Source organism: Amedibacillus dolichus DSM 3991, from assembly GCF_000154285.1.
Lineage (GTDB): Bacteria > Bacillota_I > Bacilli_A > Erysipelotrichales > Erysipelotrichaceae > Amedibacillus > Amedibacillus dolichus.
On the sequence record NZ_DS483477.1, the window covers coordinates 288358 to 345658 of the forward strand.

Here is a 57301-nt window from a genome sequence, read left to right on the forward strand (position 1 = left end):
CAATTTGTTTGGTGCGGAGGTTTTTCCTTCGGAAAAATTACCGATGGTTATGAAGAATTGAAAAAGGTGGTAGAAAATCCACCTGCTAATGTAAAGTTTTTAGGGATCATACCACGAGAAGAAATGAATGATCTATACAATGTTTCCGATGTATTGTTTATGCCCTCTTATAATGAGCTGTTTCCGATGGCAATTTTAGAGGCGGTCAATCTCCATGTTCCTCTTGTACTGCGAGATTTAGATTTGTATCGGGATATCTTGTTTGAAAAATATGAACGGGCAAATGACAATGCAGGCTTTGTCCAAGCGATAAAACGTTTGTATGAGGAGCCGCAGGCTTATGAAGCCAAAGCTTTGCGAAGTAAGGAAATCAGTGAATATTATTGTAAGGAAAATGTCTTAAAGATTTGGCGTGAATTTTATAGTGGGATTTATAAGCACTTTGTGAATAAGGGGTAGCAACCCTTTTTTACTTTTGAAAAGGTTACACTATTGTCATGTAAATCATAAAGGGAGTATGCTATAATAGACATGTTCGAATGTGCGGCTTTGGCACATACAGGTGGTATTCTATGAAACAATCAATACGTAGCTATATTTTAAATTTTATAATTATCTTAGGGTTCACAGCTGCAGTTCTTTGGTTTGCGTTAAAAGACAACTTTCATTCCATAATGGAGCTGATTGGAAACATTCCTTTTTTGTGGCTTTTTGTCATTCTTGGTTGGGGTATAGTTTATGCCGGTGTCATCGGGCTTATCTTAACGGTATTGACACGGCGTTATCACAAGCAATATACCTTTTTAAAGGGATTCCAAAATGCACTTGTGGGATATTTCTTTTCCGGTATTACACCAAGTGCAACCGGAGGACAATTTGCACAGGCATATATTTTAAAAAAACAAGGGATCAAGCTGGCAGAGGGTGCTTCTATTCTATGGGCGGATTTTATTATTTATCAAACCGTAATGATGGTTTACGTAACGGTGCTGTTTTTGATGCGCAGTGCTTATTATATGGAAATCGTCGGTACATGGTTTTGGGCGATTATCGTCGGTTATCTTGTCAATGTAGGGGTTATCGCTTTGTTATGGACGATGGCTTTATTTCCTAAGCTTTATGTGTGGCTTTCTCAGCGTATGGTTTCTTTATTAGCAAAATTGCATCTTGTAAAGGATAAGGAAAAAACTTTGTCAAGCTGGAAGCTGCAGGTCGAGGGGTTTACCAATGAAATTAAGCAGATACGCCACGAGCATCGCTTAATTGTGAAAGCTGTTTTGTTAAATGTTTTACGTATGACGATTCAGCTCACGTTGCCTTTTGTGATTGCCCGCTCCTTGGGATTGCCACTTGGTTGGGATAAGCTGATCGATTCTATGGCACTAGCAAGTTTTGTTTTGATGGTCAATGCTTTTTTTCCTGTTCCGGGAGCAAGCGGAGGAACGGAATTTGCCTTTACCCAGCTATATATCTTTTTGGTGGGACCGGGAGCCGCAGCGAGCAGCATCATGATTTTGTGGCGTTTTTCAACCTATCATATTGTATTGATTGCCGGAGCCTTCGTATTTTTGTATTTGAAGCACCGCTATGATAATGAAAAGTATAAAAAGCAAGCAATAATAAAGGAGGTTACTTCATGAGGATTGGATTATTTACAGATACGTATCTACCGGATATCAACGGTGTGGTATCCTCTGTGGTTACATTGCAAACGGAATTGGAAAAGCATGGACATGAGGTGTTTGTGATTGCCAATCATAAAGCACTTACTAGCAAATGGGATGGAAATGTTTTGCGTCTGCCCGGTTTGGAATTGAAATGGTTATATGGCTATAAACTCTCTACCCCTTTTCATCAAAGTGCCAAAGAAGAAATTCGAAAACTGAAATTGGATATTATTCATGTGCATACGGAATTCGGTGTTGGAATGTTCGGACGTATTGTTGCCAAATATTTGAATATTCCGGTTGTATCTACTTATCATACGATGTATGAGGATTACACTCATTATTTGATTCCTTTTGAGAATGAAGAGGTTGATCGTGTAGGCCGCAGAATTGTGGGGAGTGTTTCACGTGTGTTTGCGGAAAATGTGCAGGCAATGATTGCTCCGAGCGAAAAGACGAAGGAAACTTTGTTAAAATACGGAGTAACAACTCCGATCTATATTATTCCAACCGGTTTAAGCTTTGAAAAATTTAATGTTGAGAATATTGATGTTGAAAGGGTTTGTCAGATTCGTCAAAGCTATGGTATCAAGGAAGATGAAAAGCTCGTTGTTTATGTTGGACGAATTGCACAGGAAAAAAGTATTGAAATACCTATCGAAGGGTTTCGCTATGTAAAAAATCCTAAGATTAAGATGATGATTGTCGGTGGCGGACCGCAGCTTGAGGAGCTGAAAGAGCTGGCAAGAAGCTATCGGCTGCAAGAGCGTATTATTTTTACGGACAAAGTGGAAAACGATGAGGTTCCATATTACTATGCTTGTGCGGATTGCTTTGTATCTGCCAGTTTGACAGAAACACAGGGCATGACCTTTATCGAAGCATTGGCTTGCGGCTTACCGGTGTTCGCTCGTCCCGATGAGGTGCTTGAGGATTTGGTCTTTGAAAACGAAAGTGGCTTTCTTTTTGATACTGGAAAAGAATTTGCACAAAAGCTGGAGGATTATATGGGACGCGCTAAAGAGGAACAAGAGCGCTTGCATATACGTGCCAAAGAATGCGTGAAGAAATATGATGCCGATGTTTTTTATTCTAAGGTGCTTTCAGTCTATTTCCAGGTGTTGGACGATTTTCAAGATGCCTATGAAGTAACAAAGGTCAAAATGCTTGATGATTATGTACGCATTTATGTTATGAATGATAAAGAGGACGAGCCGAAGAAGCTGATGATTGATTTAGAGGATTATTTCTTGTATAAGATTCGTTTGCATACGATGTTAGATCGTCATACGGTACAGGAATTTGAACAAAAGGAAGCTTATCTCAATGCCTATCGCAATGCCATTCGACGTTTGCGTATGCGTGATTATACACGTAAGGAAATGGAACAGGTGCTTGCAAAGCTTCCTGGTATGAGTGATGCATCGGTACAGAAGATGCTAAATGAATTGGAACAAAAGGGATATATCAATGATGCCTTGTATATGGCGAATAAGATTGAAAAAATGCAGTATTCTTTAAGTGGAAAAGGAAGAATTCGTAAAACGCTGATCAATAAAGGGATTTCTAAGGAAGCGGTTGATGAGGCATTAGCAGACTTCAAAGATGAGGAGGAACGTGAAAAGGCCTTGAAAATGGCAGAAAAGCTGCGAGAAGGCTTAAAGGGAAAATCTGCCGCAATGAAGACACAAGCGATGATTCGAAAGTTGATTTCGTATGGTTTTGATAACGATATTGCCAAAGCAACGGCTGGTATTCTTAATTTCGAAGCGGAAGATGATCGCGAAGCGCTTGAAAAAACGATTCAAAAAGCAATTCGTGGCAATCAGCGGAAATATCAGGGTAAGGAATTAAAAGAACGGGTATATGCATATTGTATGCGAAAGGGCTTCGCATCAAGTGAAATACGAGCGATATTAGAGGAAATGGAGTGGGAAGAGCTACATGAAAATTAAGGAATTACAAGATGGATTCAAAGGAACTGTTCGTGTTCTTTTAACCAATGTAAATCGAGGAGTAACGAATAAAGGAGCACCGTATTTGTCTTTTACGCTTCAAGACGACAGCGGGGTGCTGGACGCAAAGTATTGGAATGTTAGTGAGGAGGCATTGCATAGTTTTGAAGCAGGACAGATCGTTGATGTTTACGGAGATGTAATCACACATCAAAAGCAGCTGCAATTTCGGGTGAATAAAGCGACCTTGGTAGAGGGCGAAGAAAGCATGATATTGGACTATGTTCCGGCCGGCCCTTATACACAGGAAGAATTAAAGGAAGGTATTTACGGCTATATCGAAAGCTTTGAAAATTCGATCTTAAAGGCTATTGTGCAAGCGGTCATGAAGCGACATCAGCAGGATTTCTTTGTGTACCCGGCAGCTATGCGCAATCATCATGATTTTGTCGGTGGTTTAGCTACGCATGTGTTAGGTATGCTGCAAATGGGAGAGAGCGTATGCAGGCAATATGAGAATTTGCACAGAGATTTGTTGTTGGCAGGAATTTTATTACATGATGTAGGAAAGCTTGTTGAATTGAGCGGAGCGATTGTTACGGAATATACGATGCAAGGTAAACTTTTGGGGCATATTTCCATTATGCAAGCAGAAATCGATCAAATTGCCACAGAAATAGGTGTTGCGGAAAGTGAGGAGGCTATTTTACTTCGTCATATGGTCTTATCTCATCATGGTGTGTACGAATATGGCTCACCGGTACTGCCGATGATTCCGGAGGCGGAGGTACTCTATCTATTGGATAATTTAGATGCACGTATGCATACGATGAAAAAAGCGTTGGCTAATATCGCAGATGGTGAATTTTCACAGCGTGTATTTGCTTTGGAAAACCGTATGCTATATAAAAGTAAGTTAGGGAAGTAGCGAAAATGCACTTCCTTTCTTTATGACAAAGTGAAAATAAGATGATAAAAGAATACATTTTAGAGATTTCGTGATATAGTAATATACGAAAAAATGAGGTGATATTGTGAAGGTAGGATTTGTATCGTTAGGTTGTAGTAAAAACTTGGTAGATAGTGAAAAAATGATGGGTATGCTTGTAAGCGGACAGCATGAGCTGGTAAGCGATCCTGCGCAGGCAGAAGCGATCATTATCAATACTTGCGGTTTTATCAATTCCGCGAAAGAAGAAGCGATTGCCACTATTTTCAAAATGGCAGAGTATAAGAAGGATAAATGCAAACGTTTGATCGTAGTTGGGTGCTTAGCTCAGCGTTATAAGGAAACTTTAGAGGAGGAAATTCCGGAAATTGATGCTGTTATCAGTATTCGTGAGTATCCGCATCTGCATGAAATTTTGAAGGAATTGTTAGATGAACACGATCTTGTCAGTTATGATAAATGTGAACGAAAGGTTTCCAGTCGTCCTTGGACCGCATATTTAAAAATTGCCGAGGGCTGTAGCAATCGCTGTACGTATTGTGCGATTCCGCTGATTCGTGGAGATAATGTTTCTTTTCCAATGGAGGATTTGGTAAAAGAAGCTAAGCAGCTTGCTCAGCGTGGGGTAAAGGAATTAGTGTTGATTGCACAGGATACAACAAAGTATGGTTTGGATCGCTATGGAAAGCTATCCCTTTTGGAATTGCTGAAGCAGCTGCATGAAATCGAAGGCTTTCATTGGATTCGTATTTTATATATGTACCCCGATGAAATCGAAGATGAATTGATTGAAGGAATGGCACGTTTACCGAAGGTATTGCCATATTTCGATATACCGATGCAGCATGCGAACAATCGAATGCTGAAAGCGATGAATCGCAGAGGGACCAAAGAAGAAGTTTTACGCTTGTGTGAAAAAATACGAAATACATTTGAAAATCCTACCCTGCGAACAACCTTTATTGTCGGTTTTCCTAGTGAAACGCATGATCATTTTAATGAGCTGATGGAGTTTGTTAATGATGTTCATTGGGATCGCATGGGAGCTTTCCCATATTCTCCGGAAGAGGATACACCGGCCTTCGATATGGAGCAAGACGTTAGTGAGGAAGAAAAACAGCGCCGTTTGGAACAGCTGATGCTGCGTCAAGAGGAAATATCATTACAAAATCAACAAAAGATGATTGGCCAGGTAATTGAAGTATTGGTTGAAGATCAGGAAGGACTCAGCGGCTTGTATCGCGGACGTGGAAAGTCCAGCGCACCTGATGAGGTCGATGGTATCGTAATTTTCAAAAGTGATCGCTTTATTCCTTATGGAAGCTTTGTAAAGGTACGTGTTACAGAAGCTTTTCCACATGATTTAAAGGGAGTGGAAGTGTGCTAGTCGGCTTTGATCCAATTACCTCGAAAGAACCCTATGTTTTGATACTCGGCTCGATGCCGAGTATCACTTCTTTGGAAAAGCAAGAGTATTATGGCTTTGCACACAATCACTTTTGGAAGTTCATGGCAAATATATTTGCTATGCCAACGGATACCTATGAACAAAAAAAGGCAATCATTAGAAAGCGGCATTTGGCATTATGGGACGTGATTCATAGCTGTGAGAGAGAAGGAAGTTTGGATAGTGCGATTCGCAAGGAGCGTGTTAATGATATTGCGGGTTTTATACAAAAACATACCACTATACGTCTTGTGATTTGTAATGGCAAAAAAAGTTATGAGCTTTATCAAAAGCATTTTCAAAATCTCGGTGTATCTTGTGTGTATCTAGGCAGTACCAGCAATGCCAATCGTTCCATTAAAGAAAATATTTTATATGAGCAGTGGAAACAGACCTTATGGGAGGCTTTAGGCTATGGAAATAAGACAATGTGAGAATCAAGAACAGCTAAAGCAGCTGGCGGATCTTGCTGATGTGATATGGCATGAATATTTCGTTTCTTTACTAAGTAAGGAACAGATTGATTATATGGTAGAAAAATTTCAAAGCTATGATGCTATTGATAGAGCTATAAAAGAAGAAGGCTATACATATTTTCTTGCTTATGAGGAACAAACTTTAATTGGCTATATGGGAGTAAAATTAGAAGAAAAGCGATTATTCCTAAGTAAATTGTATTTGCGTAAAGATAAGCGAGGACAAGGTCTGGCTTCTATTTTATTGCAAAAGGCTGTTGATTATGCAATTGTGAATGGTAAGCAAAGCATCTATCTAACTTGTAATAAGTACAATCAGCATAGCTTAGATGTGTATCATCGAAAGGGATTTTATGATATAGATGCCGTTGTCAGCGATATCGGACATGGCTTTGTTATGGACGATTATATTTTGCAAAAGGATTTATGATAAAATATACAAATATACAAAAAAGCTTTCCTCGTATTGAAGAAAGCTTTTTATATTTAACTGGTGACCCCTCAGGGAATCGAACCCTGGACCCACTGATTAAGAGTCAGTTGCTCTGCCAGCTGAGCTAAGGAGTCATTTTTTGATTGCTTAATTATTATAGCAGATATTAAGAATAATTCAAGAGGAAATTTCAAAAAATGAAAAGACTTCTTCTTGGATATAGCTGCGAACTGCTACAAATGATTTGAAACATAAAGACAGGCGTAACAAATGGCAGTTAAGATAAGTGTAGTATTAAACAATAAAGGTATAGCTAGGGGATTAGCCTACTCAAAATTCTGTTGTTGAGCGAATTATATATCGGTATAATAGTAGTACGACAGATGGGGTGATGAAGATGAAGCATATTTTAATTGTTGATGATGACATTCATATAAATGAAATGTTGGAAGAAGTTTTGAAGCATGAAAGACATACGGTTTCTCATGCGTACTCCGGAACCGAAGCATTATTGTTTTTAACAGACAGAAACCCTGATCTGATTTTGCTTGACTTAATGCTACCGGGATTATCAGGAGAAGAATTGTTGCCGCATATAGCAGGGATTCCGGTGATTGTTATGAGTGCAAAAGTAGATGTAGAAGATAAGGTATCGCTTTTACTTGGTGGAGCCGTTGATTATGTTACAAAGCCGTTTGATACAAAAGAATTACTGGCTCGAATCACTGTCGCACTACGAACTCCAACACCCTCATTAAGCAGAATATTGAAATTTCAGGACATAGTGTTGGATACATACACGCATGAGGTATTCGTTGCAGATAAAAAAGTAAAATTAACAAGAACGGAATATGCTATTTTAAAATTGTTACTGCAAAACCCGAAACAAGTAGTTGTAAAATCGATTCTTTTAGACAAAATCAGCGAGAATACACCGGATTGTACCGAAGGCTCATTGAAAATGCACATCAGCAATTTAAGAAAAAAGCTTCGTGATATAAGCGGAAAAGATTATATTGAAGCTGTTTGGGGGATTGGTTTTAAAATGAGGACAGAATAAATATTTACTGTTTCTTTACTGTTTTCTTTACCGTTTGTTTTACTCTTATAAGATAGAATGATTGCATCGGAAAACAGGAGGTAACTATCATGGAATATGTTCTTAAAACAAATTCTTTATGCAAAAGCTATGGAGGTTTCCGGGCGCTTAATGGTGTATCGATGAGTGTTCCGAAAGGAGCGATTTATGGATTTATAGGGAAAAACGGAGCCGGAAAGACAACGTTCATTCGAATCATTTGCGGTTTACAAGAACCTACATCGGGGGATTATGTCCTATATGGTAAAAATAACACCGATAAGGATATTGTGAAATCACGGCGCAGAATGGGAGCGATTGTTGAAACACCGTCAATTTATCTTGATATGACTGCCGAAGATAATTTGAAAACCCAATATCGTATTTTGGGGCTGCCGTCTTTTGATGGACTGAATGATATACTAAAGCTTGTTGGTCTTGAAAATACAGCTAAGAAAAAAGCAAAGCATTTTTCTTTGGGTATGCGCCAAAGACTGGGGATTGCTATTGCTTTGGTAGGAGATCCGGATTTTTTGATTTTAGATGAACCGGTTAATGGACTTGATCCTCAGGGAATCGTTGAGATAAGAGAGTTGATTTTAAAACTGAATCATGAAAAACAAATTACAGTTTTGATTTCCAGTCATATCCTAGATGAATTATCGAGATTAGCAACGCATTACGGCTTTATTGATAAGGGACGTATCATAAAAGAAATAACAGCGAATGAATTGGAAATAAAATATAATATCATATCTGATAAAACAGTTGACATCTTTAAGAAAATCAATGTATCGAAGCTGGTAATGCTGCTGTCAAAACGAAGCTGTGAAGTGATTTCTATGACAGAACGTGATGAAAATTTGGAAAGCTATTTTATCAATTTGATAGGAGGAGTAACCTATGAATAGATTATGGATAGCGAACATTATGCGAATGGTCAAGAATAAGCTTTTTTGGTTAGCGGTTGTTTTTATGTCATTGGTCGGTATAGGATTTCCTATCATGAATTATATGGTTATGATAAAAAATGATTTTCCGTTATTTATTGATAATAGCTTTTTTATGGGGACAATGTTTATCGGGATTCTCTTATCGATATTTTGTAGTTTATTTATAGGTACAGAGTATAATGACGGGGTGATTCGTAATAAAATCATTGTAGGGAAGAATAGGATAGCAATTTATTTTTCAAATTTATTAACTTGTATTTTAGCGGGAATTTTAATGTGCTTTGTATCTTTGATAAGCTGTTTTATCGTAGGGATACCGCTACTGGGGGCATTTCAAAGTGAGATAAGCGTTATCATTCGATTGGCAATATGTATGTTGTTGTTATCTGTTTCCTTTGCTTCAATCTATACTTTTATTACGATGATAATTCCTAACAAAGCTACATCAGCAGTGATATGTTTATTAACTGCATTTCTCTTTCTTGGCGTATCAACCTATATATCTGCACGCTTAAATGAGCCTAAGGTGTATGATGAGTATGTCTACATGAATGAATCAGGGCAGATGAAAACCGAAAAAGCAGAACCGAATCCGAATTATGTCAGCGGAACAAAAAGAGAATTATACGAGTTTATAAATGAGTTTTTGCCAGGAGGGCAATCGTTTAAAATCGCCCAAATGTCTTCTGAAAGTCCGGAGAGATTGATGATATATTCGATAGTAATCATTGTGCTTACAACCGGAGCAGGAGTTTGGATCTTCAAGAAAAAAGATTTGAAATAAAGGAGTGAGAAGTATGCTATGGTTATGGCTTTTCATAAGCGGACTGATTTTGGTAATTATCTCGTTATTTATCAAGATACATTTATTACGAAAATCTGCAAAAGAGATAGAATGTTCGTTTTCCGAAAGGCTTTTAACCGACAGCAATACTTTGATCGATATTTCAAGCAATGATAAACGTATGCGTCATTTAGCAAATGAAATAAATATTCAATTACGAAAGCTCCGAGATGAACGAAGAAAATTTCAGCTTGGTGATTTAGAAGTAAAAGCTGCAATGACAAATATTTCTCATGATTTACGTACACCGCTAACTGCTATATGCGGCTATTTGGATTTACTTGAACAAGAGGAAAAAAGCGAAACGGTTAATAGATATACAGCTGTTATAAGAAATCGTACGGAAATGCTTAAACAGCTAACGGAAGAATTGTTCCGATATTCTGTGATTTTGGCTTCAGCAGAAGCTTTAAAAATCGAACCTGTCGTTATTAACAATATATTAGAGGAAAGTATCGCCTCGTTTTACACGGCCTTAAAGGAAAAGCAGATCGTTCCTAAAGTCAGCATTCCACAGAAGAAGGTCATTCGTGATCTTGACCGTTTTGCATTATCAAGGATATTTGCAAATTTATTGAATAATGCGATCAAGTACAGCAACGGTGATTTAGAAGTTACGTTATCTGAAAATGGAGAAATCCGCTTTATAAACCATGCTTCGGATTTGAGTGAAATAGAGGTAGGAAAGCTGTTTGATCGATTTTATACTGTTAATAATGCCGGGAATTCGACCGGGCTTGGATTATCTATATCAAAAGCATTGGTTGAAAAGATGAATGGGACAATTTCAGCGGAGTATCATGACGGAATGCTTACTATTTGCATTCTATTTGGTTTATGAGTTTTTCATACAGAGATAATCGCAGGACTTGCAGATTTGTTTAAATATAAAGCAGGCAAGCGGATTGGTAAGTAATATATACGAAGCAAATATTTACACAAATACCAAATAAGGCTTGCATTCCCATTTGGGATATGGTATTATCATAAAGCAGAAAAGTTAGTGGAAAGTTAGAAGCGCCCCTTCTCACCTGATGTCCGAAGGCATAGGTTAATGCTACATCATTGTAAATAGCAATTTATGTAGATATTTATAGCGGGTGCTTAATGGTACCCGCTTTTCTTATGGCAACAATGGAGGTGTCTATTATAAATAAGAGAGTTATTCCAAACAACGTGAACGATGATTTGGTAAATGAGAAAATCAAGTTCAAAGAAGTCATGGTGATTGATGCTAATGGTGAAAAGCTAGGCATTAAAATGCGTCGTGAAGCTTTAGAAATCGCGTATGATCAAGACTTGGATTTATTGTGTGTTGCGCCAAAAGCAACTCCACCTGTTTGTAAGGTGCTGAATTATGGAAAGCATCGCTTCGAACAACAGAAAAAAGCGAAAGAAGCAAAACGCAATCAGCAGGTTACGGAAGTAAAGCCAATTCGTTTATCACCGGTTATTGATAAGCACGACTTTGATACAAAAATGCGTCATGCACGCAAGTGGGTAGAGGACGGCATGAAGGTAAAGGTAGATATGCGTTTCCGCGGTCGTTTGATTACCAGACTTGAAGTTGGAAAGAAAATAATGAATAGCTTTATTGAGGAAATATCTGATATTGCGAATGTTGAAAAGAAGCCGATTCTGGAAGGCAACACAATGTCATGTGTTTTGGCACCAAAGAAAAAATAGTAAAGTTACGAGGAGGTACTACTTATGCCAAAGATGAAATCACATAGAGGTTTAGCAAAACGTGTTAAAAAGACAGGTTCAGGGAAATTAAAAAGAAGTCATGCATATACTTCTCACCGTTTCCATGGAAAAACACAGAAACAGAAGCGTCATTTAAGAAAAGCATCTACTGTTCATAGTACAGATATGAAACGTATCAAACAGATGCTAGTGAAATAATCGATAAATCGTAAGGAGGAAATAACATGGCAAGAGTTAAAGGTGGATATGTAACACGTCAGAGAAGAAAAAAAGTATTAAAGTTAGCAAAAGGATACTTCGGTTCCAAGCACATTCTATATAAGACTGCTCACGAGCAGGTAATGCATTCATTCAAATATGCTTACAATGACCGTAAAGATTTGAAACGCAACATGCGTAAATTGTGGATTGCACGTATCAATGCAGCTGCAAGAATGAATGATATTTCTTATTCAAGATTGATGCACGGTTTAAAGCTTGCAAATGTAACAATTAACCGTAAAATGCTTTCTGAAATCGCAATTCATGATGCTGCAGGTTTTACAGCTATCGTTGAAACTGCGAAAAATGCACTTGCTAACCCAAGTGTAGCTGCAAAAGAAGAAGCTGCACCTGCAGTAGAAGCAAATGCTGATTTGGCATCTATGAAGGTTGCTGAACTTCGTGAATTGGCGAAGGCTAAAGGAGTAGAAGGCTACTCAACAATGAAAAAAGCAGAATTGCTTGCTGCTTTGGCTTAATTGATGATAGAAGAAGGACACCGTAAGGTGTTCTTTTTTTAGAATGATTGATCCTTTATGTATGCCAAACGTAGGAAGTGCATCAGTATACGATGTTTTTATCGGACTATAAAAATAATAATAAAAGTCTTTGAAATTGTTATAGTAAAGAAAAGCAGCTTGTTTTCTTTTGTATAAGATACAGCCATTCAGATTGTTTTTATCTATGATTGTTAAGTTAGTGGGTAAAACGATAGATTTATAGTATTTTCTAAAGAAATAACGGTAATAGTCTATAGGATAAAATTATACTAAACTTTTATCTTTAACAATAATGTCAAATGTAAAGCGGCTGTACTCTTATATGATGGGTAAAATAATAAAATGCTTAAATATACGGTATTTATGTGGATAATCGAAAAATAGATATAAAATTCATGTAACATCGTGTATAATATTTACTAAGAAAAGGAGGGGCAGTATGGCAGTTGAACAATTGATATTACCAAAGCATTATGAAAATAAGCTTGATATTATATCAACAGAGGTCGCAATTAAGTATGTAAAGGATTTATTTGAAAGAAGATTGGCACATCATTTGAATCTTATGCGTATTTCAGCTCCTTTGTATGTGCGTAAAAGTAGCGGTTTAAATGATGATTTGAATGGAGTAGAGAGACCGGTAAGCTTTGATATTAAGGAAATTGAGAATGATGATATGGAAATTGTTCATTCTCTTGCAAAATGGAAACGTATGGCACTTTCTCGTTACCATATCGGCTATGGTAAGGGGATTTATACGGATATGAATGCTATACGTCGTGATGAGGTTTTAGATAATCTGCATTCTACATACGTAGACCAATGGGATTGGGAGAAAATTATCGAAGAAAAGGATCGTACTCTTGATTTTTTAAAGCTGACGGTTACACATATCATGAAAGCTTTAAAGGAAACGGAGAAAGAGGTGAATATCGTTTTTGAAAATTTAGAGCCCTTTATTCACGAAGATGTATATTTTATAACAACGCAGGAATTGGAAAATAAATACCCTGATTTATCGCCAAAGCAAAGAGAATATGAGGTTACTAAGCAATATAAAACAGTTTTTTTGATGCAAATCGGAGATGTCTTGGAAAGCGGGGAAAAGCATGATGGACGTGCACCGGATTATGATGATTGGAAGCTGAATGGAGATTTGTTGCTGTATTATCCGCTGTTGGATTGTGCTGTGGAAATCAGCAGCATGGGAATCCGTGTCAACGCGCAAAGTCTAAAAGAGCAGTTAGTAAAGGCGAAGTGTGAGGAACGCTTGCAACTGCCATTTCATCAGCTGTTATTGCGTGATGAACTGCCACTGACCATTGGGGGAGGAATCGGGCAATCTCGCATTTGCTTGATCTTATTAAACAAGGCACATATCGGAGAGGTACAAGTATCGCAATGGAGCGATGCAATGATAGAAGAATGTGAAAAGCATCATATTACATTGTTGTAGGTTAATAAAAAATCGCTGAAAAGCGATCTTTTTATTTTGCTAAATGTTCATCATGTAGCTTTTGAATATAGTTTGCATCAGGATCGATGTAAATGGTTTTGTAATTGGATAAGGATACAAGGCTTCCTTTGTTACCGGGAATTTTTTTTAATTGTCGGACAAGGCAATAATTTACCGGAACACTTGAAGAATACCGCCCTTGCGAGTACCATGCGGCAAGCATAGCGGCATTGCGTAAGGTAGCTTCATCGGGGTGATCTGTTGTAATGATGACATGACTGCCATGCAAATCCTTTACATGCAGCCAGGTGTCTTGCTTTCTAGCTAACTTCCAGGTTACATAATCGTTTTGAAGATTGTTTTTGCCGACATAGATGGTGATATCATCAAACTGAAAGGTTTCAAAATGTGGAAGCTCCTGTTTTTTCTTTTTACGGATTCGAGTCTTTAATGGCTTGATGTAATTTTGCTTGGATAGCTCCTCTCGTATTTCCATTGCATCTTGCATAGAGGCCTGTTCAAGCTGAATTTCCAATGTTTCAAAATATTCGATTTCCTGCTTGCATAGACATATTTGTTCGCTAAGAATATTTTGGGCACGCTTGAACTTATGATATTTTTGATAATAACGATTGGCGTTTTGCTTAAGATCGTAGCGCATATCAATGGGAATGGTAACCATAGCTTCATTTTCAAAAGAGGGAAGCGTAATTTGAGCAGTTTTTTCAATGGTATGCATATAGGCAAACAGTAAATCACCGTATTCCCGATATTTTTCACAATCCATGGCTTCCTCTAGGCTTGCTTCTAACTTAGGCAGCTTTGAGGTATTTTTATGAAGCTCTTTGCGAACAGCCTTAAATAAATCCCCGCTTTGCTGTTTGATGCGCACCTTTTCTTCCTTATGATAAAAAAGAATATCCATGCCCTTCATCAGCGGATAGGTGCGATAAGTACCTTCTAAATGGGTTAAGGGAATGCAATGAAAATACATCTGATCTTTGATATCGCTAATATATAACGTATCGGAAGCGGCTATTTTTTGCATGATATCGTCAAATTCTTCCCCTTGGTGCATACGATATTGAACTTCCTTCGATAATAATGGAGAGAAGCCATGAAATTGTTTGGTTAATGATTCTTCTTTTAAAAAGGGACCATGTTGATAGGGATCTTGCTTATCCTTATGGGGAGCGGGAAGGGTAAATTGAGCACCCGGTAAAATGGTACGGCGATTATTTTCAAAAGGAGGAATACGCTTTAAGGCATCAATGATCCGGTTATCCTCACCGACTAAAACCAGATTAGCATATTTTCCCATCAGTTCAATATAAAAATGATAGCTGTGGATATCTCCCATTTCATTGCAAGCTTCCACGATCATGTGTAAAATACGATCAAGACCAAGCTGCTTGCAGGAGCGAATAATTCCTCCGTCAATCAGCTTACGCAAAAGCATAGTAAAATTTCCCGGTGTTTCCATGGTGGTGTAGCTTTGTTGTGTGAAATGAATACGATTATAAACACTATGTAAGGAAATCATCAATTTTTGATTACCTTTTTGCGTACGCAGTGTAAATAATAATTCCGCATCGGATATTTGTTGTATCTTTAATAGCTTTGCGGGAAGATAGGTATTGATTTCCTTTTGCAGCTGATGAAGCAGCAAGCCATCTAATGCCATATATATGCACCTCCAATGTTAATCATTATAGCATGCTTTTCAATAACAGACCAGCAGAACCATATTGTGATAAAAAAGCTTCATAAACTTAAAAAAGTTATTTGACAAGCACCATATTCATTAGTAAAATGGTAGTAATAACAAGAGAGGTACGCTTTATGAAAAAAGGATTGTTAATCATTATCAGTGGGCCAAGTGGCGTTGGAAAAGGAACGATACGCAGCTATTTTATGAATGATCCAGAGCTGAAGCTGGCGTATTCTATTTCCATGACGACTAGATCTCCTCGTGTTGGAGAAAAAGATGGTATTGATTACATATTTACGACCAAAGCAAAATTTGAAGAGGCGATTGCCAATGATGAGCTTTTAGAATGGGCAGAGTTTGTCGGTAATTACTATGGAACACCGATTTCGCAAATTGAGAAGCTGCGCAATGAAGGAAAAAATGTCATTTTGGAAATTGAGGTTCAAGGAGCTACACAGGTACGTGAGAAATGCCCAGATGCTCTATCTATCTTTATTATACCGCCAAGCATGGAAGAACTGGAAAAGCGGATTCGCGGTCGGCGCAGCGAGCCGGAAGAGGTCGTACAGCAGCGTTTGGCAAAGGCTGATAAGGAAATGAAGATGATGAACAATTATAAGTATATTGTTTGTAACGATGATCCTAAGCTTGCGGCGGATTTGATTTCTTCGATTATAAAGCGTAATATGGAAACAGCGGAATAAATCTTATTCTGCTTTTTTTATGGCAAAGAAAAAAGCTCGCTGTGAACGAGCTTATACAATTCCTTGATCAAGCATGGCATTGGCGACCTTTACAAAGCCGGCAATGTTTGCGCCAAGCATATAATTATCTGCTTCTCCATACTCCTTTGCGGTTTCGGCAACGGTATGGAAAATATTTTCCATGATCGCCTTTAATTTTGCATCTACTTCCTCAAAGCTCCAGCTTAAGCGCTGTGAATTTTGAGACATTTCCAAACCACTGGTTGCGACACCACCGGCATTGCTGGCTTTACCGGGAGCATAAAGAATATGGTTTTCCTGAAGTACATTGATTGCATCGGGAGTCGTTGGCATATTCGCACCTTCGCAAACAGCAATAACACCGTTTTTTACAAGAGCTAAGGCATCTTCCTTATGCAGCTCATTTTGTGTTGCACATGGCAAGGCAATATCACAAGGAACATGCCAAATCGTTTTTTTATTAGAAAAGACAGCTCCCTTTACGGCATCGGCATATTCATGAATGCGAGCGCGACGCTTCTCTTTAATATCTTTCATAATATCAAGCTGAATACCGTTTTCATCAACAACGTATCCACTGGAATCACTCATCGCAATAACCTTTGCGCCTAAGGCAGTTGCTTTTTCCGCTGCATAGATGGCAACATTTCCACTTCCGGAAATAACGACACGTTTCCCTTTGAAGCTATCGTTTTTACTGTTTAGCATTGCTTCGGTGAAATAACAAAGTCCATAACCGGTTGCTTGTGTTCTAGCTAGTGAGCCACCCCAATTTAAGCCTTTTCCGGTTAATACCCCGCTGAATTCATTGCGAATACGCTTGTATTGTCCGAACATATAGCCGATCTCACGTGCTCCGACACCGATATCACCGGCAGGAACATCGGTGTTTGGACCGATGTATTTGCAAAGCTCGCTCATAAAGCTTTGGCAAAAGCGCATGACCTCAGCATCGCTTTTTCCTTTAGGATCGAAATCACTGCCGCCTTTTCCGCCGCCCATCGGAAGTCCGGTAAGTGCGTTTTTAAAAATTTGTTCAAAGCCTAAAAATTTGATAATGCTGATATTCACACTTGGGTGAAAACGCAGTCCCCCTTTATAAGGGCCGATTGCGGAATTAAATTCGACACGATATCCGCGATTGACTTGTACCTTACCTTGATCATCGACCCAAGGAACACGGAAAACAATTTGTCTTTCCGGTTCTACGATACGCTCGAAAATCCCCTTTTCGATATATTCCGGGTGCTTTTCTACAACCTTTTCAAGCGATAGCAACACCTCATCAACAGCTTGTATAAATTCTGCATCATGTGGATTGCGTTTAACTACCGCTTCTTTTACGAAATCTAATGCTCCCATGTAAATCCCTCCTTTTGATATCTTATATTATAAACATAAAATTCCTATTTGGAAACAAAGAATCTTCATTTTTTCATATAAAAGAAAAATATTTTCATCATATATGTAATGTTTTACATATAAGTGATGTCGAATGCTTTTCGTTTAGAACCACAAATTATCGCATAATCCTGACGCTTTTTTCCTCTTTGTTGCGCTAGAGTAAGGAGGGTGATGATATGATGCTACATGAAATAAAAAAGAAACAATGGGGAAAAATTATAGCTATTCACTTGCCTCCATCGGAGATACAACGATTGTTTTCTTATGGGATTTATATAGGCAGCTATATTCAAAAGTGCTATGTAGCGCCCTTAGGTGATCCGATTGCTTTTTATGCAAACGGTGCACAATTGTTTTTGCGTAAACAGGATTGTGAACATATCTTGGTGGAGGAAATGCAATGACTTATACAATAGCATTTGTAGGAAATCCGAATGTCGGAAAAAGTGCATGGATCAATGCCTTGGCGAAGGCGGATTTTAAGGTAGGAAATTGGGCGGGAGTAACGGTGGAAAAAAAGGAAGCCCACGTAGTTTGGGGGAATGAAACGTATCATTTGATTGATTTACCGGGAACGCATAGCTTGGAGGAAGGAGTCAATGAGGAAGGTATCACAGGCTCCTATTTGCGACAAAACAAGGTAGATTTACTAGTTAATGTCCTTGACGCAACCAATCTGGCTGCTAATTTATATTTAACCTTATGCTTGCGAGAACTACAAATACCGATGCTGGTACTGTTTAGCTTTATTGATGAAGTAGAAAATATGAATATGCATATAGATACCTTGGCGATATCACGCAGACTTGCATTGGATTGCTTGGAGGTTAGTGTACTGCATAAACAAGATTATAAGCGTGTACGTAAAGCTATTTGTCAAATGGTGCAAAAACCGGTTGTATATGAACCTTTGTTACAAGGTGAAACAGAGAAGTGCTATGTTTCAATGTTTAATTATTTACAAGCAGTTTTACCACAGTTTTCTCTTGCGGCTTTGCATCGAATCCTATGTGGATATATGGAAAACGATCGACTGGCCTATAAGCAGTTGGAAAGCTTTTCGATAAATATGGAACAGTTGCAAAGTATGCGTAAAGGAATTGATAAGCTGGTATGGCTGAAGGAACGCTATCAAGCGATTCATGGGTTGATGTATTATGTTTCAGGCGATGAGCAGGGGCATTATGCGAAAACACGCAAGCTTGATCGTATCTTTCTTCACCCGATATGGGGATTAGTGCTATTTTTGTTGTTCTTTACAACGCTTCTGTTTTTAATTTTTCAGCTGGCAACTCCATGGAATGATTTTATAGCTTATCTTGTTGAAGTTATCAGTCGTTATGCTTATGTAGGGCTTTCTTTTCTGCCAAACTTTTGGCGTGATGCTTTATTGAAGGGCGTAGTTGCAGGAGTTGGTGGGGTACTTAGCTTTCTGCCTTTGATGCTGTGCTTATATTTTTTTCTTGCTTTTTTAGAGGAAAGCGGCTATATGGCACGCATCAGCTTTTTGATGGATCGTATCATGCGCTGTTTTTATTTAAGCGGAAAAAGTTTTGTAGCCTTAATGCTTGGCTTTGGCTGTAATGTGCCGGCTATTTATGCAACCAAGGCAATGGATAGTGAACAGCAAAAGAAGCTTACTGCTCTGTTGGTACCATTTATGTCTTGTGGGGCACGTTTACCGCTCTATGCTTTGTTTGCCAGTGCTTTTTTTACCAATAAGGGTGGTATCATGATTGTTACAATGTATGCCTTAGGTATTTGTATGGCGTTGCTGTTGGCACTGCTGTTTTCTAAAAGTAAAGTGTTTGCTTCAAGGGCGATGGTGATAGGAGAGCTTCCTTTGTATCGTATACCGCGTTTTTCGGTTGTATGGCAAAAGGTAAAAAAAGAGGTAATGGAGTACATAAAAAAGGCAGTCGGTATTGTGAGCTTGGCAATGCTTGTGATGTGGGGACTTGCTTATTTTCCAAATGGAAATATGGCAAGTGGATATATTGCACAAGGTGCCAAAGCCATGCAGCCGTTCTTTGAGCCATTGGGATTTGGAAATCGTTGGGAAAGCATTGCGGCATTACCGGGTGGAATCATTGCCAAGGAAACGATTGTCGGCTGGTATGAACAGCTTTTACAGGCACAAAAGCCGCAAACGTATGAGCTTTCGTTTCAAGAGGATATCAAAGGAATTGTGAAAGAGGCAAAAAAAGCATTTTATAAGAGCTTTTTGTTTTTTTTACCGCAAGAGGAGGAAAGGGAAAATACCATTTCGGTTTCAATGCTTTGGCAGGATCGCTACGCAAAGCTTCGAGCCTTTTGTTTTATGGTGTATGTCCTATTTAGTATGCCTTGTATCATGAGCTTGCAGGCAATGTGGCATGTATATGGCTGGCGGTTGACACTTTTTTCGATTGGCTTGATGCTGCTTGTGCCCTATGTGAGTACTTTGTTCATCTTTCAGTTGTTCCGCTTGCTTTTGTAATGGAGAAGAGCTCTTTGTAAGAAATAGAGCAATCAATAAAATACCGATTGCTTCCTAATAAAAAAGATTTCAAAATCAAAAAAAAAGGGCTATAATAATAGCATTAAAGAAAAAGGAGTATATGTGATGGCAAGAGTACACAAGGATTTTGCGCATAGCTATCCGACACTTTCCGTGTCCGAGCTGCAAAAGCCGATTTTATTTGTGATAGATATGGTCAATGGATTTGTTAAGGAGGGAGCCTTGCATGATGAGGATATCAATGCTATTAGTGAAAATATCATTGCCCTTGTGAAAAATAACGAGCATCGCTCGGTGTTTGTTTGTGATCGACATGTAGAAGGTACGCGTGAGTTTTTATCTTATCCAGCGCACTGTGTTATAGGCAGTACGGAAACAGAGGTGATTGAGGAATTACAGCCGTATGTTTATGAGGTAATGTATAAAAACAGTACGAATACCTTTACCTGCTTGGAGTTTCAAGAGTTTTTGGAAACACGTATCTTTGATCATCAGGATATTGTGATTACCGGCTGTTGTAGCGATATTTGTATTTTGCAGTTTGCACTTAGCCTAAATGCCTGGCTGAATGAGCACAATGAAGAGGATAAGCGCGTGATCGTACCGATCAACTGTATCGACACGTATCACATTGATGGTGTTCATGATGCTGTGGAAATAAATGAGTTCAGCATTCGCAATATGGCAGCGAACGGCATTTATGTGGTTGAGCAAATTACGGAATAGAAAGAAGGGAATCTAATGGAGCTATATGATCAAAAATTTGATTTTCGTGATGAAAGAAATTTAAGCTTGGTGATGGATTTTTATGAATTAACAATGAGTCAATGCTACTTTAATTCAAAGACGAAGGATAAAATAGTAACCTTTGATTTGTTTTATCGTAAAAACCCCGATCAAGGAGGGTATGCGGTATTTGCCGGCTTGGAAGAGGTTATCGGTTATATTCAAAAACTGCATTTTACGAAAGAGGATATTTCCTATCTTCGTTCATTGAAGCGCTTTAGCGAAACATTTTTACAATACTTAAGCGAGTTTCGATTTACCGGTGATATTTATGCGGTAAAGGAAGGAACACCGGTTTTTCCTAATGAGCCGCTGATTCGTGTTAAGGCGAAGCTGATTGATGCACAATTAATTGAAACTGCCTTATTGCTGTGTGTGAATCATCAAACGATGATTGCGACAAAGGCAAGACGTATTGTACGTGCTGCCGGTGGCAGAGCAATCATGGAATTTGGTGCACGTCGTGCACATAATTTTGATGCTGCTAATTTTGGGGCAAGAGCTGCCTATATCGGCGGAGTAGCGGGAACGGCGACTACCTATGCCGGTCAAAAATTCAAAATGCCGGTTTTAGGAACCATGGCGCATTCCTTTGTGCAGTCGTTTGATAGTGAATACGAAGCCTTTTTAACCTATGCACAATCCTATCCGGAAAGCTGTACGGTGTTGTTGGATACGTATGATACACTGCATAGCGGATTACCGAATGCGATAAAGGTCGCAAAGCAATATCTAGAGCCAAATGGGTATCGGTTAGCCGGTGTGCGCATTGACAGTGGTGATATTGCCTATTTATCAAAGAAGATTCGCAAGGCACTTGATGGAGCAGGTATGCAGGATTGCTCGATTGTCGTATCAAATTCCTTAGATGAGTATTTAATTACCTCCTTGATTTCCCAAGGTGCACAGATCAATAGCATGGGAGTCGGAGAAAATCTGGTTTGCAGTAAATCCACTCCTGTTTTCGGTGGTGTCTATAAGCTTTCATCTGTGTTTGAAGGTGAAAAGAATATTCCGAAAATCAAGGTTAGTGAAAATGTTGAAAAGGTAACCAATCCCGGTTATAAGGATTTGTATCGTATTTATGATAAGGAAAGCGGTATGGCACTTGGTGATCTTATGACATTGCATGGGGAAAAAATAGACATTGATCAGGATCTGACGATTTATCATCAAATGAACAGTTGGAAAAATAAGACGATTCTAGGCGGTACCTATGTAATTGAGGACTTATTGCAGCCGATTTTTATAAATGGAAAGCTGGTATATGATGCCCCAAGCTTAGAGGAAATTCGTGAGCATAGCAAGGAGGCCTTTACGCATATTTGGGACGAAATTCAACGTTTTGAATATCCACAGACCTATTACGTTGATTTAAGTAAAAACTTATTGGATTTGAAGTTATCTATGTTGGAAGAGGTTAAGCATGTCAAATAGTAAGTATGAACATCGATTAAAAAGAATATTGGCAGTTTGTGCCGCTATTTATGTGATTACATTGGCTTATGCGCTGTATCACAACTTCAGTATTAAAGATTATGGAACTTTAGGCATGAGCTGTGTTGCGATTTTTACGCCATTGATCGTTCCGGTCATTTTTAAATTGTTTCGCTTTCAGCCGGTATATGAAATCTATTTGTTATCTACCGTTTTTATGTACTTTGCGTCCTTGGTAGGAAGCAGCTATCATTGGTATTCCTATGTCGGTTTTGATAAGGTACTTCATTTTTGCAGTGGAATTTTCGGTTTGATGATTGCGGTGATTTTATTTTTTGCGATACGCCATAGCAATCAAGTACGAACCAAGGAAGATAAGACCTTATTTTTAATCTTTATCAATGCGGTAAATATGGGGATTGCACTGATCTGGGAGTTTTATGAATATATCTTGTTGGTATTCTTCAATAATGATGCTATCAATCATTATACCCAGGGAGTGCATGATTCGATAACCGATATGCTGTGTGCTACGGTGGCTGGACTTTTATTAACCGTATTGATTGTACGCTATTTAAGAAATGGCAAAGCTAATTTCTTTATCAATGTATATGAAAAGTTTTATACACGAAATATTGAACATAAGCAATAATTCATAGGAGCAGTCTGTTGAAGAACAGGCTGTTTTCTTTTTGAAATATAATAATTTATATAGAAGTGCGAAGATGTTACAATCGTATTTTTAAAGGAAGTTAAAAGTATAAAGAAAACAGGTTTCAACCTTTGGAAAGGTTTATCCCTGTTCGGTTTTCAATGCCTGATATTTTTTTAAAAGTTCGTCCATGATATCTTTTGATTGTTCGATTGGTTCAGCCTGTAAAATGTGATCATCAAAGAAAAGCTTCATAATTTGATAGCATTCCCAATTTATCGTCTCGTCCATTAACAAGCGATGGTGTCCGCCATGTAACAAAATAAGCTTCTTTTGAGAGTGCTTGATTTTGTCAAAAGCATTGATGGAGCTGCGATAGGAAATGACCTCATCTTCATCGCCATGCAGCATGAGGATAGGACATGGAACATCTTCGATGAAATGCTTATGATTTTTAACGATTTCCGTAAAGGCGGTATAAAAGCTTTTCGGCATCGGAATTTCATCTTTTTTTTCATTACCGACGAGCGAAGCATAAGATTTCATGATTGCATCGGTTACGGTGTCTAAGTTAATATATTGAAATGCGGGTGCTAGTAGGATCAATTTTTTTATTCTACATACCGTTGCCAAATAACTGGCAATGACACCGCCCATGGAAAAGCCGACCAAATAAATATCACGATTGCTGTTAGCAAAAGCATCGATTTGTTGCTTTGCACGGGCAACCCATTTTTTGGGATTGCAGTCATATTCATCGAATAGATCATACATATCGAAGGTAATGACTTCATAACCGTCTTTTTCACCCCATAGCTTTAAATTATCGAATTCATGCTTGCAGCGTCGTCCATAACCATGAATGGTGATGATAACAGGTGGTTGAATTTCTTTCTTTTCTTCAATCTGCTTGCGATGAAAAAGTGTTTTTAATTTTTCGAACATAGCTTCACTTCCTTTTTTCTTTTATATTATAGCACAGAATAATTGCTTTTGATTGGGAGACGGCAAGAGAATGCTTGTAAGAATAGCAATATCTAAGATAAGAAAACGCTTAATTTTTATGAAAAACAAGGAAAGCTATTTCTTTCTTAGCGAAATGCTTTATAATAAAAAGAAGGAGAAAGGACTTGTGCTGTGAAAAAATATGCAACATTACTAATAAAAAACTTAAGGCATATCTATACGATGGAAGAAAAAGAGGGTAAGCCCTATGTCCTTTCCAAGGGATATATTGCTATTCACCATGATGAAATTTTGGCAATCGGAAGAGGAGGCTATCAGAGCTTTGTGGATAAGGATACCCGTATTGTCGATGCTTGTAATCATATTGCCATACCGGCGTTTATCGAACCAGATGCTCGTTTTGTAATGCAAAAAGGAAGTCATGTCTTGGAATTACATGCGTTTTTGATGCGTTATATGCGCCATGGAACACTGACGATTCAAATGCGGGAAGCGATACCACAACCTTTTTATAAGGACTATCATTTTCATGTATTAAAGCCGCAAAAAAAAGATTTTCAGCTCCCTGTTTTTTATGCGATTGAACAAATGCATCAGGATAAGTTACAGCTACCTACTTTTCCCTGCTTAAGCTGTGCTGATGAGAAAGTATCTTTACAAAATCAAATGCTGGCAGCACAAATGTTGGTAATGAAGGAAGAACTAGAGGCTTATGAGCTGTTAAAAATGCTGACGCTTTATCCGGCGAAGGCTTTAAAGCTAGATCATCTCGGTATGTTGAAAAAGGGAATGTGTGCGAACATTCTTGTGTTATCGGCAAAAAATATCCATGCTTTTTTCTATTCTTTGGATCAAGATCAAATTGCTCAAATCATACACAAAGGAGTACGCATTTATCCAAGCTTATTGGTATAAAATTCGACAGTATTCGCTTGTCTTTTCCTATACTATATAGTAAGAGGTGAATACAATGGAAATACTTCAACAAAGTTTTGATCGGACAAATAAGCTGCTAACGCAGGATTATTGTCCCAATCCTGCAATGGTGAACGAATTTCAAACGCTTTTTTTTACTTGTAAATTGCTTGATATTGAATTACCGGGGAAGGAACTTGGAGCCTTTATCGTGGAGGAAAATGCTCAGTTTTTGGTACTTCATTTGGAAATTACGAACATAACAAACGAGATTTTAACGATGTATAAAGATGATTTTATGATTTCCTTTGATCAGGAGGGGCCTTTTGCGGCTGAGGATTATTTTGGCTATGCACAGCAATTTACAGATGAATATGCCTTGAAGCCGCAGGAAAAAATCCGAGGCAAGCTTGTTTTTATTATTAGCTTTGATGCGAAAAAAATTATGCTTTCTTATACAGAATGCTTTGATGATGAAAGTGAAGGCAAGACCTATAAGTTAAAATATAAGCTGCAATGATATTTTCAAAAATTTTCATAAAAATTTTCTTGACTTTACATTTGAACAAGAGTATCATACACATATAAACAAAATGGCATGGAAGAGAAGAGTAAACAGAGAAGCCTTTTAAAGAGAGTTCTTATTTGGTGAAAGAGAACAAAGAAACTGACTGTTGAAAATGGTCTTGGAGCTGCATGGTCGATGAATGGGTAGGCTATGACGTGTTCGCTCGTTACAGCGATAGAGTATAACCTGTGATGCAGGCGTACTTGAAGAGGTCGGTTTCGTGAGAAATTGATGAATTTAGGTGGTAACACGAGCACAAGCTCTCGTCCTAAGGGGTGAGAGCTTTTTTTTGTAGGGAGGAACTGTATGATACGTTTGGAAAATATCAGCAAAACATTCAATACCAAAGATGCAGATGTGCATGCCGTATGCGATGTTACATTGGAAATCCAAGATGGAGAAATTTTCGGGATTATCGGATTTTCCGGTGCCGGAAAATCGACGCTTGTTCGCTGTATCAATCTTTTGGAAAGACCGACAAAGGGTAGGGTATTTGTCAATGGGGCGGAATTGACGTCTTTAAATGAAAAGGAGCTAAGAAATGAACGAAAGAAAATCGGTATGATTTTTCAGCATTTCAATTTGATGAGTCAGCGAACTGTTTATCAAAATATCGCCTATCCACTGAAAGGAAGTAAGCTTTCCAAGGAAGAGCAGGAACAAAAAATATTGTCATTACTGGAGTTGATTGATTTGAAGGATAAAAAAGATGCTTATCCTTCGCAGTTATCCGGTGGGCAGAAGCAGCGAGTAGCAATCGCACGCGCACTAGCTAATGATCCCAAAGTACTATTATGTGATGAAGCAACCAGTGCACTGGATCCACAGACAACCAAAAGTATTTTGAAGCTACTGAAGTCTATCAATGAAAAGACGGGAATTACCATTGTTTTGATTACGCATGAAATGGCTGTTGTTAAGGATATATGTGATAAGGTTGCGGTCATGGAGAACGGCTGTGTTGTGGAAGAAGGACCTATTTTGGAGGTATTCTCTCACCCGAAAGCGAAAATAACCAAAAACTTTATCGCGACGACAAGCAGTATCTCTCATGTGTATGAATTGGTCGAGGAGCATTCTCCGGTTGTGGATATTCAGAAAGGACAGCGCTTGGTGAAGCTGAATTATGATAGTGTCAGTACATCAAAGGCATTGATTTCAGAAGTTTCCCGTAATTTCCATGTGGATACCAACATCGTTTTCGGTAATGTGGAAATCATACAAGGTTCTCCGCTTGGAGATTTGGTAGTTATTTTTAGCGGAAAGCATGAGGACATTGACCAAGCGATTGCTTACTTAGAAAAATATGAAGTAGGAGTGGAGGTGATGAAGCAATGATGGAATTTTTAAACTCATTGATGCCGAATTTGATGGAAAACTTTCCCGAATTTTTAAAAGCAATTCAAGAAACTATGATCATGCTCAGCATTTCGGGAATTGTATCCTTCTTTTTCGGAACTGCCTTTGGAGTGTTGTTAATCGTAACACGCAGAGGAGGTATTTTGGAAAATAAGCTGATCTACGGTGTTTTTGCCAAGGTCATTGATTTCTTTCGCTCCATTCCCTTTATTATCTTAGTAGCCTTTATCGACCCTTTAACTCGCATGCTGGCAGGAACAAGTATTGGCGTAAAAGGGGCATTGGTTCCATTGATTGTCGGGACGATTCCTTATTTCGCACGTCAAATTGAAAGTGCACTTGCGGAGGTCGATCATGGCTTGATTGAAGCAAGTCAGGCGATGGGAAGCTCGCCTTGGGAAATTATTACACGCGTTTATTTAAGAGAGAGCATTCCGGCGATTATTCGTGCATCGACGATTACGTTGATTTCCCTATTGGGCTTTATTACCATGGTCGGAAGCATCGGTGGCGGAGGAATCGGTGATTTTGCGATACGGCGTGGTTATAACAGCTTTAATCATGATATTACCAATGCTTCGGTTATCGTACTTTTGATTATTACCGTCATTATACAAGGAGTCGGCAATTATTTAATTAAGAAGAAAACCCATTAACAAGGTATTTACGTAAAGGATATTTACGAAGGATAAATACAGTAAAACAATTGAGAGGAGAACACATTATGAAAAAACTATTAGCAGGCTTATTAGCAGTTGTACTTTTAGCAGGCTGTTCATCAGCTGAGGAAGAGGATAAAACCTTAAAGCTTGGTGCCAGTACGACACCGCATGCGGAAATCTTGAAGCAAGTCGTTCCGGCTTTGGAGGAAAAAGGCTATGAGGTAACCATTCAGGAATTTAATGATTACAATATGCCAAATAAGGCATTGCAAGATGGCGATTTAGATGCTAACTATTTCCAGCATGAGCCATACCTTATTGATTGGGCAGAAAATGCAGGGGCTGATTTGGTTGCGGCATTTGATGTTCACTTTGAACCCCTTGGGATTTATTCCGTTAATAAGAAAAGCTTAGATGAATTAGAAGACGGCGATAAGATTGCCATTCCTAATGATAATACCAATGGTGGACGTGCGCTTCAGCTATTAGCTGCGAACGGCATTATCGAAATCAAAGAAGGCTTGGGTATTAAGGCAACGGTAAAGGATATCGTATCTTATAAAAAAGATATTGAAATTGTAGAATTACAGGCAGAAACATGTGCTACCAATATCAAAGATGTGGATTATGCGGTTATTAACGGAAATAATGCCTTGAATGCTAAGCTTTCCGATAAGGTACTTGCTACAGAAGCTAAGGATAGTGAAGCAGCTACTACGTATGCCAATGTAATTGCCGTACGTGCAGAGGATAAAGATTCACAGAAAATCAAGGATTTGATTGAGGTATTGAATACTGAAGAAGTGAAAAACTACATTGATGAAACTTATGATGGTATCGTGGTACCGCTAGTACCTAGTAAATAAGACATAGAAAAGAGCGCATATCGGCGTTCTTTTTTTACGTATGGCTGGCATTCTCGTTAAGAACCTCGTATAATACATATAGATATTGTGGGAGGTCATAGCATGAAAGACTTTATCAAGAAAAATAAGTTTTTTATGACATTGCTAGCAATTATGATCATAATCACTGCCGCTTTGGTTGTTTATGATGTGCAGAAATGGTATAAATCAGCTTTGCCAAATGAGGATAATAAGGAAGAAGAGGTACAAAAGCCAAGTGAAGAAACAACTGCGATCACAAGCTTTACCGGTGATTATCAACGCTTGCAAAGCGGGAATTTATTATATGTTCAATGGAATTACAGCGAAGCAAAGGATAAGGTGGCAAGCGTATATCTAACCTTAAATGACGGTAATCCAATCGATGTTACAAACAATCGTTATTATGAGTTTATCCAAAATGTATTTGCTTTTCCAACCGGAAACAATGTGTTAAAGCTTAGTTTGAATTTAGAAAGTGGAAAAGTGATAGAAAAGGAAATTACCGTTTTTGTAGATTATCTTATTTCAGCCCAGCAAACAGCTCTACGTAAAAATGAAGTGGTGGAGGTAACCTTGGAGTATGTATATGGTGCAAGTAATCCCGTCGAGGTGCCGAAAATCTTAATTACCAGTATGAGCAATTCCATAGCTCCGAAGGTTGAATACATGGATACGGTAAAGGAAAATCAAGGTACGTACACCAAAGCAATAACCAAGTATCGCTTTACGTGGGAGAAGGAGGAGCAGGTTCCGGAAAGTATGAATCTTCGTTGGAAGTTTAATCATATTCAAGATAGCTATGATTTTACATTACAGAAGCCAATCAACAGTCAAGAGGAAGAACATAAGGAACAAGCAGATAAGGCAGAAGAAGCTAAGGAAACGCAAAAAGAAAACAGCTAGGAGGGCAGGGCAATGTATGAAAAGCTAAAGGAAATCATTCAAGCAAGCAAGACAATTGTATTTTTCGGTGGTGCAGGGGTCAGTACGGAAAGTAATATTCCGGATTTTCGCTCCGCCGATGGTATTTATGAAAAGAAAACGTATCCTTATCCGGCAGAATATATGCTGAGCAGTGATTTTTTCTATGCGAATACGGAAGCTTTCTATGACTTTTATTTTCATGAGATGCTTTATCCCAATGCCCTTCCTAATCCGGCACACACTGCACTTGTGCGTTTGGAGAAGCAAGGAAAACTGCAATCTGTTATTACGCAAAATATTGACGGCTTACATCAGCTTGCCGGAAGTAAGGAGGTAGTAGAGCTCCATGGCAGTGTGCATCGTAATTACTGCTTGAAATGCCATACCTTTTACAGCTTAGAGGATATTTTAAAACAGCAGCCGAAGGTTCCAAGATGTCCTAAGTGCGGTGGAATCATTAAGCCCGATGTGGTGTTGTATGGAGAAGGCTTGAAGGAAGAAACGATTCATAAAGCAATTTATGATATTGCTCATGCCGATACCTTGATCGTTGGGGGGACTTCTTTAGCCGTTTATCCGGCAGCCGGCTTGCTGCAATATTTTCGTGGTAAACATTTGGTGCTGATCAATCGTGATGCAACGACAATGGATTTGCGGGCAGAGCTTGTGATTCATGATCCGATTGGTAAGGTGTTGGATTGTGTGGTTGAAAAATAAGAAGCTGGTAAAGGGTTATAGCTTTCATAAATTGTACATATCAAAGCAGAAATAGCACACACTATTTTTGAGGTGATGGTATGAATAAAAAGACAAAACAAGCAGCACTTATGAAGGAATGCAAAGGAAAAAACGAAAAAAGTGCCGGTAACAACCAGTGGACCAACAACAATTTAAAGTATTATCCGGATCAGCGAAAGCGCCAAGATGGTCCGGGAGGAAATTAAATGTACGAGGGCATTGAAAAATGTCCTTTTTTTGTATAGGATAAGAAGGAAAGAGGTGTGCTTATGGAGAAAAAACGCTGTCGTTGGGCAAGCGATGTGGAAGCGATTTATGTACGCTATCACGATGAGGAATGGGGAGTTGCGGTTCATGAAGATAAAAAGCTTTTTGAAATGCTGGTTTTAGAATCGTTTCAAGCCGGTTTGTCGTGGCTTACAATTTTAAAAAAGCGAGAAAGCTTTCGTCAAGCCTTTGATGGATTTGATGTGCATAAGGTTGCCGCCTATGATGAAGTTAAGATACAACAGCTATTAGCCGATAAAAGCATCGTTCGTAATCGACGCAAAATAGAAGCAGCTATTCAAAATGCGAAGGTATTTTTGCAAATTCAAGCGGAATTTGGAAGCTTTGCTAATTATCTATGGGGATTTAGCAAGCATAGGACTATCTATGAATATGAGGAAGGAAGGACACATAATGAGCTTTCCGATCGTATTGCAAAGGATTTGCAGACTCGCGGTATGCGCTTTGTTGGAACGATTATCATGTATTCTTATTTGCAAGCAGTTGGTGTGATTAACGATCATGAACCAACCTGCTTTCTACATAAAAAGTCCTAGTGGACTTTTTTTTGATATTTATTTATCGTTTTTCCATATTTTAGCAAGCAGTGGATAGGCACAGCAGGCAATTGCGATACCGATTAGCGCTTGTAAAAGATTGGCAAACATGCCACTAAAGCCCAGCCAAAAACTTTCGTTGATCAAGCTGTCAGCAAGAAAATATCCCAATATCATGGCAGCTCCTGCAAGAAAATAACTGAGTAGACGCAGAGCTTTGCGTTGCTGGCAAATATAGGCAATTATCCATGCCTCTAGGCCTTTGATCAATAGGGTAGGTAGCGCATATATGCCATAGCCTCCGACAATATCGGCAAGTGCACTACCGACACCGCCTACAAGAAATGCTTGCCAAGGATTTAGAAAGCTGGCAAAAAGCATGAGAAATCCATCACCTAAATTAAAATAACCTTGAATTCCGTTAGGTATTTTTATCAAATAGGTAGCCAAAAATACAAGTGCCATTCCAAGTGCGCTGATAATCAGTGCGTATGTTTTTGTTTGTTTCATTTCATCACTTCCTTTATGCTTGTATTCTAACAAATATCTGTATGTTGAAAAATATACAGAATTTAATAAAAATAGCAGGTCAGATATGCTATACTGTGATGGGTGATAAGATGAAGATGAATATAACCAATTTTGAAAAAAAAGCACATTCGTATCTTTATCAACAGATTGCAGATCAGTTGGCCATGGATATTCGTTTGGGGTATTTGAAGAAGGGAGATCAGCTGTTAAGTATTCGTAAGGCTGCACAATACTATCATGTTTCTAAGACATGTATCGAGCATGCTTATGAACAGCTGCTTGTCGATGGCATCATCACAGCACATGCCAAACGTGGCTATTTTGTGGATACCAGCAAGGAGCAGTTGCTTCTGCGCTCAGAAATCTTAGCCGATAAACCGCTTGATAAACCATCTATTCGCTATGATCTATGTTCACAAAGCATTGATTTTGAAACCTTTGATACAATGCTTTGGAAACGATATATAAAGGATATATTGGAACAAAGCAGCAGCATTGCTACCTATGGTGATCCACAGGGAGAAAAGCAGCTGCGTATGGCATTATCACAATATGTTTTTACGATGCGTGCGGCATTGGCACAGCCACAACAAATTGTAGTTGCTTCCAGCTTTCAAGCTCTTTGTTACCTGTTGTTTGGGTTGCTTTCAAAGCCTTGTGTGGTTGGAATGTGTGAGCCGATGTTTCTGCCTTTGCAGGGTGTTTGCCAAGACTATGGTATAGAAATCATTTCACTTCCAAGTGATGAAGATGGCATTAATCTTGAAGCATTATACCAAAGCCCTGTAAATGTACTGTATGTTCATGCACGTTCTGATGGAGCTAAGTATCAGCCGCTTTCGGTTGCTAAACGGAAACAACTGTTGACATGGGCAAAGGATAAAAAAGCTTTTATAATCGAAGATGATCATAATGGGGAATTGCATTATGAAACACGTATGGTACCGGCCATGCAAAGCTTTGATGAGGCAGGGAGAGTATTGTATATCGGTTCGTTTTCTCGATTGCTGCTGCCTTCTTTGCGTATCAGCTATATGATATTGAATAAAGAGCTACTTGCCCGTTATGAAAAGCGTAAGGAATATTATAGTCCAACGGCCTCTAAGGTGGAGCAGCTGGCATTGGCAGGCTACATCTTAGATGGGCATTTGCAGCGACATATCAAACGGTTAAAAAAGTGTTATCGAGTAAAAAGTGCTGCATTTCAGCATTTCTTGAATATTTATTTTCCCGATGCAGAGCTAATACTGGAAGAAAGCGCTTTGCAGTATCACATTGTACTTACGGAAGCTTATGATATGGAGGCAGTGGTTCGGCTTTGTAAACAAAGACAGATTCGTATCAATCAAAGACAAAAAAAGCAGGAGCTGACACTTTCCTTTGCGGCGCTTTCTCTTGAAAATATGGAACAGGCATTGCAGGAAATAAAGCTTTGTTTACGACAGGCGAAACTGTAAGCTAAGCATTGCGTAATATTTTCTAATATTGTATAATCATATCATTCAGCCTTCATTTTTCTATTTTCTGATTCTAAAATAGACAAGTGGAGGTTTTTTTAAGGAGTAATGAAGTATGGAAAAAATAACAAAAATGGGGAATGAAAGAGTATTCCCGTTACTTGTAGGTATGGCGCTTCCGCCGATGGCAAGCATGCTGGTGCAGTCTTTGTATAATATTGTGGATAGTATGTTTGTAGCAGCTTATTCCAAAGAAGGCTTAACGGCAGTTTCATTGGCATTTCCGATTCAAACGTTGATTGTTGCTTGTTCGGTTGGAATCGGAGTCGGTGTTAATTCCTATATCGCCCGAAAGATGGGAGAGCGAAATGTTGAAGAAGCGAAAAGTGCCGTGATGCATGGCTTGTTGTTAGCACTAATAGCATATTTGATCTTTTTCATTGTAGGGATTGTTGCCATTCGTCCGTTTTTTGCCCTTTATACATCAGATGTCGGTATTTACAATGATGCCTGTATTTATACGTTTATCAATGTGATGTTTAGTTTTGGTTGTTTTTTTCACATTTGCTTGGAGAAGGTGTTTCAGGCAATCGGAAGCATGAAGGTTCCCATGGCATTACAGGCTTTAGGGTGTGTAGTAAATATTGTTTTAGATCCGCTTTTTATTTTCGGTTTCAAAGGTATTCCCGGTATGGGGGTTGCCGGTGCAGCCATTGCGACAATCCTGGGACAATTGGTTTCGATGAGTCTTTCCTTTTATTTTCTATTTGTGAAAACAAAAGAAATTTGCCCCGATGTACGCAAATTTCACTTTTCTTTTCCTACCATTCGTAAGATTTTAAATGTCGGCTTGCCAACCGCTTGTATGAATGCATTGGCTAGTCTGCTTGTTGTCGGTTTGAATGGTTTGTTGATTACATTTTCCAACGCTGCGGTATCGGTGTTCGGTATTTATTATAAGCTGCAAACCTTTGTGTTTATGCCGGTATCCGGACTGACACAGGGGGCTATGCCGATTATGAGCTTTAACTATGGCGCTAAGAAGGTGGAACGCTTAAAAGATGCTTTGAAATATAGTCTATGGATTGCTTTTGGAATCATGCTTATAGGAACATTGCTTTTTATGTTAGCACCGAAATGGCTTTTGATGATCTTTCAAGCCGATGCGGCAATGCTGAAAATCGGAATTCGAGCTCTGCGCACCATAGCTATCGGATTTATACCGGCAGTTTTAGGCTATATTCTGCCAACCTTATTTCAGTCGATGGGAAAGGGATTGCCTTCCTTAGCAGTATTTTTATTACGTAACGGACTAACGCTGCCACTAGCTTATATGCTGTCTACATGTTTGGGATTGAATGGTATTTGGATAAGCTTTCCACTTGCGGAGGTTGCGGCGGCAGGCTGTGCCACAGGAATTTTTCTTTATATGAATAAACATTATATTCGACCGTTAAAGAAGCTGGAAAATGATATTGCCACAATATAGAGTGGTAATATCTTTTTCATATTCACTTAAATGTATCATAAGCTACACACTGTTATGCTTTTTTAGGGAAAAATCAAAATACAAACTTCTTCAATTCTTCGGAAAACGCTTTCCTATAAATGTTATAATAAATGTAAAGCTGATAATTTCTAAGTATAGGGCTTCTGATTTTGAAAATTATCAAGCGTTTTGTAAAAGAAAGGCAAAGAGGTAAGTGCTATGCAGAAATATATTTTGGCAATTGATCAGGGAACGACAAGTACACGTGCGATTTTATTTGATAAGGATAGCAATATGATCGCAGTAGCGCAAAAGGAATTGGAAAATTATTATCCACAACCGGGCTGGGTAGAACAAAATGCAAATGATATATGGGCAAGTACGGTTGGAGTAATGATTGAGGCTGTGGCAAAGGCAGGTATTCGTGAGGAGCAGATTGCAGCTATTGGAATTACCAATCAACGTGAAACAAGTGTGGTTTGGGATAAACAAAGCGGACAGCCGATTTCTTTTGCGATTGTTTGGCAGTCGCGTCAAAGTGATGCCTATTGCGTGCAATTAAAACAAGAGGGAAAGGAAGCGTGGATTCGGGAAAAGACCGGTTTGTTGTTAGATCCGTATTTTTCTGCCAGTAAGCTGCGTTTTCTTTTGGATCATGTAGAGGGTGCACAGCAGCGAGCAGAAAACGGAGAGCTGTTGTTCGGTACGATGGATAGCTGGCTGTTATGGAAGCTTACCAAGGGAAAATGTCATATGACTGATGTATCCAACGCCTCACGGACGATGCTTATGAATCTGCATACCCTAGATTATGATGATGAATTATTAAAGCTATGGAATATTCCACGCTGTATGTTGCCGGAAATTCGTGATACGAGTGAAGTTTACGGTATGTGCAGCGGCTTATTTGATGTGGATATTCCGATTGCTTCTTTGGTTGGTGATCAGCAGGCAGCTTTATTTGGACAAACCTGCTTTGCGGCAGGTAATGTGAAAAATACTTATGGTACCGGCTGCTTTTTGTTGATGAATACCAAAGAACATATTATTCATTCACAAAACGGCTTGCTTACTTCGGTCGGTTGGCGAATTGGCAAAAAAACGGATTATGTGCTAGAGGGAAGTGTTTTTGTAGCCGGAGCGGCGATTCAATGGCTGCGTGATGGCTTGCAGATCTTGAAAAAAAGCAGTGAGAGCGAAGAAAGAGCTCTTGCTGTTGATGATAGTGCAGGTGTATATGTGGTACCGTCCTTTACCGGACTTGGTGCACCCTATTGGAAGCCAAAAGTAAAGGGAGCCATGTTTGGGTTAACCAGAGGCACCAAGCAGGAGCATATCATTCGTGCAACCTTGGAAGCTCTCGCTTATCAAACCAACGATGTATTAAATGCTATGAAGGAGGATAGTGGGCTTGAAATCAAACGCTTGCAGGTCGATGGCGGAGCCAGTCTGAATAATTATCTGTTGCAATTTCAAAGTGATATTACACAAGCAAGTGTGATACGTTCAACGATTAGTGAAACAACTGCTTTAGGTGCTGCTTATTTAGCAGGGCTTGCAGTTGGATATTGGAGGGATCAGGAAGAGATTTGCAGCCATTTTCAAGCTTCGCATGAATTTGTGCCAAATATGGAAGCAAGCCAGCGTGAAGAATTATTAACAGGCTGGAAACGTGCTATTCACGCGGTTATGCAGTTTTGATGTATAAGCTAGGCAGAGAAGCTGCTTATATTCTAAAAATATAAACAAATCATTTGACATTTCATGTAACTTACTATACAATCTTTTTTGGTAATCAAGATACAGATATGGAGGGTATTATGAAAAAATTATCTGCATTATTATTGATGGCTCTTGTAATCGCTGGTTGCGGTAGCAATGATGCAAAAGAAGTTAGCGGTGAAGGAACTGCAGCTGTTGGAGAAAACGGCGACAAAGTAAGTGTATCCCTTACAATGAAGGGTGATGAAGTTGTAGATATCAGCATTGATGAAACAAAAGAAGGAAAGTCTAAAAAAGAACAGAAATACGACTACAACATGAAGGAAGCTAGTGGTATTCAAAAAGAATGGTTCGAACAGATTGAATTCTTAGAAGATTACATCAAGGAAAACGGTATCGATGCAGTAGAACTAGATAAGAAAACAGGTAAGCCAACAGGTGATGATGTTCTAGCAGGTTGCACAATCAATCTGACAACAATCATGGAAGCTGTAAACAACGCTGCTGAGAACGCTAAGTAAGAAAGATGCGAAATGCATCTTTTTTAGTATATTTAGTAAATAATAGGGCATGCTATAACAAACGAAAGGACGGAATAAGATGAAAAAGTTAGTGTTTTTATGTATAGCTGCCTGTTGTTTATTTGGCTGTCAAAATGCGGAAAAGAAAGCCAAGCAGCATGGTGAAGCCCAAATCGTGCACGAAAACGGAGAAAAGCTGACGGTAGAGGTTGAATTGGTGAATGGAAAGCTTCGCAATGTCGATATTGATGAAACAGTTGAGGGTAAAAAGCAAACGAAGAAAGAATTGAAAGAGGATTATCAAATGAAGCAAGCAAGTTCTATCGGAAAGGAATGGTATGAGCAGGTTGCCTTTTTTGAAAACTATGTAGAGAAAAAGGGAATCAAAGATATTAAGCTTAATGAGGAAGGAAAAGCAACCAATGATGATGTACGAAGCGGCTGTACGATTGCGATTGATGGGTTTATCAAAGGAATCGAAGAAGCGGTTAAAAACGCTGAGAAATAGGAAGAAATGTACTTTATTTGGATTCCTTCATGTTTTAGGATAGCTACTAAAAAGAGATTTCCATTAAGGCTGTTTCATGCAACCGAATCGGAAATCTCCTATTTTTTTATTCATTATCATGTGGTATTCGACGAATGTTATTTGTGTTTGTATAGCTTTTGATACGTAGTACATAAAGCATTGAATTTCTCTGCCGCAATATTTTGATAGATTTCTTCTTGGCGATGCTGCCACATCAGCATTGCCCAAGCACACCATAATAAATTATGGAAGCATTCCCATAGGGTTAGCTGATGGAAAACAGCTTCATTTGGTTCGTCAAAATAATACTTATAAAAAATATTTCGTAAGTTTTCATCGTGAATGGCATTTTCACTTAAGAAAGACATGACATCAAAGAGCGGGTCATTATCACCGGCATATTCATAATCAATTAAATAGGTTTGTTCACCATCAAATAAAATATTGCCTCCCACCCAATCGTTATGACAAAGAATTTCTTCGTTGGAAAGCTTTTGAATGTCATTGAGTATATTTTCAAAGGGGACAAGGTTGTAAAGTGGGTGCTGTATTTTACTTTTATAAGAATGATAACGGGCAATCGGGTCGAAGCGAACACCGATTTTTTTATGTAGGGAGTGAAAATGTTTCATCAGCAAGGCACAGCGCTTTATGGCATCTGGGTTATGATATTCTTCAAAGGTTTTGGCATTTGCGAGATAACGGGTTACCTTATAGCCACTGATTTCATCATAGTAAAGAGTTTCTACATCAATACCGCTGTTGGCAATGGCTTCTAGAGCTAAGGTTTCGTGATGGCGGTAAACGATATGGGAAGCATCTTCACGAGGAATGCGTAAAACAAATGTTTCCTCACCCATCGTAAGCAGATAATTATGGTTGGTAAGTCCTTTATCAAGGGCTTGGATATGAATGGACGAATCGGTTAGCAGTTTATCTAAAAGGCTTAATGAATTCATGTAAATCACCAAGCGAATTATAGCATATTTTTTATGAATTTGGTAAAATAGATAAGATAAATCATAAAGGAGGAGTCGTTGTGAAAAAAATTATGTTGGCGACGAGCAATGCGCATAAGGTGGAAGAATTTTCTGTGATGCTAGCGCCACTTGGATATGAGGTTATGAGTCTTTTGGATCTAGAAGAGCCTATAGAAATCGAGGAAAACGGTACAAGCTTTGAAGAAAATGCGCTTATTAAAGCAAGGGCCATTCATCAGCTTTTGGGAATCGAAGTATTAGCCGATGATAGTGGCTTAGCAGTTAATGCGATGAATGGAGAACCTGGAATTTATTCGGCACGCTTTATGGGAAAAGACACCTCTTATGCTATTAAAAACCAATATATCATTGATTTTTGTAAAGATAAGGAGGATAAAGGCTGTCAATTTGTCTGTGCCTTGGCTTATGTTAAAGCTGATGGAAGTGAGGCTGTGTTTAAAGGAGTTGTAGAGGGCTTGGTGGCAGATCATATAGAAGGAGAGCATGGCTTTGGTTATGATCCTTTGTTCTACTATCCTCCTTATGAAACAACACTTGCCAATGTTGATGAAGAAAAAAAGAATGCAGTATCGCATCGCGGACGTGCAATCAAGGCGCTTATTGCCTATATGAAAGAAGGTAACTAAAATGCTTCATGTTGTATTATATGAACCGGAAATCCCACAGAACACAGGGAATATCATGCGAACCTGCATGGCAAGCAATACGGTTTTGCATTTGATTGAACCACTTGGTTTTTCCTTAGATGAACAGCATCTGAAAAGAGCAGGTATGGATTATGTTAAGGACTTGGACTATCGTGTGTATAAAAATTGGGAGGAATTTACAAGCCAAAATCCTAGTGAAAACTATTATTATATGACTCGTTATGGCAAAAAAGCACCAAGCGCTTTTGATTTTACAAGCTGTGTCGGGGATATTTATTTGATTTTAGGTAAGGAAAGTACGGGAATTCCAAAGGAAATTTTAAAGCATCAGTTGGATCATTGCATGCGCTTGCCAATGGTAGCAAAGGCACGAAGCTTAAATTTAAGCAATTGTGCCGCAATCATTGTATATGAGGTATTACGTCAGTTGGATTATCCGGGCTTATCCAATGTAGAGGTAATCAAAGGAGAGGATTGGCTGGAGGTATGAGTCGCTTTTTCGATTCGCTCATGGATACAAAGGACAAACGATATCATGGTACGTTAATATTGATGCTTGCAGTGTTTGGAAGCATTGCGATTACATATATAATCTTAGGGGTTTCTTTGTGTATGGTGAAGGATTATGATAATGTTTTTGCACTTTTGGATATGCCGTATATCACATGGACATATTTAGCCAGATTGGTATTGGAGGCTATGTCGATGCCATCTCTTACTTTTGGAAATATCGTGATCAGTATGCTTCGCTGCATCGGCTGGTTGGAATTTGTTGCAGTCTTTTTCGCTGTGATATGTTATCGTACTTTGGAAAGGCATAGAGCAACATTTGCGGGACTTCTCCTATTGGTTATAGAGGTTTTTGTGTGTGGAGGAGTGAGCTTATCAGCACTATCCTGCACAACGCTTAAGGCACTTATTGTAAGATTGCAGTTCATGGGAATGAGCATTGTTGCAATCAACACTATCTTGCTGGTATTGATTGGCTTTTATTGTTACAGACAGGTTAAGCAATATCGCCATGCACTTGCCTATGATGCTGTTGAAATCAAAGAACTGGAGGAAGAGTAACGATACTTTATAAAATAAAAGCATTAAAAAGGGATTTCTTATCGGATTGATCTATGCAATCGTATTAGGAAATCCCTATGTTTATTTACTCATTGGCGAGTAAGAAGTACATTTGTCTTAGACTCTTTTCTAAAACTCTTCAAGATTTTTTAAATTTGTTTTTTCATTTCCGTCATTGACACCGCGGATATGACGAGCGCCATCACGTCCGGTAAAGGGAATGGCGTTTTCAATCATGCCGTTTTCAACAGCCTCCAATGCTTGTTCATAGTCATAGGTTTTGCCGTTGTTGTCTTTAAATTCGCTTAAGGTTCCATCGGAATTTTTGCGAGCTGCGACAAAGCGGCACTTTTCATTGCTTTTACTTTTTGATTTTTTCATTTTCTTTACCTCCTGTTGTTATTGTGAGCGTATGGTAAAAAAATATACCTATCCAAGCAATTGAGAAATTATGGAAAAAAAACAACGAGGTGATTGTTGGCATTGTGATTGAATTTTAAAAAAAATCGTTTATAATAATGCTAAGGCGAATACGTCTGCTAGTGATGATTTAGGCAAACGATTAAAGGGAGTGGTTTTACTTGGACGGGTCGCAAATAGCGTTAATTATTGTATTATTGGTGTTGATTGCTTTATCGGCAATGTTCTCATCAACGGAAACGGCATATTCTTCCGTAAGCATCATTCGCTTGAAGCAGAAAGCGAAAAGTGGGGATAAAAGAGCGAAAAAAGCATACAGCATATCCAAAAACTTTACTGCTGCGATAACAACAATTTTGATTGGAAATAACATTGTGAATATTCTTGCTACCTCTATTGCGACAGAATTGTTTATGGAATTATTCGGTTCTGCGGGTGTTGCGGTGGCAACCGGTATTATGACAGTTTTAATTCTATGCTTTGGAGAAGTAACTCCGAAGATTGTTGCGAAAGCGAAAGCGGACAGTGTTGCACTGCTTATGGCAACTCCTCTATCTGCGCTTGTGTGGCTATTTCGACCAATCAGTATCGTCGTTGAGAAAATCGAAGAGCATTTTGAAAAGAAAATGAATGTTGAAAATGTAACAGCAACGGAAGATGAGCTGTTGGAGATTGTTTCAACGATCGAACAAGAAGGCGTGCTTGAACAGGAAGAACGTGAACTTATCGAAAGTGTGATCGAATTTGATGATAAAAACGTTCATGATATTATGGTTCCGAAAGAACGCGTAGTGTTTTTGTATGACAATGCAACCTTTGAACAATTAAAAATGGTATTGAAGGAGCATAAGCTTTCAAGATTGCCGATTATCTCTTATGAAACAACTGAGGTTGTAGGTATTTTACGTGTACGTGATGTACTTGATGCCTTGTTGGAAGATAAAGAAATCGTTATTGCGGATTTGATGCAGCCTGCGACACGCGTATCACAACGTAAAAAGCTTCCATCGGTATTGGAGGATATTCAAAAAAGTCGTGAGCACATGGCAATTGTTATGGAGAGCAACAATTCCAATGTGTTTGTGGGGATCGTTACCTTGGAAGATGTGTTGGAGGAGCTTGTCGGTGAAATCTATGATGAATATGATACGCTTCCCAACCATGTTGTAGAAATCGGGCATCATACCTTTATGATTGATGCTAAGGTATCCTTAAAGGATTTCTTTGATACATATATTGATGATCAGGATTGTCCGAAAACAAATTCACGCAGCTTTGCGGCATGGGTGTATGAGCTGAACAATTTTCGTAAGGTACGCAAGGGACGTGAAATCGAATTTGAAAATTTTGCGATGAAGGTTTTGGATACCAAAGAAGGTATGGCGACCAAAATAGAATTGCAGGTATTCTCGCCAAGCGAGGACGAATTGTTAGATATTGATTAGGAGGTATAACATGAACGTATTTTTAAAAGCTATTGAACCAGAGAATGCGCCTAAGGCATTAGGTCCTTATTCACCGGCCGTAAAATTAGGAGACTTTGTTTATCTATCCGGACAAATTCCTTTGGATCCGAAAACCGGTGAAATTGTAGGTAGTACGATTGAAGAACAGACACATCAGGTAATGAAAAATATCCAAGCAGTGCTTGCGGATATGGGATTGGGTTTGCGTCATATTGTAAAAACAACAATCTTTATGAGCGATTTAGCGAATTTCGATAAGCTGAATGAAGTGTATGGTTCTTATTTGGAAGAACCATATCCGGCAAGAAGCTGTGTGCAGGTGGCGCGTTTACCAAAAGATGTTTTGGTGGAAATCGAGTGTATTGTTATTGATACTTTAGTTTATGAAAAACAGTTGGCTGCACAAGAGCAAGGCTGCGGTGGCGGCTGCTCAAGCTGTGAAGGCTGCTGCTAAGAAAAAGAAAGTTGTATAAGAGCAGAGTGAGGGAATCACTTTGTTCTTTTTTATCACGGAATTCAATTTACTTTGAATGAAGCCTTAAATACTATCTTTTTTGTTTACTTTTATGAAAAGAGGATCAAAATATGATATAAAGATAGCAAAAGATAGATAGTAGGGGGTTGTATGATTTATTGGATAAAAAGCAGTGATTATCAAACAAGTACGATAATTATGAAAAAAGAGGGCAGTGTGAAGTTGGAAAATATGAGTCCGTTACAATTTCTTGATGCATGGTGTTTGGAATATGGCAGTACCTATGAGGGACGCAAGAGGGCTTTGCAGAAGCATTTACAAATTACGCAAAAGGTGCCGATTTTGATTTCCGAGCAAACCAAGGACTTTATGTTTCCCACCTGTGCGATTCATTGTGATGGCTGTATTTGGATCAATTATCGCTTTGTGGAAGAAGTGAAACGAAAAGAGGCAAAAACCTTAGTGCGTTTTTTCGATGATTCTGTGCTTTTGCTTGACACCGATATTCGCTCGATTCGTCGTGAATTGAAAATCTGTGAGCGTTATCTTGCTTTTTTGCGCTTTGCATAAAGGAAGCAGGTAATGGTATTTTGGATAAAAAGTAGGAGTGATAGGAATGGAAATTGTAATGCTTGCTTTTATGCTTGTATGTATCGTTATTTTGATTATGGTCGTTTTTATGACGAAATCGAACAAGCAAAACGGAAATATGAAAGAAATGCTTTTAGAAAGTGAAAAGCGTCAGCAGGAGGCTTTGTTTGAAACGCAGCAAAAGTTACAGGAGGCCATAGTACAGTTTCAGACGACTATGACCAATAGCGTTAAGCAGGATTTGGCGCATCTGAATGAAACAACAACTCAGCATTTATATACTATTCAAAAGGGTGTAAATGAAAATTTGAGTGTAGGCTATGATAAAACAAGCAAGGTATTTTCACAGGTGTTGGAGCGTATGGGAAAGCTTGATGAAAGCCAAAATAGCCTGAAGGAGCTTTCGATGTCGATTACGCATTTGCAAAGTATCCTTACCGATAAAAAAACACGTGGAATTTTCGGAGAGATTGAGTTGTATTCCTTATTGGAAACAGCAATGGGAACTGATGAAAAACGGTATGCTAAACAGTATAAATTAAGCAATGGCAGCATTGCAGATGCGGTTTTATTTGCCAGTGAGCCTTTGCGTATGATTGCGATTGATTCTAAGTTTCCGCTTGAAAATTATAATCGTATCATGCAGGAAGATATTTCGAAGGAAGAGAGGAAACGATTGCAAAACGCTTTTGTTTCCGATGTAAAGAAGCATATCAAAGCGATTGCGGATAAATATATTATTGCGCATGAAACGGCAGAATTTGCATATCTTTTTTTACCGGCGGAAGCCGTTTTCTCCTATATTCATGCGAATTGCGATGCACTGGTGCAGTATTCCTATGAGCAAAAGGTATATCTTGTTTCTCCGACGACATTGATGGCATATATTACGGCAATCAAGGCTATTTATTTAGGAGTTCAGCGAAATGAAAATGTGGCGCAAATTCAAGACGCCTTAAAACGTTTACAGGTAGAATTTGACCGCTTTGAGAAACGTTATCAAAGTGTTTCCAATGATTTTGAAAAGGTATATCAGGATATGAAGCTGGTATCTATAACCGCAAATAAGCTATTGACACGTTTTAAAGAAATCGAAGCAGTAGAATTGGATAAAAAGAAGGAAAGCTCAAATTAACGGCTTTCCTTTTTGACAATGATATGATATGTTTGAATCCATTCATGAATTTGATAGATATATGCTAAAAGCTGTGGACCACTCATAAGCTGGCCATAAAATGGAAGGGAGAATGAGGCTCCTTTGGTTTCGATGAGTTGTTGTAGAGCTGCTTCATCAAACAATTCATGTAATGGACTGCTTGAATCTTCTAAACATTCTTTTAGCTTAGCGGCGATCAGTTCACTGTATAAAGGATTGTGTGTTTTGGGATAAGGGTTTTTCTTACGATGGGCAATACTATTTGGAAGTTCATTTTCAAAGGCCTTTCGTAAGATTCCTTTTTCTTCGCCGTTGAGGAATTTCATTGACCAAGGGATATTATAGACATATTCCAAAAGTTTAACATTGGCAAACGGTGCGCGTATGACGATATTGGCAGCAGCTCCCATAAAGGCTTGCCGAGTGATTAAGGTTTGCATGAACCAATGCAGAACTAGAACACAGTGCTTTCTGTAACGCAGATCATCGGCAGTATCACTTGGTAAGGTATCTACAGTATGCAGAGTATTTTCATATTCGCTTTGCAAAGCTTCGAAATAGGAGCTGTCTTGCAAATCTTTATGCAAGAGCTGAATTCTTTCCTTACTGCTTCGAAGCCAAGGGAATCCCTCGATATCTCTTAACTCCTCTCGATAAAACCAAGGATAGCCGCCAAATAGTTCATCACTGCACTCACCACTTAAAATAATCTTGTCTTTTTGCGCAACTCGTTGGCAAAGCCAAAGCAAAGAAGCATCAACATCGGCCATACCGGGAGCACATCTTGCCTGCATGGCTTGGTTTAAGTAGTCCATTAAAGCCGTCTGCGTGATCGTAAGGCTGGTATGTGTGCATGGATAGCGTTGAAGCATAGCATCAATATAATCATTATCTAGGGATACTTGGTATAGATTCTTTTTAAAGCTTTCGCTGTTTCCTTCGTAATCTAGGGAATAGGTACGCCACTTTTTTTTGCTTTGAGCACATACTGCCGTGATGATGCTGCTGTCTAATCCACCGGATAAAAAACTGGCATGTGCGCCGCGCATTTGTTTTTGAATAGAAGAGGTTACCATATCATGAACCTTTTGAATCGTAGTAGTCAGATCATCGGTATGCTTTTTTGCTTTCAAATGGTAAATACGCCCGGTTGTCAGATGGTTCTTTTTGATTTCTAGCATAGATCCCATAGGAAGTGTGAAAATACCGTCAATTAAGGTATGTCCTTCTCGTATACCGGGACCAAAGGCAAATAAATCAATAATTCCTTCTTTGGATAGGATGTTAGGCTGTTTGCGAATAGCCAACAATAAGGAAAAATGATTTGCGAAAAGGTAGCCTTCACTGGTTTTTGTATAATAGAGCGGGCATAAGCCGAGGGGATCGTTTATTGCCAACAGATGATCCATACTTTTTATAAGAAAGCAATAGCTTCCTTCCAAGTGCTTGATTGCTTCTTTTCCCCACAGCAGATAGGCGAATAAAAAGACATCTTCCTGTTGCATCGGTGTTGGGAAATCATGCTTTAAAAGCTCATACTGAATTTCCTCACGATTGTATAATTCGCCAATCGACCATACATCAAAGGGAATGCCATGATATACAAGATGACGTTGTTCACTGGTGATGGAAGAATCTAAGCTTCCGTCATTATACATGCTTATAAGCATTGTTTTCATAATATCGTTCTCCTTTACCTTTTATTCTATGTCAAAACTATAGGTGGTATGCTACAAGAGTTTTTTTGATTTATTGCAGTTGTAAAGAAAACGTGTATAATTAAGTGCATGAAAGGTTGTAGGAATGATGAGAAATTGGGGTAAAAGGGATATTGTATCCATTGCATGTGTTGTACTTGGTTCATTGCTCTTGGCATTGAACATTCAATCCTTTGTAGGAACCGGAGGTTTATTTCCCGGCGGCTTTACCGGACTTACGGTGTTAATCCAACGTAGCTTTTTAAAGTTTGGAGGAATAGAAATTCCATATTCGCTTGTAAACTTTGCATTAAATGCTTTTCCTGCCTATATCGGTTATAAAACAGTAGGGAAAAAGTTTACGATGTATTCGATAGCAGTCATTCTTTTATCGGGAATGTTTGTGGAAATCATACCGCCGATTACGATTACCGAGGATATTTTGTTGGTAACGGTATTTGGAGGAATTTTACAAGGAATCGCCTTAGGTGTAACACTTCGGGGGAATGCCAGTACCGGAGGTACGGATTTTATTTCTATGTGGATCTCGCAGAAAACTAAGCAGCCGGCTTGGAATTATATTTTGGGTATGAATGCGGTGATGCTGGCGGTAGCCGGTTATCTGTTTGGCTGGGAGGCAGCTCTGTATTCGATTATTTTTCAATTTTGTTCAACACAAATTGTAAATTATGTGCATGTTCGTTTCAAACGAATGACATTGTTTATTGTTACGCGCAGTCCGGATTTGGTAATTGAAGAAATCCATAGCTCAACTCACCATGGAGTAACTCGACTTGAAGGAATCGGAACATATTATGGCGAGCCGCGTACCGTTTTATATACGGTTGTGGAAACCGCCAATGTGAAGGGATTGGTAAATCGTATTCATGAATTGGATCCGACTTGCTTTATCAATGTTTCAAAGTCAGAAGCAATTGAAGGAAGATTTTATCAAAGACCGATTGAATAGGTTGACGCAGAAGTTTAAAAATGGTACATTATAGATGTTATATGACTGACGGATAAAGTGGAAATGACCACAGGAAGTATAATGTTGATAAAAGCCGACCGTCTGGGCAGAAAAGTCCGGTTTAGGTGCGGCTTTTCTTTTTATAAGCAGAAGGTTTGAAATAATGTATAAGCTTTGAAAATGCCGGCTGCTTATACTATAATAAAATCAAATAAGGAGGAATTGCAATGACAAGTGTAAATCGCAAAGAGTGGGAAGGCTTTGAAGGTCGTCTTTGGAAGGAAGAAGTCAATGTTCGCGACTTTATCCAAGCCAACTACACACCCTACGATGGAGATGAAGCGTTTTTAGCAGAGCCGACAGAAGCAACTAATCAGCTATGGACAGAGTTGCAAAGGCTGCAAAAGCAAGAAAGAGCAAACAATGGTGTTTTGGATATGGAAACTGAGGTTGTATCTTCTTTAACTTCTTATGGTCCGGGGTATATTTCGGAAGAATTGAAAGATTTGGAAAAGGTAGTAGGTTTACAAACGGATAAGCCGTTAAAGCGTGCCTTTATGCCATATGGTGGTATTAAGATGAGTGAAGAGGCTTGCACGACCTATGGTTATACACCAAGTGAAAAACTGCATGAGATTTTCCATGAATACCATAAAACACATAACGATGCGGTATTCCAGTGTTATACTCCTGAGATGCGTTTGGCTCGCCGCAACAAAATTGTAACCGGACTTCCGGATACGTATGGTCGTGGACGTATTGTCGGTGATTATCGTCGTGTAGCATTATATGGTATTGACTATTTGGTTGAACAAAAGCAAAAGGATTTAGCAAATTGTGGTTGTGGCATCATGATGGACGATATCATTCGTCAGCGTGAGGAATTGGCAGAGCAAATCAAAGCCTTGAAGGGCATGAAGGAAATGGCACAGATTTACGGCTATGATATTTCCTTACCGGCAAAGAATGCGAAGGAAGCTGTGCAATGGCTGTATTTTGGCTATTTAGCGGCTATTAAGACACAAAACGGTGCGGCAATGTCTGTTGGTCGTGTATCGACATTCCTTGATATTTATATTGAACGTGATTTGAAAAACGGAACAATCAGTGAAAAAGAAGCACAGGAATTGATTGATCATATGACAATGAAATTCCGTATGGTGAAATTTGCTCGTATTCCAAGCTATAACCAATTGTTTAGTGGGGATCCGGTTTGGGCAACCTTGGATTTGGCAGGGCTTGGTATGGACGGACGCCACATGGTTACCAAGAGCGATTATCGTTTCTTGCATACCTTAGAAAATATGGGACCGGCACCGGAGCCGAATTTGACAGTGCTATACTCTTCTCATTTACCGGAAAATTTCAAAAAATACGCTGCGCGCATTTCAATTGATACAAGTTCTGTGCAATATGAAAATGATGATGTAATGCGTCCGGTATGGGGTGATGATTATGCGGTTTGTTGCTGTGTCAGTGCTACGCAAACCGGTAAGGAAATGCAGTTCTTCGGAGCACGTGCAAATCTAGCAAAATGCTTGTTGTATGCTATCAACGGTGGTGTTGATGAAAAGACAAAGACACAGGTAGGACCGGAATATGCACCGATTGCATCTGAGTATTTGGATTTTGATGAAGTAATGCATAAATATGATATCATGATGGATTGGTTATCCGGATTATATGTTAATATTTTAAATCTGATTCAATATATGCATGATAAGTATTATTACGAATCTTCATTGATGGCTTTGATTGATACCGATGTACGAAGAACCTTTGCGACCGGTATTGCAGGATTCTCTCATGTAGTGGATTCGCTGAGTGCTATTAAATATGCTAAGGTAAAGTGTATTCGTGATGAGGACGGAATTGTAACAGACTTTGAAGTGGAAGGTGATTTCCCACGTTATGGTAATGATGATGATCGTGCTGATGATTTGGCAGTTTGGCTGTTGAAAACTTTTATCGAAAAGGTTAAGAAGCACCATACTTATCGTGATTCCGAACCAACAACCTCTATTTTGACGATTACCAGCAACGTTGTATATGGAAAAGCAACCGGTGCACTTCCCGATGGAAGAAAAGCGGGAGAACCTTTATCACCGGGAGCCAATCCTGCGTATGGAGCAGAGCAAAACGGTTTATTGGCAAGCTTAAATTCGGTTGCAAAGCTGCCTTATGAATATGCTTTAGATGGAATCAGCAATACACAAACCATCAATCCCGATGCCTTAGGACATGATGAAGCAGAGCGTGTTAATAATCTTGTAAATGTCATGGACGGCTATTTCGATCAAGGGGCTCACCATTTGAATGTGAATGTATTTGGTGTCGAAAAATTGAAAGATGCTATGGAACACCCGGAAAAAGAGGAATATGCGAACTTTACGATTCGTGTATCCGGTTATGCGGTAAAATTTATTGATTTAACCCGTGAGCAGCAACTCGATGTTATTTCAAGAACCTGCCACGCAAGCTTATAAAACAACGAAGTAGGTCTGTTTGCAGGCCTACTTTTCGAAAGGAAGGAAAATCATGAGTATTAAAGGAAGTGTACATTCGATTGAAAGCTTTGGTTCGGTAGATGGACCGGGAGTGCGTTTCGTAATTTTTTTGAATGGTTGTCAAATGCGCTGTAAATATTGTCATAATGTAGATACATGGCAAATGCAGGAAGCAAATATGACAAGTGATGAGCTGTTGAAAAAAGCATTGCGTTATCGTAGCTATTGGAAACAGGGAGGAGGTATAACGGTAAGTGGTGGAGAACCGCTACTCCAAATTGATTTTGTTTTGGAGCTTTTTGAAAAAGCAAAGGCAAAGGGAGTTCATACCGTTTTGGATACCAGTGGAAATCCTTTTACAATAGAGCAGCCTTTTTTTGATAAGTTACAAAAGCTTTTGGCAGTAACGGATTTGATATTGCTTGATATTAAGCATATAGATGCTTTGGCACATAAGGAGCTAACCGGACAGGATAATGCGAATATCTTAGCTTTTGCAAGGTATTTAAGCGAAATTCAAAAGCCGGTGTGGATACGTCATGTGCTTGTACCCGGTATTAATGATGATGAAGCGCAGCTAAAACGTCTTTCCGTTTTTATTAAAGAGCTAAGCAATGTGGAGCGGGTTGAAGTGTTGCCTTATCATAGTCTTGGGGAATTTAAATGGGAAAAATTAGGTATTCCATATACTTTAAAGGGAATTCAAGCACCAAGCAAGGAAAGTGTCGAGAAGGCTAAGGAAATCTTATGCTGTGCAAAGTATCAAGGCTTTCGCTCATGAGGCATTTATCATGGTGTAAATTTTTGTAAAAGCTATAATTCCAAGGAGAAATATGCTATAATTTAGACGCTTTTGGAGGACAGATAGTTGGAAGGCGTTTCCAAAAGGACTCTACGCAAAGGATAGTGTTGATAAATTCGATATATGTATGAAAAGGTCTAGCAGTGAGGAGAAAGTGTATGAAAAAATTAGTTAGTTTTATCTGTATAGTATTTATTGTTATCGTTAGCTCTGCCTCTGTTATGAATGCACAAGATACGGAAGATATTGATATCGCTAGTATAACTCCTGTCGGACAGCCTGAACAGGACGAATATTTTTATATTTTAGATGAAAATGGAAATGTTGAATATGTTACGTATGATTCTTATGCGTATGATGAATCCTTAGACGCAAAGGAGCGTTCGGCTTTTCGAAATGCAAAATATCAAGTAGCGAAGATTACTGGTTATACAACATATACCGAAGCGGCAACCGGCTTAGCAGGATATACACATGGTAACTCGGCGACCGATGCAGCCTATATTCAAACCAATAGTAACGGTACCGTTCGTGTGAAGCAGGCCGGTGTGGTAATGGATATACCCAAGGCAAATGTAAGTATTGTAGATTATACCGGCAGCAATGTTTCTACCTATACAACTAGCAATGGCAAGCTTTACCATAACTTTTTTTACAATCAAACGGCTAAGGCAAGTAATTGGGTAGGGTATCAACAGGGATATATGGCTTCAAATGCTACCTATTATAGTTATGATGGACATTATTTTTATACAAAATATGAAACCATGATTGATGATTATCGTAACAATACCTATCAGCATGCCATCAACCCGAATACTCCGTATTACAGCTACTATCAATTCCTTTCACATCGTAGCAATACTGGCTTTGCGGCAAATATGTTTGACAATCGCATTATTGAGGTACAAGGGCAAGGCACAAGTTCTAAGTTAAGAAATGCCGGTAAGGATTTTATTAGTGCTCAAAATACATACGGTGTAAATGCCGGATTGATGTGGGCAGTTTCGATCAATGAGAGTGGTTGGGGGTTAAGCCAGCTTTCCTTGGAACGTAATAATTTATTCGGTCATAAAGCATACGACAGCAATGTCGGTGCAGCAGAACGATATAATAGTGTTTTGGATTGTGTGAATACACATGCGAAAACCTATATTTCTTCCGGTTACTTAGATCCAACAGATTATCGTTATCGCGGACCGCATTTAGGTGATAAGCAAAGTGGCATTAATGTCAAATATGCGTCTGATCCTTATTGGGGAGAAAAAGCAGCACAGCAGTTATATCTTCTTGCAGAACGAAATAATCGTAAAGATTATGGTTCTTATAGTCTTGGCTCTGTTAATGGAAGTGCTAATATTTATAATTCTACCGGATCCTCTAAAAAACTGCTTTATACAACAGGAAGCGGTGAAAATAGAAACCTGGATAACAATATGGTTATTATTTTAGGAGAGGAAAGAGGTAGTGATGGTGTAGTGTATTATAAAATTCCATCTGATTCAGCATTGACAGAAAACAGAGTTGCTATCAATCCTACAGGTATTTATAAGACCGGAAGAGATTATGCGTATATTAGAAAAAGTGATGTGAAGGTAGTAAGTCAAGGTTCCTCTGTATTAGATCGTTTGGGAATGCGCCAAGAGGGCAGCTATGTATTTGGTTTAAAACCGAATACAAGTGTTCAAGCATTTACACAAAATGTAAAAGCAATTGATACAAATGCTTTTGTTAATGTGAAAAATGCTTCCGGACAAGTCGTAACCTCGGGAACAATGGGAACCGGAATGACATTTACCTTAAAAGAAAATGGAGTTCTTACAACTTATACTGTTGTGATTAAAGGAGATGTAGATGGTGATGGACAAATTCGCTCCATTGACTACTCTATTGTAAAAAATGATATTTTGAATATTCGAAAGCTATCCAAAGCGTATGCGACTGCCGGTGATGTAGATGGAGATGGAAAGATTCGTTCCATTGACTATTCACTCATTAAAAATGATATTTTGAATATTAAAGACATCGTACAGTAAAAGAAAGGAAAGTTTTATGAAAAAAAGCAAAATTTTAATAGCTTTGGTTGCGGTAATAACATTAGTTACTCCAATGCTTATACATGCTGCGATAGCTCCGGGAGCAACATTTACAGCCACGGCGAATTGTGGTATTTATGAAGGGGCAGTTCGTGTCAGCGCCAGCAATGCCACTGTAACAAGTGCAGATAACTTTTTTTGTGATCGAGGGAAGCAGTTAAGAGCTACGGCGATTGCTGGTAGTGCTGGTACTGCAAGTGTTTCTTTTACTGTTATAGATGCTACAGATACCAATGCAATGCAACTTGTTGGAAATGTTAATATCGGTGGTACAAGTGTTACAGTTGCTGCTCCATCAAATAATAATGGAGGAGGTGGGGGAGGTACACAAGTACAACAACCTAGTAAACCACAAACTCCACAAAACCAACAAAATCAACAAAATCAACAGAATCCGCAAGAAGATGTAAATGATAAGCGTTCCGATAACAATAATTTGGCAAGCTTAGCAATTTCTTCAGGAAAGCTGACTCCTGCGTTTCATGCCGAAACAACTGAATATCGTGTGGAATTAGCAGCTACGGTAACAAGCATCAATATTACTGCGAGTGCCGCAGACGCAAAAGCAAAAGTGAATGGTACCGGTACGAAAGCGTTAGAGCCGGGAGAAAATAAGTTTTCCATTACGGTTACAGCAGAAAACGGTGCGGTTAAAACTTATACGATTGTAGCGGTTGTTAATGAAAAACCATTAGTTTATACAAAGTATAATGGCAAAGATCTTGGAGTTGTTCGTAATGTGAAAGATATCAAAGCTCCTAAGGATTTTGTTGAAACGACGGTTAAGTTAGATGGTAAGGAAGTTAAAGCATGGAAGAATGATGCTATGAAGATTACGCTTGTTTATTTGATTGATGAAAAGACAAGCGAGAAGAATTTTTATATCTATGATACAAAGAAACAAGTGGTTACCAATATCTTTAAACCAACTGCAATTTTAGGAAATAATGTTTATCTTGTGGATATTCCTAAGGAATTACAGACAATGGAAGGCTTTCAGTATGGAAAGGTAAAGGTAGATACTACGGAGCTAATGGGGTGGACCTTTAAAGATAAAGCATTTGATAATTATGTGGTTATCTATGTGATGGACGAAGCCGGTAAGATGCAGTATTATATGTATGAAAAAACACAAAATACGCTTCAGCTTTATTCGAAAGCAGCTCCGGTTACACAAGAATCTTATGAAAAGCTAGTTAAGGATTTAGAAAATACAAATAAGATGCAGGTTATTTGTTTAGGAGTTGCTGCTGTTTTAACAGTCGTAGCTATTGTTGCGGTCGTATTTGCGATAAAATTAAAGAAACAAGTGAAGTAAGAAAAGGGTGAGCGGATATGCTTGCCTTTTTACTTGTATGCTATATTTTTTCATGCTATTATTGAAATAGATAGGTTATAGAGGGAGATAAGTTATGCCTAATTTAATCACACATAAGATTTTTGCAGAAGAAGTTTTGAAGCACATTGATAATAGAAAAATTCGTAGAATCATTGAAAATAATCTACAATTATATGGGATTGGCAGTAATGGTCCTGATCCTTTATTTTTTTATGATGCTACTCCATGGAATCTTTTTCATGATAATTTTGTATCGCAAATTGGCAACACGTTGCATTGTGGATACGTAAATGATTTTTATATTGCAAGTTTAAAGGAAATTGATAAACAAACGCATGAATATATCAAAGAGAGAATGTTTGCTTATGTTTTTGGACATTTATGTCACTGGGCAATGGATAGTACTGCACATCCGTATATTTATTATCGTACAGGTGATTGCGTTGGTATGAGCTTGAATTATCATCATCGCTTTGAATCTGTCTTAGATGCAACAATACTGAATGTCTATCGTCAACAAACTATCAAGGAATATTATTTTCCTGATATCTGTTTATATAATCAGGAGATGCTTCAAGCTATTGCACGAATTTATGTACCTGTAGTCAAGAAAATATTTCAAATTAAACTTCCCGTTTATGCTATCCGCAAGGCATTAGATGATTGGCATAATGCTCAAAAATGGCTATATGATCCAAAACATAGGAAAATCAATCGTTGGTTATGGTTAGAAAATTTGAAAAATCAAAAATGGCAAATGTCGGGAAATATTGTTCCTAATAAAGATGAAAATGATTTTGATGTTCTGAACTTACAGATGCAAGCATGGAAATATCCATGCGATGATGCAATCATCAGTAATCAAAGCTTTATTGAGATTTTTGAAACAGCGATTGAGAAGGCAGTAAATGCTATTACTTGTGCATATTGTTATGATGGAAGCGATATCTCTGAAGAGCAATTGATGGATATTTTACAAGATCGTGCTTATGATACAGGTATGCCAGACTTTCAAGAAATGAAATATTTTAATATTGTATTCGAGAATTAAAATTTAATATTCAATTAGATATATAATCAAAGTAAAACGCTATCATTTTTTTATTTTTTTCACGATAAAGTATTGACAATCCTAAATTTAAATGTAAAATATTAGATGTAATACTTGGATTGTTACTGATGAGATCAGGCAAGACCTTTGGATTATATAATGTGATAGTATACATTGTATTGTTCATAGGTCTTTTTTGTTGGAGGGATATTATGAAAATTATTAAAATTTTCAATAACAATGCAGTGGCCACTATTTCTGATAATAAAAATGATCTTATTTTAACAGGTTCGGGTATTGGTTTTCAGAAGAAAATCGGAGATGAGGTTGATGAAAACCGTATTGAGAAACGCTATGTATATGAAGGTGGAGAAAAAGATGCAATGTATCAACTATTCTTACGTACACCTGAGGAATATTTTAAGCTTTCTCAATCCATTATGGAAAAAGCAATGGAAGAGCTAAATATATCGTTTCAAGATCAAACAATAATAGCCTTAACGGATCATATTTGTTTTGCTGTTGAACGATACGAAACAGGCACAGAGCTTCCTAATCTTGTTCTTGATGAAATAAAAACCTTGTATAAAGAGGAGTTTAAAATTGGGTTATGGAGTGTTAAGTACATTAATCAAGAATTGAAGATTGATTTACCGATTGATGAGGCAGGGTATATTGCTATGCATATTATTAACGGTGCGAATAATACCAATTCAAATTCTACAATGAAAATGATACAGCTAGTTGATGGTTGTGTTTCTGTAATTTCCGATTCATTAGGAATTTATTTTGATAAGGATAGTTTAGACTATACAAGATTGGTAACACATCTGAAATTTATGGCTCAACGTATTTTTAGTGGAATCCATGAAGAAGAAGGTTTTGGTGATAAGGAAATGATTTCCTTCTTATCCAATAAAGATACAAAGATTCTAACTTGCATTACTGCCATTCGCAATTATATTTCTTCAACGTTCTCTTACGAGCTTTCTGAAAAAGAATTATTATACTTGATGATACATATTTATAAAATTATTAATTTAATGGATTGTTACTGATTCGATCAGGCAAGACCTAAATGCAACAGATATTTTCTTTAGAAAAAAACTGTTCTTTTAGGTCTTTTATTTTAAAGAAAGGAAGATTTTATGAAAGAGAAATTTGTCAGCGCAATGCAATCGTTTTCTAAGGCGATAGTTGCGCCAGTGCTTTATTTGCCTGCAATAGGTTTAATCTTAGTTATTTGTAACTTCATGATCAATCCAAATATTGTTTCTGCTGTTCCATTTTTAGGAAATGAAGTTATACAAACGCTGTTCTCTGTTATGTATAATGGATTGATGGCTGTGTTTAATAACTTGGGTCCTATCTTTGCGATTGGTGTTGCCTTCGGTTTAGCGAAAAAGAAGAAAGAACATGCCGCACTTGTTGCATTCCTTTGCTTGTTTATCTTCTGTGCTGCTCAAAGTTCTTTCTTGTCAGCAACTGGAATGATGCATGAAGCAACAGGAAATGGACAAAGTATGATGTTGGGCTTCCAGATTGTAGATATGGGTGTTTTTCTAGGAATTCTAATAGGTGTTGTGGTTGGATGTCTGCATAATAAATATTGTGATAAAGATTTAGGTGAAGTTCTTTCAGTTTATGGTGGTACCAAGTTTGTATTCTTAATTTCAATTCCGATTATGTTAACGATGGCAATTGCTTTTGCTTATTTGTGGCCACCCGTACAGTCTTGCATCACGGCTATTGCTGAATTCATTTCTACATCAGGAGGTTTAGGTTACTTTACTTTCGGTTTCTTAGAACGTTTATTAATCCCAACAGGTTTGCATCACTTGATTGGAAGTACTATGTGGTATACTGATCTAGGTGGAGTTGCTACAATAGCTGGAGAAACATATTCAGGTGCTTGGGCAGTTGCTTTGGCAGAACTAGGTGATCCTAGTGTTACGAAGTTATCTCTAACAACTATTTTTAACAATGTAACTTTGGTAAAAGTATTTGGACTATCTGGTGCAGGATTAGCAATGTTGCATTGTGCAAAACCAGCATTGAAGAACAAAGCAAAAGCTATATATATTCCAGCAATTCTAACAAGCTGTCTTGCGGCAATCACAGAGCCGATTGAATTTACTTTCCTATTTGTAAGTCCAATTCTATTCTTGATTCACTCTGTATTGACCGGTATCTTTTTCTATCTATTGTATTTCTTCCAAATTACATGTGTTACTGCTGGCGGAATTTTTGAAACATTATTATACAATGTACCGGCAGGTGTTGCAAAAACTGGGTGGCCATGGTTCGTATTGCTTGGTCTAGTGCAGATGGCAGTGTACTATTTTGTATTCAAATGGTTCATTTTGAAGTTTGATGTTAAAATTCCCGGTAGAGATGATTCTGATGATGTGAAGTTAGTTACAAAAAAAGATTATGAAGCTGCGAAAAAGGGTATAGTAGTTGAAACAGGAAATGCGAATGATGATAATACGATAGGTAAAATGATTTATGAAGCCGTAGGCGGGATTGAAAATATGTGTAATATTGATAATTGCTTTACTCGTTTGCGTATTGTAGTTCGTGATATCACAGTCATTGATGAAGAAAAGTTGAAAGCAACAGATTCTCGTGGTGTTGTAAAAAGAGGAAATGAAATACAGATTATTTATGGTGTAAATGTAAATAAATTTAGAAAGTATTTGGAAGATTATTTAGAAGCGAATGATTTAAAAGTAGGAGGAGAATAAGATGAACGCGAAGATTATTACTATTGTTGGTGGAGGGAGTACCTATACACCAGGTGTTGTTAAAGCTATTTTATCAAAGAAAGATACATTTCCAGTAAAAGAAATTCGTGCTTACGATATTGATGAAGAACGGCAGAATGATGTAGCAATTATTGTTAATGAAGTTGTAAAGGCTACTTGTCCTGAATGTAAATTCTTTACAACAACGGATCCAAAAACAGCTTTTGAAAAT

At 38.3% G+C, this 57301-nt stretch carries 58 protein-coding genes, 1 tRNA gene, 1 pseudogene, 1 riboswitch and 1 other annotated feature (2 of these 62 running past the window's edge); of the genes and pseudogenes, 52 read left to right on the forward strand and 8 right to left on the reverse strand.

Annotated features, from left to right (window positions below; genetic code table 11):
* The 7 genes from EUBDOL_RS08595 to EUBDOL_RS08625 all read left to right on the forward strand — a co-directional run.
* Positions 1-459, forward strand: the end of a protein-coding gene (locus tag EUBDOL_RS08595; RefSeq protein ID WP_022420368.1) for a glycosyltransferase family 4 protein. Its footprint begins 579 nt before the window's first position; 459 of the gene's 1038 nt are visible here — the last part of the coding sequence; the start codon falls outside the window, past its left edge; its stop codon occupies positions 457-459.
* Between the two features lie 113 nt (positions 460-572).
* Positions 573-1640: a lysylphosphatidylglycerol synthase transmembrane domain-containing protein gene (locus EUBDOL_RS08600; protein ID WP_004800546.1), complete on the forward strand. Its 1068-nt coding sequence runs from the start codon at positions 573-575 to the stop codon at positions 1638-1640.
* Positions 1637-3622: a glycosyltransferase gene (locus tag EUBDOL_RS08605; RefSeq protein WP_004800547.1), complete on the forward strand. Its 1986-nt coding sequence runs from the start codon at positions 1637-1639 to the stop codon at positions 3620-3622. The genes EUBDOL_RS08600 and EUBDOL_RS08605 overlap by 4 nt, the downstream gene beginning before the upstream one ends.
* Positions 3612-4550 carry a 3'-5' exoribonuclease YhaM family protein gene (locus EUBDOL_RS08610; protein ID WP_004800548.1) on the forward strand — a complete coding sequence of 313 codons (939 nt, stop codon included), beginning with the start codon at positions 3612-3614 and terminating at the stop codon, positions 4548-4550. The genes EUBDOL_RS08605 and EUBDOL_RS08610 overlap by 11 nt, the downstream gene beginning before the upstream one ends.
* A gap of 106 nt (positions 4551-4656) precedes the next feature.
* Positions 4657-5958, forward strand: coding sequence for a 30S ribosomal protein S12 methylthiotransferase RimO (gene rimO / locus EUBDOL_RS08615; RefSeq protein WP_004800549.1), 1302 nt, complete (start codon positions 4657-4659; stop codon positions 5956-5958).
* Entirely contained in the window at positions 5952-6452 is a 501-nt protein-coding gene (locus tag EUBDOL_RS08620) for a DNA-deoxyinosine glycosylase (protein WP_004800550.1), read from the forward strand. Before rimO ends, EUBDOL_RS08620 begins: the two co-directional genes overlap by 7 nt.
* Positions 6433-6924 (forward strand): GNAT family N-acetyltransferase, encoded by a 492-nt coding sequence (locus EUBDOL_RS08625; protein ID WP_022420330.1) that lies wholly within the window; start codon positions 6433-6435, stop codon positions 6922-6924. Before EUBDOL_RS08620 ends, EUBDOL_RS08625 begins: the two co-directional genes overlap by 20 nt.
* A gap of 61 nt (positions 6925-6985) precedes the next feature.
* On the opposite strand, the gene EUBDOL_RS08630 is transcribed toward EUBDOL_RS08625, so the two are convergent.
* Positions 6986-7061, reverse strand: a tRNA-Lys gene (locus EUBDOL_RS08630).
* 263 nt (positions 7062-7324) lie between these two features.
* Here EUBDOL_RS08630 and EUBDOL_RS08635 point away from each other — a divergent pair.
* From EUBDOL_RS08635 to asnA, 9 genes and pseudogenes are all read left to right on the forward strand, one after another.
* Complete coding sequence (locus tag EUBDOL_RS08635; protein ID WP_040463679.1) at positions 7325-7987, forward strand: response regulator transcription factor; 663 nt, start codon at positions 7325-7327, stop codon at positions 7985-7987.
* A gap of 89 nt (positions 7988-8076) precedes the next feature.
* The gene (locus EUBDOL_RS08640) at positions 8077-8916 is read left to right on the forward strand and encodes an ABC transporter ATP-binding protein (RefSeq protein WP_004800553.1); all 840 of its coding nucleotides are present in this window, start codon (positions 8077-8079) and stop codon (positions 8914-8916) included.
* Positions 8909-9742 carry an ABC transporter permease subunit gene (locus EUBDOL_RS08645; protein WP_004800554.1) on the forward strand — a complete coding sequence of 278 codons (834 nt, stop codon included), beginning with the start codon at positions 8909-8911 and terminating at the stop codon, positions 9740-9742. The genes EUBDOL_RS08640 and EUBDOL_RS08645 overlap by 8 nt, the downstream gene beginning before the upstream one ends.
* Before the next feature lie 13 nt (positions 9743-9755).
* Positions 9756-10643 (forward strand): sensor histidine kinase, encoded by an 888-nt coding sequence (locus tag EUBDOL_RS08650; RefSeq protein ID WP_004800555.1) that lies wholly within the window; start codon positions 9756-9758, stop codon positions 10641-10643.
* A gap of 293 nt (positions 10644-10936) precedes the next feature.
* The gene (infC, locus tag EUBDOL_RS08655; RefSeq protein WP_420482114.1) at positions 10937-11488 is read left to right on the forward strand and encodes a translation initiation factor IF-3; all 552 of its coding nucleotides are present in this window, start codon (positions 10937-10939) and stop codon (positions 11486-11488) included.
* 24 nt (positions 11489-11512) lie between these two features.
* On the forward strand, positions 11513-11707 hold the full coding sequence (gene rpmI / locus EUBDOL_RS08660) for a 50S ribosomal protein L35 (RefSeq protein ID WP_004800557.1): 195 nt from the start codon (positions 11513-11515) through the stop codon (positions 11705-11707).
* A gap of 26 nt (positions 11708-11733) precedes the next feature.
* Positions 11734-12087, forward strand: a pseudogene (rplT, locus tag EUBDOL_RS08665) (50S ribosomal protein L20); the annotation flags it as partial.
* 66 nt (positions 12088-12153) lie between these two features.
* Positions 12154-12249 carry a Rho termination factor N-terminal domain-containing protein gene (locus EUBDOL_RS11750; protein ID WP_235713711.1) on the forward strand — a complete coding sequence of 32 codons (96 nt, stop codon included), beginning with the start codon at positions 12154-12156 and terminating at the stop codon, positions 12247-12249.
* A 460-nt stretch (positions 12250-12709) separates the two neighbouring features.
* Complete coding sequence (gene asnA / locus EUBDOL_RS08670; RefSeq protein ID WP_004800559.1) at positions 12710-13726, forward strand: aspartate--ammonia ligase; 1017 nt, start codon at positions 12710-12712, stop codon at positions 13724-13726.
* A gap of 31 nt (positions 13727-13757) precedes the next feature.
* Here asnA and EUBDOL_RS08675 read toward each other — a convergent pair whose 3' ends face one another.
* On the reverse strand, positions 13758-15410 hold the full coding sequence (locus EUBDOL_RS08675; protein WP_004800560.1) for an Rqc2 family fibronectin-binding protein: 1653 nt from the start codon (positions 15408-15410) through the stop codon (positions 13758-13760).
* A gap of 158 nt (positions 15411-15568) precedes the next feature.
* On the opposite strand from EUBDOL_RS08675, the gene gmk reads away from it, so the two are divergent.
* Positions 15569-16141 (forward strand): guanylate kinase, encoded by a 573-nt coding sequence (gmk, locus tag EUBDOL_RS08680; RefSeq protein WP_022420336.1) that lies wholly within the window; start codon positions 15569-15571, stop codon positions 16139-16141.
* 51 nt (positions 16142-16192) lie between these two features.
* Here gmk and gdhA read toward each other — a convergent pair whose 3' ends face one another.
* Positions 16193-17524 carry an NADP-specific glutamate dehydrogenase gene (gene gdhA / locus EUBDOL_RS08685; protein WP_004800562.1) on the reverse strand — a complete coding sequence of 444 codons (1332 nt, stop codon included), beginning with the start codon at positions 17522-17524 and terminating at the stop codon, positions 16193-16195.
* A 218-nt stretch (positions 17525-17742) separates the two neighbouring features.
* On the opposite strand from gdhA, the gene EUBDOL_RS08690 reads away from it, so the two are divergent.
* The 5 genes from EUBDOL_RS08690 to EUBDOL_RS08710 all read left to right on the forward strand — a co-directional run bounded on the left by EUBDOL_RS08690 (position 17743) and on the right by EUBDOL_RS08710 (position 22941).
* On the forward strand, positions 17743-17970 hold the full coding sequence (locus tag EUBDOL_RS08690) for a FeoA family protein (protein ID WP_040463680.1): 228 nt from the start codon (positions 17743-17745) through the stop codon (positions 17968-17970).
* On the forward strand, positions 17967-20045 hold the full coding sequence (gene feoB, locus EUBDOL_RS08695; RefSeq protein ID WP_004800564.1) for a ferrous iron transport protein B: 2079 nt from the start codon (positions 17967-17969) through the stop codon (positions 20043-20045). The genes EUBDOL_RS08690 and feoB overlap by 4 nt, the downstream gene beginning before the upstream one ends.
* 126 nt (positions 20046-20171) lie before the next feature.
* Positions 20172-20792 carry a cysteine hydrolase family protein gene (locus tag EUBDOL_RS08700; protein ID WP_004800565.1) on the forward strand — a complete coding sequence of 207 codons (621 nt, stop codon included), beginning with the start codon at positions 20172-20174 and terminating at the stop codon, positions 20790-20792.
* Positions 20793-20807: 15 nt separating this feature from the next.
* Entirely contained in the window at positions 20808-22289 is a 1482-nt protein-coding gene (locus tag EUBDOL_RS08705; RefSeq protein ID WP_004800566.1) for a nicotinate phosphoribosyltransferase, read from the forward strand.
* On the forward strand, positions 22279-22941 hold the full coding sequence (locus EUBDOL_RS08710) for a hypothetical protein (RefSeq protein ID WP_004800567.1): 663 nt from the start codon (positions 22279-22281) through the stop codon (positions 22939-22941). Before EUBDOL_RS08705 ends, EUBDOL_RS08710 begins: the two co-directional genes overlap by 11 nt.
* Positions 22942-23082: 141 nt before the next feature.
* On the opposite strand, the gene EUBDOL_RS08715 is transcribed toward EUBDOL_RS08710, so the two are convergent.
* On the reverse strand, positions 23083-23886 hold the full coding sequence (locus tag EUBDOL_RS08715; RefSeq protein WP_004800568.1) for an alpha/beta hydrolase: 804 nt from the start codon (positions 23884-23886) through the stop codon (positions 23083-23085).
* A gap of 192 nt (positions 23887-24078) precedes the next feature.
* Here EUBDOL_RS08715 and EUBDOL_RS08720 point away from each other — a divergent pair, with 192 nt between their 5' ends.
* The 9 genes from EUBDOL_RS08720 to EUBDOL_RS08755 all read left to right on the forward strand — a co-directional run bounded on the left by EUBDOL_RS08720 (position 24079) and on the right by EUBDOL_RS08755 (position 30784).
* Positions 24079-24822 carry an amidohydrolase family protein gene (locus EUBDOL_RS08720; RefSeq protein WP_004800570.1) on the forward strand — a complete coding sequence of 248 codons (744 nt, stop codon included), beginning with the start codon at positions 24079-24081 and terminating at the stop codon, positions 24820-24822.
* A gap of 55 nt (positions 24823-24877) precedes the next feature.
* The gene (locus tag EUBDOL_RS08725; protein WP_004800571.1) at positions 24878-25342 is read left to right on the forward strand and encodes a DUF4352 domain-containing protein; all 465 of its coding nucleotides are present in this window, start codon (positions 24878-24880) and stop codon (positions 25340-25342) included.
* 70 nt (positions 25343-25412) lie between these two features.
* Positions 25413-25664, forward strand: a binding site (T-box leader).
* A gap of 32 nt (positions 25665-25696) precedes the next feature.
* A complete protein-coding gene (locus tag EUBDOL_RS08730; RefSeq protein WP_004800572.1) occupies positions 25697-26728 on the forward strand; it encodes a methionine ABC transporter ATP-binding protein in 1032 nt (343 codons plus the stop codon).
* The gene (locus EUBDOL_RS08735; protein ID WP_004800573.1) at positions 26725-27405 is read left to right on the forward strand and encodes a methionine ABC transporter permease; all 681 of its coding nucleotides are present in this window, start codon (positions 26725-26727) and stop codon (positions 27403-27405) included. Before EUBDOL_RS08730 ends, EUBDOL_RS08735 begins: the two co-directional genes overlap by 4 nt.
* Positions 27406-27473: 68 nt before the next feature.
* The gene (locus EUBDOL_RS08740; RefSeq protein ID WP_004800574.1) at positions 27474-28277 is read left to right on the forward strand and encodes a MetQ/NlpA family ABC transporter substrate-binding protein; all 804 of its coding nucleotides are present in this window, start codon (positions 27474-27476) and stop codon (positions 28275-28277) included.
* A 102-nt stretch (positions 28278-28379) separates the two neighbouring features.
* Positions 28380-29201 (forward strand): hypothetical protein, encoded by an 822-nt coding sequence (locus EUBDOL_RS08745; protein WP_004800575.1) that lies wholly within the window; start codon positions 28380-28382, stop codon positions 29199-29201.
* A 12-nt stretch (positions 29202-29213) separates the two neighbouring features.
* On the forward strand, positions 29214-29939 hold the full coding sequence (locus EUBDOL_RS08750; RefSeq protein WP_004800576.1) for an NAD-dependent protein deacylase: 726 nt from the start codon (positions 29214-29216) through the stop codon (positions 29937-29939).
* Between the two features lie 80 nt (positions 29940-30019).
* A complete protein-coding gene (locus EUBDOL_RS11490; RefSeq protein WP_004800577.1) occupies positions 30020-30166 on the forward strand; it encodes a hypothetical protein in 147 nt (48 codons plus the stop codon).
* A gap of 63 nt (positions 30167-30229) precedes the next feature.
* Positions 30230-30784: a DNA-3-methyladenine glycosylase I gene (locus tag EUBDOL_RS08755; protein ID WP_004800578.1), complete on the forward strand. Its 555-nt coding sequence runs from the start codon at positions 30230-30232 to the stop codon at positions 30782-30784.
* A gap of 18 nt (positions 30785-30802) precedes the next feature.
* Here EUBDOL_RS08755 and EUBDOL_RS08760 read toward each other — a convergent pair whose 3' ends face one another.
* Positions 30803-31294 carry an ECF transporter S component gene (locus tag EUBDOL_RS08760; protein ID WP_040463682.1) on the reverse strand — a complete coding sequence of 164 codons (492 nt, stop codon included), beginning with the start codon at positions 31292-31294 and terminating at the stop codon, positions 30803-30805.
* Positions 31295-31410: 116 nt separating this feature from the next.
* Here EUBDOL_RS08760 and pdxR point away from each other — a divergent pair, with 116 nt between their 5' ends.
* The 5 genes from pdxR (at position 31411) to EUBDOL_RS08785 (ending at position 37012) form a co-directional block, all read left to right on the forward strand.
* A complete protein-coding gene (gene pdxR, locus EUBDOL_RS08765) occupies positions 31411-32772 on the forward strand; it encodes a MocR-like pyridoxine biosynthesis transcription factor PdxR (protein ID WP_218915109.1) in 1362 nt (453 codons plus the stop codon).
* Positions 32773-32887: 115 nt separating this feature from the next.
* Positions 32888-34261 (forward strand): MATE family efflux transporter, encoded by a 1374-nt coding sequence (locus EUBDOL_RS08770; protein WP_004800581.1) that lies wholly within the window; start codon positions 32888-32890, stop codon positions 34259-34261.
* Positions 34262-34480: 219 nt separating this feature from the next.
* Positions 34481-35962: a glycerol kinase GlpK gene (gene glpK, locus EUBDOL_RS08775; protein WP_004800582.1), complete on the forward strand. Its 1482-nt coding sequence runs from the start codon at positions 34481-34483 to the stop codon at positions 35960-35962.
* 119 nt (positions 35963-36081) lie between these two features.
* A complete protein-coding gene (locus tag EUBDOL_RS08780) occupies positions 36082-36504 on the forward strand; it encodes an FMN-binding protein (RefSeq protein ID WP_022420352.1) in 423 nt (140 codons plus the stop codon).
* 79 nt (positions 36505-36583) lie between these two features.
* Complete coding sequence (locus EUBDOL_RS08785) at positions 36584-37012, forward strand: hypothetical protein (protein ID WP_004800584.1); 429 nt, start codon at positions 36584-36586, stop codon at positions 37010-37012.
* 137 nt (positions 37013-37149) lie between these two features.
* Here EUBDOL_RS08785 and EUBDOL_RS08790 read toward each other — a convergent pair whose 3' ends face one another.
* Positions 37150-37992 (reverse strand): choline kinase family protein, encoded by an 843-nt coding sequence (locus EUBDOL_RS08790; RefSeq protein WP_004800585.1) that lies wholly within the window; start codon positions 37990-37992, stop codon positions 37150-37152.
* Between the two features lie 80 nt (positions 37993-38072).
* Between EUBDOL_RS08790 and rdgB the strand changes: the two genes are divergently transcribed.
* The 3 genes from rdgB to EUBDOL_RS08805 are packed head-to-tail and all read left to right on the forward strand — an operon-like array spanning position 38073 to position 39752.
* Positions 38073-38660, forward strand: a complete 588-nt coding sequence (rdgB, locus tag EUBDOL_RS08795; RefSeq protein WP_022420355.1) for an RdgB/HAM1 family non-canonical purine NTP pyrophosphatase — start codon at positions 38073-38075, stop codon at positions 38658-38660.
* Position 38661: 1 nt separating this feature from the next.
* The gene (locus tag EUBDOL_RS08800) at positions 38662-39171 is read left to right on the forward strand and encodes a tRNA (cytidine(34)-2'-O)-methyltransferase (protein ID WP_004800587.1); all 510 of its coding nucleotides are present in this window, start codon (positions 38662-38664) and stop codon (positions 39169-39171) included.
* Positions 39168-39752: a hypothetical protein gene (locus EUBDOL_RS08805; RefSeq protein WP_004800588.1), complete on the forward strand. Its 585-nt coding sequence runs from the start codon at positions 39168-39170 to the stop codon at positions 39750-39752. Before EUBDOL_RS08800 ends, EUBDOL_RS08805 begins: the two co-directional genes overlap by 4 nt.
* Positions 39753-39881: 129 nt before the next feature.
* On the opposite strand, the gene EUBDOL_RS08810 is transcribed toward EUBDOL_RS08805, so the two are convergent.
* Positions 39882-40133, reverse strand: a complete 252-nt coding sequence (locus tag EUBDOL_RS08810) for a DUF3892 domain-containing protein (RefSeq protein ID WP_004800589.1) — start codon at positions 40131-40133, stop codon at positions 39882-39884.
* 200 nt (positions 40134-40333) lie between these two features.
* Between EUBDOL_RS08810 and EUBDOL_RS08815 the strand changes: the two genes are divergently transcribed.
* From EUBDOL_RS08815 to EUBDOL_RS08830, 4 genes are all read left to right on the forward strand, one after another.
* Entirely contained in the window at positions 40334-41617 is a 1284-nt protein-coding gene (locus tag EUBDOL_RS08815; protein ID WP_022420356.1) for a hemolysin family protein, read from the forward strand.
* Positions 41618-41627: 10 nt separating this feature from the next.
* The gene (locus tag EUBDOL_RS08820) at positions 41628-42092 is read left to right on the forward strand and encodes a RidA family protein (protein WP_004800591.1); all 465 of its coding nucleotides are present in this window, start codon (positions 41628-41630) and stop codon (positions 42090-42092) included.
* A 171-nt stretch (positions 42093-42263) separates the two neighbouring features.
* Entirely contained in the window at positions 42264-42683 is a 420-nt protein-coding gene (locus EUBDOL_RS08825; RefSeq protein WP_004800592.1) for a competence protein ComK, read from the forward strand.
* Between the two features lie 46 nt (positions 42684-42729).
* Positions 42730-43839: a DNA recombination protein RmuC gene (locus EUBDOL_RS08830; RefSeq protein WP_004800593.1), complete on the forward strand. Its 1110-nt coding sequence runs from the start codon at positions 42730-42732 to the stop codon at positions 43837-43839.
* On the opposite strand, the gene EUBDOL_RS08835 is transcribed toward EUBDOL_RS08830, so the two are convergent.
* Complete coding sequence (locus EUBDOL_RS08835; protein WP_004800594.1) at positions 43836-45539, reverse strand: asparagine synthetase B family protein; 1704 nt, start codon at positions 45537-45539, stop codon at positions 43836-43838. The two genes, EUBDOL_RS08830 and EUBDOL_RS08835, sit on opposite strands and share 4 nt — an antisense overlap.
* Positions 45540-45663: 124 nt before the next feature.
* Between EUBDOL_RS08835 and EUBDOL_RS08840 the strand changes: the two genes are divergently transcribed.
* The 9 genes from EUBDOL_RS08840 to EUBDOL_RS08880 form a co-directional block, all read left to right on the forward strand.
* Positions 45664-46527: a YitT family protein gene (locus tag EUBDOL_RS08840; protein WP_022420359.1), complete on the forward strand. Its 864-nt coding sequence runs from the start codon at positions 45664-45666 to the stop codon at positions 46525-46527.
* A gap of 31 nt (positions 46528-46558) precedes the next feature.
* A riboswitch (ZMP/ZTP riboswitch) is annotated at positions 46559-46642 on the forward strand.
* Between the two features lie 112 nt (positions 46643-46754).
* Positions 46755-49013 carry a formate C-acetyltransferase gene (pflB, locus tag EUBDOL_RS08845; protein WP_004800596.1) on the forward strand — a complete coding sequence of 753 codons (2259 nt, stop codon included), beginning with the start codon at positions 46755-46757 and terminating at the stop codon, positions 49011-49013.
* Between the two features lie 52 nt (positions 49014-49065).
* A complete protein-coding gene (gene pflA / locus EUBDOL_RS08850) occupies positions 49066-49815 on the forward strand; it encodes a pyruvate formate-lyase-activating protein (RefSeq protein WP_004800597.1) in 750 nt (249 codons plus the stop codon).
* 179 nt (positions 49816-49994) lie between these two features.
* Positions 49995-51872, forward strand: coding sequence for a glucosaminidase domain-containing protein (locus tag EUBDOL_RS11875; RefSeq protein WP_004800598.1), 1878 nt, complete (start codon positions 49995-49997; stop codon positions 51870-51872).
* A 16-nt stretch (positions 51873-51888) separates the two neighbouring features.
* Positions 51889-53250 carry a cadherin-like beta sandwich domain-containing protein gene (locus EUBDOL_RS08860; RefSeq protein WP_004800599.1) on the forward strand — a complete coding sequence of 454 codons (1362 nt, stop codon included), beginning with the start codon at positions 51889-51891 and terminating at the stop codon, positions 53248-53250.
* Positions 53251-53344: 94 nt separating this feature from the next.
* Positions 53345-54322 carry a zinc dependent phospholipase C family protein gene (locus EUBDOL_RS08865; RefSeq protein WP_004800600.1) on the forward strand — a complete coding sequence of 326 codons (978 nt, stop codon included), beginning with the start codon at positions 53345-53347 and terminating at the stop codon, positions 54320-54322.
* A 212-nt stretch (positions 54323-54534) separates the two neighbouring features.
* Positions 54535-55380, forward strand: a complete 846-nt coding sequence (locus EUBDOL_RS08870; protein WP_040463683.1) for a PRD domain-containing protein — start codon at positions 54535-54537, stop codon at positions 55378-55380.
* 90 nt (positions 55381-55470) lie between these two features.
* Complete coding sequence (locus EUBDOL_RS08875) at positions 55471-57069, forward strand: PTS transporter subunit EIIC (RefSeq protein WP_004800603.1); 1599 nt, start codon at positions 55471-55473, stop codon at positions 57067-57069.
* 1 nt (position 57070) lies between these two features.
* Positions 57071-57301: the 5' portion of a 6-phospho-alpha-glucosidase gene (locus EUBDOL_RS08880; protein ID WP_004800604.1), read on the forward strand. The gene runs 1092 nt beyond the window's last position; only the first 231 of its 1323 coding nucleotides appear in the window; it begins with the start codon at positions 57071-57073; its stop codon lies beyond the right edge, outside the window.

What these genes read in the sequence shown, in the direction of transcription:
- EUBDOL_RS08760 (WP_040463682.1), bottom strand. Translation starts at nt 31,294, where the DNA reads ATGAAACAAACAAAAACATACGCACTGATTATCAGCGCACTTGGAATG.
- asnA (WP_004800559.1), top strand. Translation starts at nt 12,710, where the DNA reads ATGGCAGTTGAACAATTGATATTACCAAAGCATTATGAAAATAAGCTT.
- gdhA (WP_004800562.1), bottom strand. Translation starts at nt 17,524, where the DNA reads ATGGGAGCATTAGATTTCGTAAAAGAAGCGGTAGTTAAACGCAATCCA.
- EUBDOL_RS08605 (WP_004800547.1), top strand. Translation starts at nt 1,637, where the DNA reads ATGAGGATTGGATTATTTACAGATACGTATCTACCGGATATCAACGGT.
- EUBDOL_RS08700 (WP_004800565.1), top strand. Translation starts at nt 20,172, where the DNA reads ATGGCAAGAGTACACAAGGATTTTGCGCATAGCTATCCGACACTTTCC.
- EUBDOL_RS08830 (WP_004800593.1), top strand. Translation starts at nt 42,730, where the DNA reads ATGGAAATTGTAATGCTTGCTTTTATGCTTGTATGTATCGTTATTTTG.
- EUBDOL_RS08870 (WP_040463683.1), top strand. Translation starts at nt 54,535, where the DNA reads ATGAAAATTATTAAAATTTTCAATAACAATGCAGTGGCCACTATTTCT.
- EUBDOL_RS11490 (WP_004800577.1), top strand. Translation starts at nt 30,020, where the DNA reads ATGAATAAAAAGACAAAACAAGCAGCACTTATGAAGGAATGCAAAGGA.
- EUBDOL_RS08800 (WP_004800587.1), top strand. Translation starts at nt 38,662, where the DNA reads ATGCTTCATGTTGTATTATATGAACCGGAAATCCCACAGAACACAGGG.
- EUBDOL_RS08610 (WP_004800548.1), top strand. Translation starts at nt 3,612, where the DNA reads ATGAAAATTAAGGAATTACAAGATGGATTCAAAGGAACTGTTCGTGTT.
- EUBDOL_RS08875 (WP_004800603.1), top strand. Translation starts at nt 55,471, where the DNA reads ATGAAAGAGAAATTTGTCAGCGCAATGCAATCGTTTTCTAAGGCGATA.
- EUBDOL_RS08675 (WP_004800560.1), bottom strand. Translation starts at nt 15,410, where the DNA reads ATGGCATTAGATGGCTTGCTGCTTCATCAGCTGCAAAAGGAAATCAAT.
- EUBDOL_RS08625 (WP_022420330.1), top strand. Translation starts at nt 6,433, where the DNA reads ATGGAAATAAGACAATGTGAGAATCAAGAACAGCTAAAGCAGCTGGCG.
- EUBDOL_RS08835 (WP_004800594.1), bottom strand. Translation starts at nt 45,539, where the DNA reads ATGAAAACAATGCTTATAAGCATGTATAATGACGGAAGCTTAGATTCT.
- feoB (WP_004800564.1), top strand. Translation starts at nt 17,967, where the DNA reads ATGACTTATACAATAGCATTTGTAGGAAATCCGAATGTCGGAAAAAGT.
- EUBDOL_RS08725 (WP_004800571.1), top strand. Translation starts at nt 24,878, where the DNA reads ATGGAAATACTTCAACAAAGTTTTGATCGGACAAATAAGCTGCTAACG.
- EUBDOL_RS08820 (WP_004800591.1), top strand. Translation starts at nt 41,628, where the DNA reads ATGAACGTATTTTTAAAAGCTATTGAACCAGAGAATGCGCCTAAGGCA.
- glpK (WP_004800582.1), top strand. Translation starts at nt 34,481, where the DNA reads ATGCAGAAATATATTTTGGCAATTGATCAGGGAACGACAAGTACACGT.
- EUBDOL_RS08640 (WP_004800553.1), top strand. Translation starts at nt 8,077, where the DNA reads ATGGAATATGTTCTTAAAACAAATTCTTTATGCAAAAGCTATGGAGGT.
- EUBDOL_RS08745 (WP_004800575.1), top strand. Translation starts at nt 28,380, where the DNA reads ATGAAAGACTTTATCAAGAAAAATAAGTTTTTTATGACATTGCTAGCA.
- EUBDOL_RS08740 (WP_004800574.1), top strand. Translation starts at nt 27,474, where the DNA reads ATGAAAAAACTATTAGCAGGCTTATTAGCAGTTGTACTTTTAGCAGGC.
- pflB (WP_004800596.1), top strand. Translation starts at nt 46,755, where the DNA reads ATGACAAGTGTAAATCGCAAAGAGTGGGAAGGCTTTGAAGGTCGTCTT.
- EUBDOL_RS08635 (WP_040463679.1), top strand. Translation starts at nt 7,325, where the DNA reads ATGAAGCATATTTTAATTGTTGATGATGACATTCATATAAATGAAATG.
- EUBDOL_RS08650 (WP_004800555.1), top strand. Translation starts at nt 9,756, where the DNA reads ATGCTATGGTTATGGCTTTTCATAAGCGGACTGATTTTGGTAATTATC.
- EUBDOL_RS08730 (WP_004800572.1), top strand. Translation starts at nt 25,697, where the DNA reads ATGATACGTTTGGAAAATATCAGCAAAACATTCAATACCAAAGATGCA.
- EUBDOL_RS08805 (WP_004800588.1), top strand. Translation starts at nt 39,168, where the DNA reads ATGAGTCGCTTTTTCGATTCGCTCATGGATACAAAGGACAAACGATAT.
- EUBDOL_RS08790 (WP_004800585.1), bottom strand. Translation starts at nt 37,992, where the DNA reads ATGAATTCATTAAGCCTTTTAGATAAACTGCTAACCGATTCGTCCATT.
- EUBDOL_RS08755 (WP_004800578.1), top strand. Translation starts at nt 30,230, where the DNA reads ATGGAGAAAAAACGCTGTCGTTGGGCAAGCGATGTGGAAGCGATTTAT.
- EUBDOL_RS08770 (WP_004800581.1), top strand. Translation starts at nt 32,888, where the DNA reads ATGGAAAAAATAACAAAAATGGGGAATGAAAGAGTATTCCCGTTACTT.
- EUBDOL_RS08645 (WP_004800554.1), top strand. Translation starts at nt 8,909, where the DNA reads ATGAATAGATTATGGATAGCGAACATTATGCGAATGGTCAAGAATAAG.
- pflA (WP_004800597.1), top strand. Translation starts at nt 49,066, where the DNA reads ATGAGTATTAAAGGAAGTGTACATTCGATTGAAAGCTTTGGTTCGGTA.
- EUBDOL_RS08600 (WP_004800546.1), top strand. Translation starts at nt 573, where the DNA reads ATGAAACAATCAATACGTAGCTATATTTTAAATTTTATAATTATCTTA.
- pdxR (WP_218915109.1), top strand. Translation starts at nt 31,411, where the DNA reads ATGAATATAACCAATTTTGAAAAAAAAGCACATTCGTATCTTTATCAA.
- EUBDOL_RS08810 (WP_004800589.1), bottom strand. Translation starts at nt 40,133, where the DNA reads ATGAAAAAATCAAAAAGTAAAAGCAATGAAAAGTGCCGCTTTGTCGCA.
- EUBDOL_RS08715 (WP_004800568.1), bottom strand. Translation starts at nt 23,886, where the DNA reads ATGTTCGAAAAATTAAAAACACTTTTTCATCGCAAGCAGATTGAAGAA.
- EUBDOL_RS08705 (WP_004800566.1), top strand. Translation starts at nt 20,808, where the DNA reads ATGGAGCTATATGATCAAAAATTTGATTTTCGTGATGAAAGAAATTTA.
- rpmI (WP_004800557.1), top strand. Translation starts at nt 11,513, where the DNA reads ATGCCAAAGATGAAATCACATAGAGGTTTAGCAAAACGTGTTAAAAAG.
- EUBDOL_RS08785 (WP_004800584.1), top strand. Translation starts at nt 36,584, where the DNA reads ATGAAAAAGTTAGTGTTTTTATGTATAGCTGCCTGTTGTTTATTTGGC.
- gmk (WP_022420336.1), top strand. Translation starts at nt 15,569, where the DNA reads ATGAAAAAAGGATTGTTAATCATTATCAGTGGGCCAAGTGGCGTTGGA.
- EUBDOL_RS08780 (WP_022420352.1), top strand. Translation starts at nt 36,082, where the DNA reads ATGAAAAAATTATCTGCATTATTATTGATGGCTCTTGTAATCGCTGGT.
- EUBDOL_RS08825 (WP_004800592.1), top strand. Translation starts at nt 42,264, where the DNA reads ATGATTTATTGGATAAAAAGCAGTGATTATCAAACAAGTACGATAATT.
- EUBDOL_RS08840 (WP_022420359.1), top strand. Translation starts at nt 45,664, where the DNA reads ATGATGAGAAATTGGGGTAAAAGGGATATTGTATCCATTGCATGTGTT.
- infC (WP_420482114.1), top strand. Translation starts at nt 10,937, where the DNA reads ATGGAGGTGTCTATTATAAATAAGAGAGTTATTCCAAACAACGTGAAC.
- EUBDOL_RS11875 (WP_004800598.1), top strand. Translation starts at nt 49,995, where the DNA reads ATGAAAAAATTAGTTAGTTTTATCTGTATAGTATTTATTGTTATCGTT.
- EUBDOL_RS08865 (WP_004800600.1), top strand. Translation starts at nt 53,345, where the DNA reads ATGCCTAATTTAATCACACATAAGATTTTTGCAGAAGAAGTTTTGAAG.
- EUBDOL_RS08690 (WP_040463680.1), top strand. Translation starts at nt 17,743, where the DNA reads ATGATGCTACATGAAATAAAAAAGAAACAATGGGGAAAAATTATAGCT.
- EUBDOL_RS08750 (WP_004800576.1), top strand. Translation starts at nt 29,214, where the DNA reads ATGTATGAAAAGCTAAAGGAAATCATTCAAGCAAGCAAGACAATTGTA.
- EUBDOL_RS11750 (WP_235713711.1), top strand. Translation starts at nt 12,154, where the DNA reads ATGAAGGTTGCTGAACTTCGTGAATTGGCGAAGGCTAAAGGAGTAGAA.
- EUBDOL_RS08735 (WP_004800573.1), top strand. Translation starts at nt 26,725, where the DNA reads ATGATGGAATTTTTAAACTCATTGATGCCGAATTTGATGGAAAACTTT.
- EUBDOL_RS08860 (WP_004800599.1), top strand. Translation starts at nt 51,889, where the DNA reads ATGAAAAAAAGCAAAATTTTAATAGCTTTGGTTGCGGTAATAACATTA.
- EUBDOL_RS08710 (WP_004800567.1), top strand. Translation starts at nt 22,279, where the DNA reads ATGTCAAATAGTAAGTATGAACATCGATTAAAAAGAATATTGGCAGTT.